The 45,688-nt window shown below is 62.6% G+C and carries 39 protein-coding genes; 13 read left to right on the forward strand and 26 right to left on the reverse strand.

Features of this window, described 5'->3' with window-relative positions:
* Positions 1 to 125: 125 nt before the first annotated feature.
* From CI807_RS20850 to CI807_RS31340, 4 genes are read right to left on the reverse strand one after another with little or no spacing between them, the layout of a single operon-like run.
* Entirely contained in the window at positions 126 to 1,970 is a 1,845-nt protein-coding gene (locus CI807_RS20850; protein ID WP_095016015.1) for an ABC transporter ATP-binding protein, read from the reverse strand.
* Positions 1,963 to 3,729, reverse strand: coding sequence for an ABC transporter ATP-binding protein (locus tag CI807_RS20855; RefSeq protein ID WP_095016016.1), 1,767 nt, complete (start codon positions 3,727 to 3,729; stop codon positions 1,963 to 1,965). Before CI807_RS20855 ends, CI807_RS20850 begins: the two co-directional genes overlap by 8 nt.
* A 51-nt stretch (positions 3,730 to 3,780) precedes the next feature.
* Positions 3,781 to 5,013 (reverse strand): acyl-CoA dehydrogenase family protein, encoded by a 1,233-nt coding sequence (locus CI807_RS20860; protein WP_095016017.1) that lies wholly within the window; start codon positions 5,011 to 5,013, stop codon positions 3,781 to 3,783.
* Between the two features lie 4 nt (positions 5,014 to 5,017).
* Positions 5,018 to 5,308, reverse strand: a complete 291-nt coding sequence (locus CI807_RS31340; RefSeq protein ID WP_157742053.1) for a hypothetical protein — start codon at positions 5,306 to 5,308, stop codon at positions 5,018 to 5,020.
* Here CI807_RS31340 and CI807_RS20865 point away from each other — a divergent pair.
* The 7 genes from CI807_RS20865 to CI807_RS20895 all read left to right on the forward strand — a co-directional run bounded on the left by CI807_RS20865 (position 5,307) and on the right by CI807_RS20895 (position 13,530).
* On the forward strand, positions 5,307 to 6,350 hold the full coding sequence (locus CI807_RS20865) for an ABC transporter substrate-binding protein (RefSeq protein WP_095016018.1): 1,044 nt from the start codon (positions 5,307 to 5,309) through the stop codon (positions 6,348 to 6,350). The two genes, CI807_RS31340 and CI807_RS20865, sit on opposite strands and share 2 nt — an antisense overlap.
* A gap of 15 nt (positions 6,351 to 6,365) precedes the next feature.
* Positions 6,366 to 7,097, forward strand: coding sequence for a class II aldolase/adducin family protein (locus CI807_RS20870; RefSeq protein WP_028615993.1), 732 nt, complete (start codon positions 6,366 to 6,368; stop codon positions 7,095 to 7,097).
* Between the two features lie 67 nt (positions 7,098 to 7,164).
* Entirely contained in the window at positions 7,165 to 8,337 is a 1,173-nt protein-coding gene (locus CI807_RS20875) for an LLM class flavin-dependent oxidoreductase (protein ID WP_095016019.1), read from the forward strand.
* A 4-nt stretch (positions 8,338 to 8,341) separates the two neighbouring features.
* Positions 8,342 to 9,898, forward strand: a complete 1,557-nt coding sequence (locus CI807_RS20880) for an ABC transporter substrate-binding protein (RefSeq protein ID WP_095016020.1) — start codon at positions 8,342 to 8,344, stop codon at positions 9,896 to 9,898.
* A complete protein-coding gene (locus tag CI807_RS20885; protein WP_095016021.1) occupies positions 9,891 to 10,949 on the forward strand; it encodes an ABC transporter permease in 1,059 nt (352 codons plus the stop codon). Before CI807_RS20880 ends, CI807_RS20885 begins: the two co-directional genes overlap by 8 nt.
* The gene (locus tag CI807_RS20890) at positions 10,946 to 11,755 is read left to right on the forward strand and encodes an ABC transporter permease (protein ID WP_095016022.1); all 810 of its coding nucleotides are present in this window, start codon (positions 10,946 to 10,948) and stop codon (positions 11,753 to 11,755) included. Before CI807_RS20885 ends, CI807_RS20890 begins: the two co-directional genes overlap by 4 nt.
* A complete protein-coding gene (locus tag CI807_RS20895; RefSeq protein ID WP_095016023.1) occupies positions 11,752 to 13,530 on the forward strand; it encodes an ABC transporter ATP-binding protein in 1,779 nt (592 codons plus the stop codon). Before CI807_RS20890 ends, CI807_RS20895 begins: the two co-directional genes overlap by 4 nt.
* A 117-nt stretch (positions 13,531 to 13,647) precedes the next feature.
* On the opposite strand, the gene CI807_RS20900 is transcribed toward CI807_RS20895, so the two are convergent.
* The 6 genes from CI807_RS20900 to CI807_RS20925 form a co-directional block, all read right to left on the reverse strand.
* Complete coding sequence (locus CI807_RS20900) at positions 13,648 to 14,733, reverse strand: LLM class flavin-dependent oxidoreductase (protein ID WP_028615999.1); 1,086 nt, start codon at positions 14,731 to 14,733, stop codon at positions 13,648 to 13,650.
* A 14-nt stretch (positions 14,734 to 14,747) separates the two neighbouring features.
* Positions 14,748 to 17,309 carry a TonB-dependent receptor plug domain-containing protein gene (locus tag CI807_RS20905; RefSeq protein ID WP_095016024.1) on the reverse strand — a complete coding sequence of 854 codons (2,562 nt, stop codon included), beginning with the start codon at positions 17,307 to 17,309 and terminating at the stop codon, positions 14,748 to 14,750.
* A 151-nt stretch (positions 17,310 to 17,460) separates the two neighbouring features.
* Positions 17,461 to 19,017: an ABC transporter substrate-binding protein gene (locus CI807_RS20910; protein WP_095016025.1), complete on the reverse strand. Its 1,557-nt coding sequence runs from the start codon at positions 19,015 to 19,017 to the stop codon at positions 17,461 to 17,463.
* Positions 19,018 to 19,021: 4 nt separating this feature from the next.
* Positions 19,022 to 20,227 (reverse strand): LLM class flavin-dependent oxidoreductase, encoded by a 1,206-nt coding sequence (locus CI807_RS20915; protein WP_028616002.1) that lies wholly within the window; start codon positions 20,225 to 20,227, stop codon positions 19,022 to 19,024.
* A gap of 12 nt (positions 20,228 to 20,239) precedes the next feature.
* Positions 20,240 to 21,466 carry a S9 family peptidase gene (locus CI807_RS20920; RefSeq protein ID WP_095016026.1) on the reverse strand — a complete coding sequence of 409 codons (1,227 nt, stop codon included), beginning with the start codon at positions 21,464 to 21,466 and terminating at the stop codon, positions 20,240 to 20,242.
* 14 nt (positions 21,467 to 21,480) lie between these two features.
* The gene (locus CI807_RS20925; RefSeq protein ID WP_095016027.1) at positions 21,481 to 22,548 is read right to left on the reverse strand and encodes a PhnD/SsuA/transferrin family substrate-binding protein; all 1,068 of its coding nucleotides are present in this window, start codon (positions 22,546 to 22,548) and stop codon (positions 21,481 to 21,483) included.
* A gap of 338 nt (positions 22,549 to 22,886) precedes the next feature.
* Here CI807_RS20925 and CI807_RS20930 point away from each other — a divergent pair, with 338 nt between their 5' ends.
* Together CI807_RS20930 and CI807_RS20935 are read left to right on the forward strand one after the other, a co-directional pair.
* Positions 22,887 to 23,963, forward strand: a complete 1,077-nt coding sequence (locus tag CI807_RS20930) for a sigma-54-dependent Fis family transcriptional regulator (RefSeq protein ID WP_095016028.1) — start codon at positions 22,887 to 22,889, stop codon at positions 23,961 to 23,963.
* A gap of 42 nt (positions 23,964 to 24,005) precedes the next feature.
* Positions 24,006 to 24,620 (forward strand): LpxA family transferase, encoded by a 615-nt coding sequence (locus CI807_RS20935; protein ID WP_095016029.1) that lies wholly within the window; start codon positions 24,006 to 24,008, stop codon positions 24,618 to 24,620.
* Here CI807_RS20935 and CI807_RS20940 read toward each other — a convergent pair.
* The 9 genes from CI807_RS20940 to CI807_RS20980 all read right to left on the reverse strand — a co-directional run bounded on the left by CI807_RS20940 (position 24,617) and on the right by CI807_RS20980 (position 34,043).
* A complete protein-coding gene (locus tag CI807_RS20940; RefSeq protein ID WP_095016030.1) occupies positions 24,617 to 25,939 on the reverse strand; it encodes a carbohydrate porin in 1,323 nt (440 codons plus the stop codon). The two genes, CI807_RS20935 and CI807_RS20940, sit on opposite strands and share 4 nt — an antisense overlap.
* 186 nt (positions 25,940 to 26,125) lie before the next feature.
* Positions 26,126 to 26,896 carry an SDR family NAD(P)-dependent oxidoreductase gene (locus CI807_RS20945; RefSeq protein WP_095016031.1) on the reverse strand — a complete coding sequence of 257 codons (771 nt, stop codon included), beginning with the start codon at positions 26,894 to 26,896 and terminating at the stop codon, positions 26,126 to 26,128.
* A 29-nt stretch (positions 26,897 to 26,925) separates the two neighbouring features.
* Complete coding sequence (rhaT, locus tag CI807_RS20950; protein ID WP_095016032.1) at positions 26,926 to 27,984, reverse strand: L-rhamnose/proton symporter RhaT; 1,059 nt, start codon at positions 27,982 to 27,984, stop codon at positions 26,926 to 26,928.
* 40 nt (positions 27,985 to 28,024) lie between these two features.
* The gene (gene rhaM / locus CI807_RS20955) at positions 28,025 to 28,345 is read right to left on the reverse strand and encodes an L-rhamnose mutarotase (protein ID WP_095016033.1); all 321 of its coding nucleotides are present in this window, start codon (positions 28,343 to 28,345) and stop codon (positions 28,025 to 28,027) included.
* Complete coding sequence (locus tag CI807_RS20960) at positions 28,345 to 29,220, reverse strand: amidohydrolase (protein ID WP_095016034.1); 876 nt, start codon at positions 29,218 to 29,220, stop codon at positions 28,345 to 28,347. Before CI807_RS20960 ends, rhaM begins: the two co-directional genes overlap by 1 nt.
* A gap of 70 nt (positions 29,221 to 29,290) precedes the next feature.
* A complete protein-coding gene (gene aldA, locus CI807_RS20965) occupies positions 29,291 to 30,724 on the reverse strand; it encodes an aldehyde dehydrogenase (RefSeq protein WP_095016035.1) in 1,434 nt (477 codons plus the stop codon).
* Positions 30,725 to 30,735: 11 nt separating this feature from the next.
* A complete protein-coding gene (locus CI807_RS20970) occupies positions 30,736 to 31,536 on the reverse strand; it encodes an HpcH/HpaI aldolase/citrate lyase family protein (protein WP_095016036.1) in 801 nt (266 codons plus the stop codon).
* A gap of 10 nt (positions 31,537 to 31,546) precedes the next feature.
* Positions 31,547 to 32,731 (reverse strand): L-rhamnonate dehydratase, encoded by a 1,185-nt coding sequence (rhmD, locus tag CI807_RS20975; protein ID WP_095016037.1) that lies wholly within the window; start codon positions 32,729 to 32,731, stop codon positions 31,547 to 31,549.
* Between the two features lie 16 nt (positions 32,732 to 32,747).
* A complete protein-coding gene (locus CI807_RS20980) occupies positions 32,748 to 34,043 on the reverse strand; it encodes an MFS transporter (protein ID WP_095016038.1) in 1,296 nt (431 codons plus the stop codon).
* A 116-nt stretch (positions 34,044 to 34,159) separates the two neighbouring features.
* Between CI807_RS20980 and CI807_RS20985 the strand changes: the two genes are divergently transcribed.
* The 3 genes from CI807_RS20985 (at position 34,160) to CI807_RS20995 (ending at position 36,628) form a co-directional block, all read left to right on the forward strand.
* The gene (locus tag CI807_RS20985) at positions 34,160 to 35,101 is read left to right on the forward strand and encodes a LysR family transcriptional regulator (RefSeq protein WP_061436758.1); all 942 of its coding nucleotides are present in this window, start codon (positions 34,160 to 34,162) and stop codon (positions 35,099 to 35,101) included.
* A 91-nt stretch (positions 35,102 to 35,192) separates the two neighbouring features.
* Complete coding sequence (locus tag CI807_RS20990) at positions 35,193 to 35,711, forward strand: sigma-70 family RNA polymerase sigma factor (protein ID WP_095016039.1); 519 nt, start codon at positions 35,193 to 35,195, stop codon at positions 35,709 to 35,711.
* Positions 35,708 to 36,628: a FecR domain-containing protein gene (locus CI807_RS20995; protein ID WP_095016040.1), complete on the forward strand. Its 921-nt coding sequence runs from the start codon at positions 35,708 to 35,710 to the stop codon at positions 36,626 to 36,628. Before CI807_RS20990 ends, CI807_RS20995 begins: the two co-directional genes overlap by 4 nt.
* Before the next feature lie 81 nt (positions 36,629 to 36,709).
* Here the strand turns inward: CI807_RS20995 and CI807_RS21000 are convergent, their stop codons facing one another.
* From CI807_RS21000 to CI807_RS21010, 3 genes are read right to left on the reverse strand one after another with little or no spacing between them, the layout of a single operon-like run.
* Positions 36,710 to 37,426: an ABC transporter ATP-binding protein gene (locus CI807_RS21000; RefSeq protein ID WP_095016041.1), complete on the reverse strand. Its 717-nt coding sequence runs from the start codon at positions 37,424 to 37,426 to the stop codon at positions 36,710 to 36,712.
* Complete coding sequence (locus CI807_RS21005; RefSeq protein WP_095016042.1) at positions 37,423 to 38,244, reverse strand: ABC transporter permease; 822 nt, start codon at positions 38,242 to 38,244, stop codon at positions 37,423 to 37,425. The genes CI807_RS21000 and CI807_RS21005 overlap by 4 nt, the downstream gene beginning before the upstream one ends.
* Before the next feature lie 10 nt (positions 38,245 to 38,254).
* Positions 38,255 to 39,211, reverse strand: coding sequence for an aliphatic sulfonate ABC transporter substrate-binding protein (locus CI807_RS21010; protein ID WP_095016043.1), 957 nt, complete (start codon positions 39,209 to 39,211; stop codon positions 38,255 to 38,257).
* A 318-nt stretch (positions 39,212 to 39,529) separates the two neighbouring features.
* On the opposite strand from CI807_RS21010, the gene CI807_RS21015 reads away from it, so the two are divergent.
* A complete protein-coding gene (locus CI807_RS21015; RefSeq protein ID WP_003173733.1) occupies positions 39,530 to 39,745 on the forward strand; it encodes a molybdopterin-binding protein in 216 nt (71 codons plus the stop codon).
* Positions 39,746 to 39,858: 113 nt separating this feature from the next.
* Here the strand turns inward: CI807_RS21015 and CI807_RS21020 are convergent, their stop codons facing one another.
* The 4 genes from CI807_RS21020 to CI807_RS21035 all read right to left on the reverse strand — a co-directional run bounded on the left by CI807_RS21020 (position 39,859) and on the right by CI807_RS21035 (position 45,538).
* A complete protein-coding gene (locus tag CI807_RS21020) occupies positions 39,859 to 43,209 on the reverse strand; it encodes a hypothetical protein (RefSeq protein WP_095016044.1) in 3,351 nt (1,116 codons plus the stop codon).
* 87 nt (positions 43,210 to 43,296) lie between these two features.
* Complete coding sequence (locus tag CI807_RS21025; protein ID WP_095016045.1) at positions 43,297 to 44,448, reverse strand: MalY/PatB family protein; 1,152 nt, start codon at positions 44,446 to 44,448, stop codon at positions 43,297 to 43,299.
* Between the two features lie 59 nt (positions 44,449 to 44,507).
* Complete coding sequence (locus CI807_RS21030; protein ID WP_095016046.1) at positions 44,508 to 45,101, reverse strand: FMN-dependent NADH-azoreductase; 594 nt, start codon at positions 45,099 to 45,101, stop codon at positions 44,508 to 44,510.
* Positions 45,098 to 45,538 (reverse strand): GNAT family N-acetyltransferase, encoded by a 441-nt coding sequence (locus tag CI807_RS21035; RefSeq protein ID WP_095016047.1) that lies wholly within the window; start codon positions 45,536 to 45,538, stop codon positions 45,098 to 45,100. The genes CI807_RS21030 and CI807_RS21035 overlap by 4 nt, the downstream gene beginning before the upstream one ends.
* Positions 45,539 to 45,688: the final 150 nt, after the last annotated feature.

Consider the following 45,688-nt stretch of genomic DNA (forward strand, 5'->3'; position numbering starts at 1 on the left):
CGAGGTGCCGAGTGTTGGGGCAAGAGCCCTTTGGTTACTTTGGGGCTTTTCCAAAGTGACCCGCCGTAAGGGCGGAACCAATACCCGCCATCACCCAATTAACGGATATGCCCCCAACCCATCACCTACAACAAAAGCGCCCCAACCTCACGGCTTCCGACACCACGCAAATACGTCTGATACAACGCTGCATACGCGCCACCCCGCGTGATAAGAGCCGTATGCGGTCCCAGCTCCACCACCTGCCCATGCCTCACCACCGCAATCCGGTCCGCATCACGAATCGTCGCCAGTCGATGCGCAATGATGATCGCCGTACGCCCCTCACACAGCCGCCGCAACGCCCGCTGAATCCGCCGCTCCGTATGAATATCCACCGCCGACGTCGCCTCATCCAGCACCAACACCGCAGGATCCGCCAAGTAAGCGCGAACCAGGCACACCAGTTGCCGTTGACCGTGGCTCAAGTGCGCCCCCAGAGGGCCCACTTCAGTGTGGTACTGATGAGGCAGACGCTCCAACACCTCATCGGCGCCCAACTCACGGGCGGCGGCGATCAGCGTACTGTCGTCGGCCCGGGGCGCGGCCAGGCGCAGGTTGTCGAGGATGCTGCCGCTGAACAGCACATTGTCCTGCAACACCACGCCAACGTGACGGCGCAAGGTGTGCTGGGCCAGATCGCGTACATCAATGCCGTCCAGCCGCACGGCGCCACTCTGCGCTTCGTAAAACCGCGTCAGCAACTGCACCAGCGTGCTTTTTCCGTGTCCGGAGGGGCCCACAATCGCCAGCACTTCACCGGCCGGTATATGCAGGTCCAGGCCCGTGATCACGGGCGCCTGGCCGTAGCTGAAGCCCACGTTGTCAAAATGCACTTCGCCGCGCGCATGCTCCAACGGCTGGGGCCTCTCACGGTCTACGATCAGCGGCGTGGTATCCAGCAGAAGGAAAATCCGCTGGGCCGAGGCCGAGCCGGTCGCGTAGCGTTCAAACAGGTCCGACAGCTCCTGCAAGGGCCCGAGGAACAAAAACACATAGAACAGACTTTCCGCGACCTGGCCGACACTCACATCACCCGCCGCCAATCCATACGCGCCCACTAACAGCAGCACCGCAATACCCGCCGAGCTGAGCAGCGCGGTGAACGGTGCAAACCATGACGAACGCACGCTGCCGCGAATCAATGCCAGGTTAAAGTCATCCAGCAAACCCCGATAACGCCGCAGGTTCGGTGCTTCCTGGGCGCATTGCTGCAACAGGCGCGCGCCGCTGACGCTTTCCACCAGGTGCGCAGTAAAGCGGCTGCGGTTCTCCGCAACCGTGGCCCAGTTACGCTGGGAAATGCGTTTGAAGCTCCACGTGGCGAGCACCAGCAACGGCACCGTCGCCACCAAGCTCAAGAAGAATCGTGGGTCGATGCGCCACAGCATCACCGAGGCCAGGCCACAGCGCAGTACCGCGCCCAACAGTTCCGGCGGGCCCTGGATCACCAACGGTTCGAGGGCGTCGACGTCGCGGTCGACCCGGGAAATGATGCGCCCGGCACGGGTCTGGTCGAAGTAGCTCACGCTCAGGCTTTGCACATGGGCGAACACCTGCACGCGCAAGGCATTCAACACCCGGATCGCGGCGCTGCCGGCAATGAATTGCGAGACCCCGGCCAGCAGGAAGCGCGCCAGCCAACTGGCCGCCAAGCCCAGCCCCAGCCCTACCACCAGACGCTCATCCAGCAGCCAGTGGTCGGCCTGTTGAATCAGCCCGCGATCCAGCAGTTCGCGCACGAACCACGGCCGCAGGAACACGGTGAACACCAGCAGGATTTCGATGCCGATCACCGCCAGGATCTGCCGACGGATGGGCCTCAGTAAAGGCAGCAACCGCTTGAACATGCTGCGATCCAGGGCTTTTTTTGCCAGCATTTCTTCGATTTCGATATCGCTCAAGGCTTTGCCTGGCAGCGGGTTAGCCATGGTCGATCCCCAGCAAGTCGCGGTAGTACGGATTGGATGATTGCAGGTCGGCGTGCGGGCCTTCGGCGCAGATCTTGCCGTTGTCGAGCACCAACACGCGGTCCGCCAGTAGGATGGTTGTGAGCTTGCTGGAGATCACCAACGCCGTGGTGCCATGCAGTTGCCGCAGGTTGTGCAGCACCTGGCGCTCGCTGATGGCGTCAAGGGCACTGGTGGCATCGTCCAGGCACAGGATGTCCGGTTTACCCAATAGCGCGCGGGCCAGGCACAGGCGTTGGCGCTGGCCGCCGGATAATGTCACGCCGCGATCGCCCAACGGAGTTTCCAGGCCGAGGGGCAGGCGCTGCAACACGTCTGAAGCGGCGGCGAGCCGTAGCGCCTCGCGCAGTTCCTCGTCGGTGGCAGCGGGCGCGCTGAGGCGCAGATTGGCGGCCAGGGTACCGGCGAACAGAAAGCTTTCCTGGGGCACCACGTGAACACGCTTGCGCAGCGGGCCCAGTTGCAGCTCGCGGATGTCTTGCCAGCCGGCGCTGTCTGAACCCAGCAGCAGACGCCCGGCGGTGACGTCACTCAAGCGCGGCAGCAGGCCCGCCAGCAGGCTTTTGCCGGTGCCGGTGGCGCCGACCAAGGCGACGATTTCACCGGGCTGCAAGGTCAGTGAGCAGTCGTGAAGGATGTCACGGCCCCCGCCTGGCGCCGTCACGCTGACCTGTTCCAGCTTGAGCCCCAGGGGACCGGCGGGCAGGGTGGCAGTACCGTTGCGGATCTCGGCGGGGGCGTCGAGCAATTGCCAGATTCGCTCGGCGCTGGCGCGGGCATCGGCGAAGGTCTGCATGACCCGGCCGATGCCCTCGATACGAAACACCAGGGTGGTGGCGATCAGCAGTGAGGTCACCAGTTCGCCAATCCCCAATTGCCCGGCTGCGACCAAGTGCGCCCCGTACACCAGGATCCACACATGCCCTAATGCAACGACCGCCTGCGGCAGCGGGATGCGTGAGCTGGAATAGGCCAGTGCCTGGCGGGCCAATGCAGCGAACACCGCGACCTGATCGGAAAACCCCTGGATACGCGGCTGTTCGAGGGCAAATGACTTGATCACGCGCACGCCGCCAATGCCTTCGCTCAGGTCCTGGTTGACCCGGTCATAGGCGCTGCCTACGGCGCGGTCCAGGCTTACCAACCGTTCGGTCTGGCGCACGAAAATCCACAACCCGGTGACCGTCAACAGCAGCGGCACCAGCCCCAGCAACGGGTGGTACCAGCTCAACAGGCCCACTGTGGCGAGCACTACCAGCGGGGTTTCTACCAACTGGCGCCAGAAGGTGATCAGCGCATCGCGCACCTTGTCCGCGTCGCGGGTAGTCCGGGTAATCATCTCGCCCATGCCGTGCTGCCAGTGATAGCCCAGGTGCAGGCTTTGCACCTGGGCCAGGATGCGTTCGCGCAGGCGCGTCAGCAGTGCCTGGCTGATCACCAGCGAAAGCACGCTGGCGATGTATTGCAGCACACCGCGCCCAAGCGCCACGGCGAGCATCAGCCCCAGCCAATACCAGCCAAGGCTCGCGTCCAGGCTACCGTCGGCGTTATGGACCACGGCGCGGCCGGCGCTGACATCATTCACCGCATGCCCGATCAGCCATTGTTGCCAGACCAACCCCAAGTTGATGGCCACGTACAGCGCAGCCACCAGGGTGAATCGCCAGGGCATTTCCCGGTAGATCGCCAGGCTGCGTAGAAGAGGGTGTTGTTCGATCATGAAAAGCTCATCAGGCAAAAACAGGAAAGGGCCGCGCACGGCCCGAATGGCTTATTTTCGGGTGGCGCCCTGGGTTTCCTTGGCATTCAGGATCGCGGTGTATTCGCCTGGGTCCACACCGTTGAGGTAGTAGTTACCCACATGGTGCAAGCGCCAGCGGATCGGGTCGTGGGTGGTGTGCACGCGGGCGTTGCGCCAGAAGCGATCCAGGTTCCACTTGCTCAGCGAGGAACTGGCGCCGAGCAGCGAGAAGATATCGCTGGAGATCTTCAGCGAAGCGCTGTCGGAATGCGCGCGGGCGGTGGCCACCGAGAGGATCAACTCATCCTGCAGTTCCTTGTTCTCCGGATCCAGTTCATGCAGGTCGAACACCCGCGCCGCATCACGCAACAGGGATTCAGCCGCTCGTAGGGCCACCGCGTATTCGCCGATCTGCTTGATGATATGCGGCTCTTCATTGGCGTGGTCGACGCCGCTTTCCACCCACGGCCGGGCGTTGTGCTTGAGATAGTCGACTGCCGCGGCCAGGGCGCCGGCGGCGATGCCGGTGTCGATAGCGGCGTGGAGGATCTGCGGGAAGGTCAGTCCGGTGCGTTTCATCGGGCCTTTGCGACGTGACACGTAGTCTTCGTCCAGCACGATGTTGTCGAACTTCACCGTGCCGCTGACCGAGTTCTTCTGGCCGAAGGCTTCCCAGTCATCCACCAGCGTGAGTCCCGGTGCATTGCGGTTGAGTAGCACGCCGGCGCCGCCGTCATCGGAGGCGGCCGTGAGCGAGATCCATTCGGCCAGATAGGAGCCCGTGGAGTAGAACTTGCTGCCATTGAGCACCAGCGCGCCATCTTCGCGGCGGTCGACGCGGGTCTTGAGCGCGAATTTGTTCTTGCCGCCCACCTCTGCCAGCGCATTGCCGAAGCGTTTGCCGGCCAGCACGTCACTGACCAGGCGATCACGCACCGCCTCCGGGTAGCCGGTGAAAACCCCGCGCAGCATCACGTTGTGGATCTGTAGCAGTTGCCCGACGCCGCCATCGGCCACCGAGATGATGCGCACGGTTTCAACGATGGTTTGCACCGAAGCGCCGAGCCCGCCAAAGGCTTTGGGCACGCCGATGGCGGTGATGCCGCTTTCGGACAGCAGTTGCGCCTGGCGCCAGGGCAGTTGGCCGTTCTGCTGGCTGTCGGCGGCGATGGCGGCGATTTCCACCGCGATGTCCTTGGCGGCAGCAATGGCCTCGGCTTCGCTGTGCAGTTGGCGAACGGGCGCCTGTTCAAATGTAGTCATGCATTCATCCTTCTGGTTTGGTTCGCAACCAAGGGATTGCGGTGTTGGAATGGGCTTGAGCAAGTTCCAAGCCAATGTGAAAAGCCATGCTGTACAGGGGCTGCGCAGGCTGGGGTGCTGCTGGAGAAGCAGCTCGAGCAAGTGGCTGCTGGCGCAGCAACAGTGCTGTTGGCAGGTCAGCAGTCGCCTGCTCCAGCAAGCACCAGTACCCTTGTAAACCGGGGCTCACGCCAATTGGCACGGCCTCTGCAATACCTCCCTCCACTGACTTGCCCAACTCAATGGAGCTGCCCATGACCCTTTCCGCTGTCCTGCCCACGCCTGAGCTTGAGCAGATCTGGTTCACCCGCTGCCCGGTGCCCACTGCGTCCGGCATCGCCTACAAGCTGGGGTGGTTGACCGAAGAGTTCGCCCCGGATGGCCTGCCGGTGTCCACGTTGCAGGAGGCTCGCCAACTGGGTCGCCACCATTACGATCACGACCTGCCGGGGCTTTTTCGCGAAGGCGGCAATGTCCCCGCATTGGCAGCACGTGCTGCAGGTGCGCCAAGCCGATTGATCGGCCTGACCTGGATCGAGGAGTGGCAGACCATTCTGGTCCGTCCGGACTCCGGCATCACCCGGCCCGAAGACCTGAAAGGCAAGCGCCTGGCCCTGCCGGCCTGGGGCGACAGTCGCCCCGGCAGCATCGCTCGAGCCATGAGCCTGCACGGCTACAAGGGTGCATTGAGCCTGGCCGGCCTGGGGTTTGATGACGTGGAACTGGTGGAAGTGGCGCTGCACGACCAAGAGCAAGCGCCGGACCCGCAACAAGGGCTTCAGCGCCTGTGGTCGGGCCTGGATTACCTGGTGCGCGGCGAGGTGGACGCGGTCTACGTCAAGGGCGCTTCGGCGGCCGATGCGGCGCGCCGGTTGGGCCTGGTGGTGGGCATCGACCTGGATCTGATCGCCGAACCGCGTTATCGCATCAACAACGGCACGCCTCGGCCAATCACCGTGCACCAGAGCCTGCTGGACAACCACTTTGACCTGGTGGTGCGCTTCCTTGCGCAAACCCTCAGCGCGGCAGAGTGGGCGGCGAACCATCGCGACAGCCTCAACGCGATTCTCGAAGAGGAAACCCGCGCCGGCAGTGCCGGAGTCGCCGAAGCCTATCGCGGCGATTTCCACACCACCCTGGCGCCGGATCTGTCGGCACAGCGCCTGGAATTCCTCACCACCCAAAAAGACTTTCTCTACCTGCACGGCTTCCTGGAACGCGATTTTTCCATCGTCGACTGGGTCGACCCGCGCCCTCTGCAAGCTGCCCATGAACTGTTGGCCAAGCGCCGCGCCTGAAACCGGAGAACTCACATGACTGCCATTGCCCACGCTCAACCGATCAGCCTCGAACTGCAGGCCTTTGTCGACAAAGTGCTGCTGGAGGCCGAAGAGGCTTTCACCGTGTTCCGTGAAACCAACACCATCACTGCCAATGGCACCGTCGGTTTTATCGAGCGCGTGCCCGGCCAGGAACTGCTGGTGTCGGTTAACTACGGCGGCCCGTGGAACTACCGTAAACCGCTGCAAGCCACCGTCACCGACTTTGCCGGCAATGTGATCCTCGGCAAGGGCAAAGGTGGCCTGGGGCGCTACACCAAGCTGTTCCAGCAACACCCGGATGTGACCACTGTGTCCCACGTGCATTCGCCGTACCTGGGTGCCTGGGCCCAGACCCACCGTACATTGCCGTTCCATTACGTTCCGGTGCAGCGCTATCAATTGGCCCGTGAACTGCCGGTGTACATCGACCGTCGCCAGCAGGAAGTGGACTTCATCCTCGACAAGATCGCCGAGAACCCCTTCAACCTGGCGATCCTTGAAGCCAACGGCGGCTCCACCGTGTGGGGCAAGCAAGGGCTGCGCGCGACGGCGGAATTCATCCTGTTGCTGGAGGAGGGCGCACAGCTGCAATTGCTCGCCGATGCACTGGGTGGTTCCCGCGCTTATGGACCGGGCGTGTTGACCCAGCAGTGGAAGATGAGCGGGCTGTTTGAACAGGCCACCGCGCTGGGCCTTGTACCCGCCATCGACCGCAAAAACTAAACACACCACGAACCCCTTGTAGGAGCCGGCTCCTACAGGGATGGCGATATATTCAAGGATGTTTGTCATGGCTGTGAAGATTCTCTGGTACCTCACCACCCCGGATGGCCCTTACCCGTGGGAACCCGAAGGCCGCTGGAAAACCGACTTTCAACACCTCAAACAACTCGCGGTCGCCAGCGATCGCCTCGGCTACTACGGCTCGCTGCTCGGCTCCAGCCCCAACGAAAGCCTTGCGGTTGCCGCCTCGCTGATCGACGCCACCCAACGCCTGCGCTTTTTGGTAGCGCAACACCCGGGCGAGCTGTCGCCGGCGGTCCTGGCCAAGTGGGCGCTGACGTTCGACCAGTTCTCCAACGGTCGCCTGCTGTTCAACGTGGTCAACGGCAATGACGCCGGCCTCGCCACCCTCGGCGTGCATTATCCCCATGACGAGCGTTATGCATTCAGCCTCGAATACTGGCGAGCGTTCCAGGGCTTCTATGCGGGTGATACGCGGGGCTATGACGGTGATTACGTCAAGCTCGCCCCCCGGACGCCGGGCGCGGCCAGCCATCCCTTGGGTGGCTGGCATCCGCCTTACCAGAAACCGGGTATCCCGCTCTGGGGCGCCGGCACCTCGGGGCCGGGCGTCGAGCATTCGGTACAACTGCTGGATGTGTACCTGAGTTTCGCCAACACACCGCCCAAACTCGGTGAAAAGTTTCGCAAGGTGGCGGCCGAAGCCGCGAAGATCGGCCGCGAACTGACCTTCGGCACCCGCCTGCAGATCATCGTGCGCGAGACCGAGGAAGAAGCCTGGGCCCACGCCGAAAAACTGCTGCAACGCACCTCGCTGCACACCGCGCGAAATGCGATTGAGCGCCAGCTGCCGCCCGGTGTGAGCTTCGAGGCGTTCCACAGCGACGACCCACAAACCCAGCGCAACGTCGAGACCATCCGCTCCGGGCGTGAGCTGGAGATCTACCCCAACGTGTGGCTGGGCCCGAGCCTGTTCGGTTTCAACATCCTCGGCCCGGCGGCGGGCACCTACCTGGTGGGCAGCGCCGAACAAGTCGCCGAGCGTATTCGCGAATATGAAGCCCAGGGCACCTCGGCCTTCATCCTCTCCGGTTTCCCGCTGATCGACGAAGCGCACCGCGTGGCAGACCTGCTGTTTCCACTGCTGGACCTGGACCACGGTTTTGAAGTGCCGCGCCTGGGTGTCACGCAAACGACTGAACAGCGCGAAGAGGCTTGATCGAATGAATGATGGATTTTCCCGCCGAGCGTTTCTCGGCCATAGCCTGGCCATTGGCGGCGGCTTGCTGCTCGCCGGTTGTGACAGCGGTGCCGCCTCCCAGGGCGCGGCGGTGCTCACCCGCAAACCGGTGAGCGGCGGCCGCCTGCGCGTCGGCATTATCGACGGCGACCAGTCCGGCAACCTGGACGCGCATAAACCGGTGGGCGGCGGGATCATTCGCGGTTGGGCGCTATACAGCAAGTTCTGGGAATGGAACACAGACGTCAGCACACGCCTGGCCCTGGCCGAGTTTGCCGAGCCGAATGCCGATGCCAGCGCCTGGACCATCCGCATCAAGCCGGGCCTGGAGTTCCACCATGGCAAGACCATTGGTGCCGATGACATGCTGTTTTCGTTGCTGCGCCTCACCGATCCAAAACTGGCCTCGCCGTTTGCTGGGTTGGTCGGTGCCATTGACCGCAACGCGTTGCGCAAGCTGGATGAGCGCACCATCGAAATCCGTTTCAAGCAGGGCCAGAGTTTCTTTCCACTGGATGAAACCCTGATCAGCTTTGGCGGCATCGTGCCGACGGACTACGACCCGATCACCAACCCGGTGGGCGCCGGCCCCTACAAACTCAAACGTTTCGTGCCTGGCCAGCGCTCGCTGTACGAACGTTTCGAGAACTACTACAAGCCCGGCCAACCTTACGCCGATGAGCTGGAAATCATCGAATTCAAGGACCAGGTGTCCCGCGTCGCCGCCTTGCGCGCCGGGCAGATCGATGTCGCCAGTGGCGTGCAGGCTGAGCACAGCGCATTGCTCAAGGCCGATTCGCGGTTGTCGCTGTGCGTATCGCCCAGTACCTCGTTTACTGGCTTCAACCTGAACCTGGCAAAACCACCGTTTGATGACGTGCGGGTGCGGCAGGCCTTCCGCTTGCTGGCGGATCGACAAGAGCTGGTAGGCCGTGGCCTGAACGGTTTTGGGCGGGTCGCCAACGACCTGTATTCGCCCCATGACCCCACCTACAACCACGCAATCGCGCAACGCCCCTATGACCTGGAACAGGCGCGCTCGCTCCTGCGCCAGGCCGGGCAGGTGGATTTGCGTGTAGAACTGACCACCACGCCGGGGCCGGGTGTGAATGCCGCCTTGGTATTTGCCCAGCAAGCCAAAAAAGCCGGTGTGGACGTGCGTGTTACCCAGGTTGACGGCGCGGTCTTCAATGGTCCGCAACGCGAACAATGGCAACTGTCGCCAGGCTCTACACCGGCCCGTGGCTTCCTGGCGTCGGCGCTGCACAACGACGCGCCGCTGGCGATCTACAACCGCAGCAATTTTCATGATCGGCGTTTCGACGATCTCTATCGCCAGGCCCTGGCCCAGCCCGATCTGGAGCTGCGCAAAAGCTTGGTGCATGAAGCCCAGCAAATCCAGCACGAGCGTGGCGGCCTGTTGATCTGGGGTTTTAACGATGTGCTGGACGCGGCGTCGGTGAAGGTCGGCGGCCTGACGCCGGAGCAGACCACCTTCGCTTCCTGGCGTTTTGACGAGTTGTGGTTGAACCATGTCTGAGCCGTCCTGCAAGTCCCCGCGCACGCCTGCCTGGCTGTCGTGGTTTATCGGGCGCCTGGGTTATGGCCTGCTCACCGCCTGGCTGATCAGCCTGGTGGTGTTCATCGCTACCCAGGCGCTGCCCTCGGACCCGGCGCGGGTGATCCTCGGCCCGGATGCGCCGCTGGAAAGTATCCTCACACTCCAGCACCAACTGGGCCTGGACCAGCCGATCCTCTGGCAATACCTGCGCTGGTTCGGCTCAGCCTTGAGCGGCGATCTCGGCGAGTCGCTGGATTCGAATGCGCCGGTCAGCGATATCCTGTGGGGCCGATTTGGCTACACGCTGGTGTTGCTGACGGGGGTGATCCTGGTCGTGGTGCCCGCCGCACTGGCGCTCGGCGTTGCCTTGGCGCTGCGCCGGGACAGTCGACTGGACCGTTGGAGCCTGTCGCTGCTGATCTTTCTCAAGGCCACGCCAGGCTTTTTGTTGGCCATCGGCCTGGTGCTGCTGTTTTCCATGCCCCACATGGACTGGCTGCCCGCCGTGTCGATCCTCGACCCCGACCAGTCGCTGCTGCGCCAGCTCAAGTTCCTGGTGCTGCCGGTATTGGCCCTGAGCCTCACCGCGCTGCCATACCTCACGCGCATGGTGCGTGCTGCGATGATCGAAGCGCTCGATTCCGATTACGTGGTGGCGGCGCGCCTGCGCGGCATTCCTTATCGGCGCATCGTGTGGGGCCACAGCTTGCCCAACGCATTGGTCCCCGCGATCCAGGGCGTGGCGCTGACCCTGCGCACGCTGATCGGCGGCGCAGTACTGGCCGAGGTGATCTTCAGCTACCCCGGCATCGGCACGGCCCTCAACGCGGCAATCCAGATGCGCGACCTGCCGATGATCCAGGCGATTGTGCTAGTGATCACCCTGGCGGTGGTGCTGATCAACCTGTTGGCCGACCTGTTGACCGTGCTGCTCACGCCCAAGCTGCGCACGGCGCGCCGGGTCACGATGATTCAACGCAACCGCCGGGGCATCACGCCGTGGTGGCGGCGTTCGCGAGGTGATGCATGAACGAGCCGCAAATCCGCAACGGTACACTGGTCACGGCGCTGGTGATTGCTTTCGCGTTGCTTGGCCCTTGGCTGGCGCCCCATGGTTCGACCGATATGGTGGGGCCGGTGTATGGCGCACCTGCCGGGTCGGCGTGGCTGGGGTATGACTTTTTGGGACATGACGTGCTGTCGCGCTTGCTCAACGGCGGCTTGTCGGTGCTGTGGATGTCGGTGGCGGCGGCGAGCATCGCGTTGGCCATCGGTAGCACGCTGGGCTTGCTGGCGGGGCTATCACGGCGGCGCCTGGACCAGTTGATCACGTGGTCGGCGGATGTGTCCCTGGCCTTTCCCGACCTGATTCTGGTGCTGTTGATCGTCTCGATGCTGGGCCGCGCGCCGTGGCTGATTGTGTTGACCGTGTCCATCGCCTTCATCCCGGGCGTGATCCGCCTGGCGCGCGCGAGTGCCGTGGCGGTGGCGGGGCAGGAGTTCGTCGAGGCGGCGCAGATGATGGGCTATTCGCGGCGCAGAATCCTGTTCAAGGAGATTCTGCCGAACATCCTCACACCGCTGCTGGTGCACTTCGGCAATATGTTGACCTGGGGCGTGGGCATGCTCTCGGGCTTGAGCTTTCTTGGGTACGGCGTGGCGCCGCCCACGGCGGACTGGGGCTTGATGATCAATGAAAACCAGGCCGGCTTGCTGGTGCAGCCCTGGGCGGTACTGGCCCCGGCGATACTGATCGGCGTGTTTGCCTACGGCACCAATATCCTCGCCGAAGGTATCGGCCGGCGCAGCGCACGGATGGGAGACCAGCAGCCATGAACGCGATAACGGAGATCGACACTGGGGTCCTGCAGGTCCTTGACCTGCGTGTGGAGTTGCCGGGGCAGGTGGATGTGGTGTCGGGCATCTCGTTCAGCCTGCAGGCCGGTGAGATTCTTGGGCTGGTGGGAGAGTCGGGGTCGGGTAAAACCACCCTGGCGACCGCGTTGCTGGCCCATGCGCGGCGGGGTGCACGGATTGTCGACGGGCAGGTGCAGGTGGCTGGGCAGGCCTTGTTGAGCCTGGAGGGTGAGGCGTTGCGTCGTGCACGCGGCAGCCTGATCGGCTATGTGGCGCAGGACCCGGCGACGGCGTTGAACCCTGCGCTGCGCATCGGTCACCTGCTGCGCGAAACCCTGGCGGTGCATCCCTCGGGGCTCGACCGTGCGGCGCAGCAACACCGTATCAGCGAGACCTTGCGTGACGTCGGTTTGCCGCAAGACCCTGAGTTCCTGCGCCGTTTCCCTCATCAATTGTCCGGCGGCCAGCAACAACGGGTGATGCTCGCGCTGGCCTTTGTGCTGCGCCCGCGCCTGATCGTACTGGATGAACCGACCACCGCCCTCGACGTCAGCACCCAGGCGCATATCCTCGCGACCCTGCGTCGACTGTGCAAAAGCCAGGGTGTGGCGGCGGTGTATGTGTCCCATGACCTGGCGGTGATCAAGGACCTGGTAGACCGGGTGATGGTGATGTACGCCGGGCGCATTGTTGAAATGGCGTCGCGAGATAAGTTATTCAGTCGGCCATCCCATCCCTACACCCGTGGCTTGCTGGGGGCGATACCGGACGTGGCCGGGCGGCGTGAGTTGAAAGCGATTGCCGGGCACGCGCCGGCGCCGGGGCAGCGGCCGCCAGGGTGCAGTTTCGGGCCGCGTTGTGAGCGGTTCAGCGCCGCATGCCTGGCGCTGGAGCCGCAATTGCACGCATTGGACGTTGGCCATGAGGTGGCGTGTATCGCGCCCCACGTTCAGCCGGTGCAAGCGATTGCGCTGGCGCCGATTGCGATTGCTTCGGCACAGATTGCACCCGCACTTTTAACGATCAGCGGCTTGAATGTCGCCTATGACCGCCAGGTTTTATTCGATATCACGCTGCAGGTGCAGCCGGGCGAGTGCCTGGCCTTGGTCGGCGAGTCCGGTTCCGGCAAGACCAGCCTGGCGCGGGCAGTGGCAGGCCTTGGCGAAAACGCCGAAGGGGCGTTGAGTTACGCCGGTCGACCGCTGGCCCTGCAGTCTCGCCAGCGTGATGCGGGCTTGCGGCACCAGATTCAGTACATCTTCCAGAACCCGTATCGGGCCTTGAACCCACGGCAAACGGTGTACCAGACCCTGAGTGCGCCGTTGGAACACTTCTTCAAGGTCAAGGGCGCAGCTGCGCGACAGCGGGTTGAGGCGGTGCTTGAACGTGTGTCACTGCCGGCTTCAGTGGCCGATGTCTATCCACATAGCCTGTCAGGCGGCGAGCGCCAGCGCGTAGCCATCGCCCGTGCGCTGTTGTGCGAGCCGAGGCTGTTGATCTGCGACGAGATCACCTCGGCGCTGGACGTTTCGGTGCAGGCCTCGATACTGGACCTGCTGCGCCAGTTGCAGCGCGAAGGGCTGACGCTGCTGTTTGTCACCCATGACCTCGGCGTAGTGCGTGCGATTGCAGACCGGGTACTGGTGTTGAAGACAGGTAGGGTGGTGGAGCAAGGCGTGGTTGATGAGGTGCTGGATAGGCCGCAGGCGGCGTATACGCGGGCGTTGCTGGAGCATTCGCCGTCATTGGGGTGACGGGCACCGCTACGCGGTGCGACGATTCGACAAGCCGGCTCCTACAGGTTTGTGCCGCACACCTATACACGCGATCGACTGTAGGAGCCGGCTTCCCGGCGATGGCGTCATACGCCCTTACGCAACCCTGGCCTGCCTGCGCCGTGCTTCTTCACGCACCGCCGGAATGATCCACCGCCCATAATCCACGGTGTCATACAGCGGGTCATACCCCCGGTTCAAAAACGTCGTCACGCCCAAATCCACGTAATCCAACAACGCCTGTGCCACCGTCTCCGGCGTGCCGACCAAGGCGGTGGTGTCGCCATAGGCGCCGACGGCCGTGGCGGTTGGCATCCACAGTGCACGATCGTGACGATCACCCCGTGCCGCTGCCGCGAGCAAACGTTCCGAACCGGTGCCCTTGATGCGCTTTTGCCACGGGCTGCCGGCTGCGAACTGCGGGTTGGCCTTGATCTGTGCGAGGATCTGTTCCGCACGCTGCCAAGCCAGTTCTTCGGTCGCGCCCAGGATCAAGCGCACCGACAAACTCACTCGCGGCGCTGTAACCCCCGCCGCCTGTGCCGCCGCCTTGAGCTTGGCAATCTGCTCCGCCACGCCATTCAACGGCTCGCCCCACAGCGCATACAAGTCCGCGTGTTTCACCGCGATCTGGTAGGCGATGTCTGATGACCCGCCAAACGAGATCGGGATGTGCGGCTGTTGCAGCGGCTTGACCGGCGAAAAGGCGCCCTTGATGTTGAAGTACTTGCCCTCGAAATCGAAGGGTTCCTCGGCGGTCCAGGTGCGTCGCACGATCTGCAGGTATTCATCGGTGCGTTGGTAGCGCTCGGTCTTGTCCAGCAAGAAGTCACCTTCCTGCGGCTCGGCGGTGATACCGGTGATCGCGTGCAGGCGAATACGCCCGCCGCCGGTAGTGTGGTCCAGCGTGGCGAAGGACCGCGCCGCGACGGTCGGCGCGGTGAGGCCCGGACGGTGGGCGATCATGAAGCCCAGCCGCTCGGTATGCGCCGCCGCGTAGGCGGCGATCTGCAAGCTGTCGGCGCTGCCGGGGCCGCTGGCGATGAGCACGCGGTCGAAGCCGGCATGTTCATGGGCGCGGGCATGGTGACGGATAAAGTCGAGGTCGAAATCCGGGCTGCGCACGCCACGGGTTTCGGACCACTGGCGCGGGAAAATCATGCCGACAAATTCAATGGACATACGGTGCTCCTGGATCAGAATTGATAGTCGACCTGGGCCAGCAAGGTGCGGCCAGGCATGGGTTGCAAGAAGGTATTGGTGGAACCGGCCAGGCCGCTGACGAAATTCAGTTCATTGGTCAGGTTCAGCACGCGCAAGGTGGTACTCCACTGCGGCTGGCGGTAATACACGGCGAGGTCGAGGTTGTATTCGTCGGGGATCTTCACCGTCTTGCTCAGGTTCAGATACCAACTGCTGGTCCACCAGCCGGAGAGTTCGGCACCGAAGCCAGAATCGAAGCGATAGTCCACGTAGCCGCTGGCGGTGTACTCAGGAATCTGTACCGCGTCGTAACGCCCGGAGGGCCGCTGGTTGAGGCTGTTGTTGTCGCCAAACACGGTGCCGTTGTCGGGAATGAAGCCTGCTGAAGCAAAGCCCGCCTGTGAGGTGAACTCGTTGTAGGCGTTGAGCTTGGACAGGTTCAAACCGCTGCGCAGGTGGTCATCCGGTTGGTAGCGCACGGTGGCCTCCACGCCCTTGATCATCAGCCGGGCGATGTTGTTATTGCTGTCGGGCGCCTGGTCGCGGGCCTGCTTGAACGCGGCCAAGGTCATGAACAACTGGTTGGGCACGGCTTCGACCTTGACGCCGACTTCGTGCAGCACACTCAGGCTCTGGAATGCCAGCGGGTTGAGCTGGTTGGCACCGGTGCCGCTGCCCCAACCCAAACCGTTGGAAAAGAACCCGGTATTGACCGCCAGCGAGCGGTCGAAGGTGTAGTACAGCGTGGTGTTTTCGGTGGGCTTCACGTACGGGCTGACTTGAAATGCAAATAGCCGGTAGTTGTCGCTGTCCTTGCGCCGGTTGCCGCCGGCGAGCACGAACGGGTTGTCGATTTCGGCCTGGATCCAGCTGCGGCTGGCGCCAATGTTCAGGCCGAAATACTCGCCGTACTTGAGGTTGTGCTGGCTGAACAGGGTCTTGGTGGTCCAGGTGCTTTCAGCGGTGTAGGGCGCTACGGATTCGGCGTACAGGCCATGCCCGGCCGCGTACATCGGCGGCAGGTTCAGCCATCCGTAGTCGTTGGAGTACTGCGGCACGCCGGGTTGGCCGATCCACGCAGCGTTGCCGCCGGCAGGGTTGCTGCCGTCCAGGCCGAGCAGGTCGCCGGGGTTCTTGCCGGAAGGATTCTGGGTCAAGTCGTAGGCGTTAATGGTCGATCCAAAGCTGTTATTGGCGGCAATCGACTGGTTGAATTCGCGGCGGTAAATCAGGCCGGTGTTGCTGTCGTCGCGCAGGGTCCAGCCGCCCAGTTGGGTTTCATTGCGTGAGCGAAACTCGAAACGGTTGTCGAAAATGTTGTCCTTGGACTGCACCTGGAACGCACCCACCGCGTCGGTGATGTCCTTGGAGCGTTCATAGAACGTGCTGTTGGCCACGGTGATGCTCGGCGACAGGTCGGCCTCGATGCGCAGTTGCGTGGTAAAGCGCCGCGAGCTGCTTTCATCCTCCTTGCGCTGCCCGGTCTGCGACGACAGCGACTGTTCGCCATTGCCGGCCAGCGTCGGGTCATACACCCAACCACGCAGGCTGCCGGGGTTGGCCTGGGTGTTCGGCGAGGCGGCCTGGAAGCTGCCGTCGACCACACTGTATTGGCCTTGTGCATTGCGTTGGCGCTTGACCCAGCCCAAGGTCGGCGCGTCCGCAGCGCCGGACGCCAGCACCGGTGACCATAGGGTGTTGCCGTTCTGGATGATGGGCGTGGCACGGCCGGCATAGTACTTGCCGTGGTCCACCAGGTTCTGCGTAGCGCGGTTCCAGCCGTGGGTGATGTTGTAGTCGTAATAGTTGTCGTAGCTGGCGTTCCAATCGACGCGAACGTTGTCGTTGCGCCAGGCGAGGGCGCCGTAGAACGCATCGAAATTATTGTCGACGTTGTCGTAGAAATCCTGCTGGCGCTGCTTGGTGATGCTGACGCGGTAGGCCAGGTTGTCGCTCAGCGGGCCGGTGTTGTCGAGGCTGAATTTATTCGAGCTGCGTGACGTGCCGTCCGGCACCCACGAACCCAATTCACCGCTGAGTTTGGTCTTGAACTCATTGAAGTTCGGTTTTTTGCTCAGGTAATTGACGTAACCGCCACTGCCGGACACTGAACCGTAGGTCACCGAGGATGGGCCAGCCACGATATCGGCGCCTTCATAGGCGTTGAAGTTGGCCGGATGGCGCACCGCATAACCGCGCTGGCCGTCCTGGAAAATCTCCGAACCCTGGGCGCGGAACTGCGGGGCGATTCCGGCGTTCTGGCCGCCGCCACGGGTGATGCCAGGTGCGTATTTGACCAAGTCATCAGCGCTGTGGATCGAGCCGTTGGCCAATTGCTCGGCATTGACCTGCACCACCGAGCGCGGAGTGTCGAGCACTTTGGTTTCGGTGCCGCCGTACACCGAGGTCGGCGGCCGGGTGGGCAGGGCGTCGTCATCCGACTCGGCGCTACTGGCCTGCACCGTCACGGTCTGCAGTTGGGTATCAGCAGCAAAGGCCTGCAGCGGCAGGGTTGCGGCCAGCAACAGGGGTAAACGCAAGGCGATAGCGTGCATGGCAGAAATGCCCCATAAAAAAGAGTGAAGGGCGCACGCCCCTTGTAGGAGCCGGCTTGCCGGCGATGGCGTCCGTTTGATCGGCGCAGGGCTTGAGGGCCCCATCGCCGGCAAGCCGGGCTCCTACAGAGGGGGGTGCGGTTTCATTGGGTCAGGCTGAGTCTTTGAGCCAGAGCTTCTCGAATCGCCAGGTGCTGAACAGTGACTCTTCGGCCTGGGCACCCCCGACGCGGGTGGACACGCTGTCGAGCAGGTCGGCGTAGCCCCAGATCAACATGCCACCGCGTTCGTACTGGATCTGCTGCACCTGGTGCACCAGGGCTTTGCGTTTTTCCAGGTCGGGCTGGGCCATGGCGGCAAGGAACAGTTCACTGAAGTGCGGGTCGTTGAAGTGGGTCTTGTTTGACACCGCAAACGGCGCGTCGGTGTGTATCGCGCTGGCCAGAAACGGTGCGCCAATGCTGCCGCCAGTGCTCAGGGTCCAGTCGTTTTTCAGCGGGCCCTGGAAGGTGGCAAGGTCGACTTGTTTGACCTTCAGGGTCACGCCGATGCGCTTGGCTTGTTCGGCAAGGACCAGCGCCGAACTCAAACCCTGCCCCGGTGTGGTGATCAATTCCACCTCAAGGTTTTCCTGGCCGGCGTCCTTGAGCAATTGCGCTGCGCGTTGCGGGTCGTAAGCGCGTGGGCCGAGGCTGTGGTTGAAGGTCGGATCGCTGGGTGCATACAAGTCGTTGGCTACGCGACCCTGGCCGTTCAGCGCGCGGCGTACCAACTCCTCCCGGTCCGCCAGCAAACGAAACGCCTCGCGTACCCGCGGGTCGTTGAACGGCGGCTTGTCCAGGTTCATGTCGAAGGACAGCCAATTGCCAGACACCGACTTGATCACCTGCAGGCGCGGGTTTTTTTGCAGGATCGGCAATTGTTCGGTGGGCAGCACATTGGCCATGTCGATCTGCCCGGCGCGCAGGGCGGCGAGGCGTGAGACTTGGTCCTTGAAGTCGATGATTTCAAGTTCATCCGCATAGGGCTTGCCGTCTTTGTAGTAATTCTCGAAGCGGGTGAACAACGAACGCTGGCCGGGGGTAAAGCTTTTCAACTGGTAGGGGCCGGCACCCACCGGGTTGGTCACTGGATGGTAATCCACCGGGACGATGCCGCCGAAGTTGACCCAGGTTTCCGCCAGCGGCATGTAGCTGCGGCCTTCGCGAAAGCTCAGACGCACGGTGCGATGGTCCAGCTTGACCAGATTGTCGCGATCCACCCAGTGCAACAGCGCGGCATAGGGCGAAGCCAGTTGCGGGTCGGTGAGGCGGCGGATCGAGAAAATCAGGTCGTCGGCATCGATGGTCTTGCCGTTGTGGAACTCCAGGCCCGGGCGCAGGCGCAGGGTCCAGGCGCTGGCATCGGCATTTGGCTCGGCCAGTTCGGCCAGGGCCAGGCGCGGTTGCATGTGCTCGTCCCACTCCCACAACTTGCTGTACAGCGCAAACCCGCGAACGATGCCGCTGCCCACCGGTTTATGCGCGTCCAGGTTGCCGCTCTGGTTGCCGTCGAGAATGCCCAGGCGCAAGCGTCCGCCGTAACGCGGCTGGTCGTTGCCGGTCACGCCGGCCGGTGTGTCGCTCGGGCCGCAACCCGTCAGTAGCAGGCCGCCGCCGACGGTGGCGCTGTAGCCGAGAAAGTCTCGGCGGCTCAGCAGAAAGGTCATGGTCTCAGGCTCCGCCGTTGGCCGAATGCAGCTCGCGCAGCGGCTCCTGGGGTCGGCTCAGCTCGACGCGCTCGCTGCGAAAATGCGGCAGGATGTGCTCGCCGAGGCGATAGGCTTCTTCCAGGTGCGGGTAGCCCGCGAGGAAGAACAGGTCGATGCCAATGCTGTTGTACTCGCGAATCCGCGCCACCACGTTCTCGTAGCTACCCACCAGCGCGCAACCCGGTGGAATGCCGATATAGCCGAAGCCGGTCCATACATTCGGATGGATGAAGAAGTCGTCGAAACCCTGGGCTTCGTTCTTCTCGGCAAAACCCTGTTCGTAGCTCAGTTTGCGCGCTGTGCGCAGCCCGGCATGCGCCGCCACGGCCTTGACCGCGCCACGGGCGATGCCTTCGTCGAAGAAACGCTTGGCCTCGGTGCGCGCCAGCGCTTCGGTCTCGCGGGTGATCACGTCGATTGACAGGCCGAAACGGATGTCGGTACGCCCCCATTTCAGTGCGCGCTGGCGCAGGTCGGCGATCAGCGCGGCGATTTCATCCGGATGCTCGGCGCGCATCAGGTAGAAGTCGGCGTGCTTGGCGGCGAATTCCCGTGCGGCAATCGACGAACCGGCGGTGCAGATCAGCGGTAGCTCGGCCTTCTTCAACGGCCCACGCAGGCCACCGCCGTCGGCTTTGTAGAATTTTCCATCGTAGTGGAAGGTCTCGTTGTGCCAATAGCCCTTGACCACGTCCATGAACTCGGTGGCGCGTTCGTAGCGTTCATCGTGCTCGCTGTAGTCACCGACCTGGCGCTGGATCGCGTCCGAGCCACCGTTGATGATGTTCCACACCAAGCGATTGCCGGTGGCGCGCTGGTACGTCGCCGCTTGTTGCACAGCGACCCAAGGGGTGTAGTGGTAGGGCTGGAACGCAGTGACGAACTGCAGGGTGCGCGTCTCGCGGGCCAGCAATGAGCAGACGGTCCAGGGTTCTTCGCCGGTCGGCGCATTGACCATCAACGCACCGCCAAACCCATTGATCTCGGCGGCCTTGGCAATCTGGCCCAGGTAGTCGATGTAGGTAAAGTGGTCGCCCACGCTGAACCCGGAGACTGCACCGGTACTGTTGGCGCCGCCACGGTGCCAGTCGCCCCGGTTACGCGGATCGCCGGGCAGGAACTGGGTTTCGCCGTGCAACGGCAAGCGGGTGAAGAATTCGATGCTCATGAAGCCTCCTGCCTACTGGGCGGTCGGGGCGCAGATCGGGGTGATCGGCTGGTCGTTGATGACTTTGTGGGCGAACGGGATCGAGTCCTTGAGCGACGCATTGACCGTCGCGCTGTGGCCCAGGCCTTTGTATAGATGGCCTTCCACCACGGAGCCGGCGTTGCAGGCGTCCTGCATCAGCTTCACCTGGGTCGCGGCGGCGGGGGTGGTGTCTTCGGCGCCGGTGCCGATGAAAATCGGTTTGGAGGTCTTCAGGGTCGGGTACGAAACCTGCGCGAGCCATGGCGCGAGCTGCTTGCCCTTGTAGTCTTTCTTGGTGTTGGCGATGCTCAGGCCGAGACCTTCCACGTCGCCTTCAAGGGCGAACAGGCAACTGGTGCGGGCCTGTTCGAAGATCGGCAGCGCCTTGTCGGTGTAGAAGTCCGCCGGGTTGATGCTCGGGTCGTATTGCTGGGCGGCAAGCAAGGTGTAGAAGCCGTAGGCCAACGTCGGGTCGACCTTGTTGCGCACTGCCTCACTGGGGTTTTTCGCGTAGTCGAGGGTGTAGATCACGCCGGTACCGATGCTGCCCTTGACGCCCAGGTCCGGCGCATAGGTTGCCGCGTAGGCCGCCGCGGCAAAGGCGCCCGCGCCCCCCTGGGACTGACCGACGATCAACACTTTATCGGCCAGCCCTGGTACCCCGGCCACCACAGCCTTGGCGGCGTCGAGGATGCCGTAGGCGGCCATACGGCTGTTAAGCAATGGGTGGCCACCGGGCACGCCAAGGCCCTGGTAGTCGGTGGCGACCACGGCAAAGCCTTCTTCCAGCCAGCGGTTGAGGTAAGCCACGTCACGGTAGGAACGGCCTTGCCAGGACGGCGCGCACACATCCGCCACGCCGACGGTGCCATGGCCCCAGCTTGCCACCGGCCATCCGCCGGCAGGTGGCTTGCCTTTAGGCAGGAACAAGGCGCCGGAAACCACGATGGGCGTCTTGTTGTCGATGCCGTCGGTGGAGGTGTACAGGATGCGCTGGGCACTGGCGGCATTCGCCAGGCTGATGGTGCTGTCCAGCGGCTCGCTGCGCAGCAATTTGCCGGGAACGGCGGGAATCGCTTGTTCCCAGGTGTAGAACGGCGAGACGCGGCCATCGCCTTGCAGCGGGTTGGGCTTGGGTGCATACACGTCAGCCGCGAACGCGCTCATGGACAAGGCCAATACGCTGAGGCCGAAAGCGAAGGAGTGGGGCAGTTTCATCAATCATTTTCCTATCAAGGATTCGTGCTGACCTGGCCACGCAGGGCCGGCCAGTAGTCGGTGAGTTTCAGGTCGATCAGGGCCTGGTGGGTAAAGCCGGTAGCCAGTGACGGGCCGATGTCGTAGGTGTCGCGAATCAGGTGGTTGGCCAGCGCATAGGCCGTCAGAGCCTGGTAATGGGCCTTGAGCTGCGCATCACTTTTTGGCGCCCAGCGTTCTTTCCAGGTCACCGGGTCGTTCTGGTCGTCGCGACGCAGCACGCTTTCGGCGGTGCCGGCGCGGGAGGACAGTTGGTAATAGGCGTCCTGGTTCTGCGGCTGAGAAATCCACCACGCGGCCTTGACCCAAGCAGTGGCCAGCAGTTGGGTGATCTGCGGATACTGTTTTACAAAGGTGTCGGTGCCCCACAGGTCAGAGACCAATCGCCAGTCGTTGCTGCCTTGCTTGGTCGACCAGATGATCTTGCCCACACCTTTGTCTTCCAGGGCATAAGCCTCGCTGAGCAGCACTGCCGCATCGACCTTGCCGGCCGATACCGCCGCCGCACCCACCTGTGGGTTGAGGTTGGCAATCTTGAAGTCATCGAGTGTCAGGCCCTTGCTGGCCAGGAAGTTGCTGAACGCAAACTCCCATGGCCGGCCACGGTGCAGGGCCAGGCGTTTGCCCTTGAGGTCTTCGATGGTCTGGGCGCTGGAGCCTTCGGGCACCACCAGGTAGATGTTGTTGCCGCTGCCGCCGGGCACAATCAGCTTGCCCGGCACGCCACCGGCTCCCGCGATCACCGATGGCAGGTCGCCGCGAACGGCGAAGTCCAGGCTGTTGTTGCTGAAGCCTTCGTTGATCTGCGGGCCGGCGCCGGCGTGGGGCAGGGCGATCCACTCGAGTTTCACCCCGCGTTCGCGCAATTGCGCTTCCAGCCAGCCGTCCTCGATCACGCGCCCGGCGATGCCGCCGAATACCGGCTTGCCGCCTTGGGTGTAAGCGACGATGGCGATTTTCACTGAGGCCGGTGCGGCCTGAATGGCAGTACTCGCAAAAAGGGCGAACAGGGCGGCAATGCTGCTGCGCCATACATTTTTCATGGGGCTTCTCCCTACTTGAATTGGCAATCCCCTGTAGGAGCCGGCTCCTACACGGGGATCGTGTTGGCAGGGAGAGAGCAGATTGCATGCCAGTCGCTGTCACAATCGCTCTAGACCGCGTACTACAAGGGTTTCAGCGGTAGTGGCACGAATGCCACCTCACCTCGGCTGCTGATGTGCAAACACGCAAGTGCTGGCCGATTGCTGCTCCAGCAGCAGTCAAGGGTGGGGGTGTTGGTATATTCGGAACGGATATATATAAATATTAATTAATAATTAAATGGTATAGAAAACTTCATGCACTATTGAGCACGCGCTTTTACTGCCAGGAATGCACCATGTCGCTGATCACCCATCCCAATGCCCGCGAATTGACCAAGTCGGTGCGTGCCACCGTGCTGGTCTTCAAGGACCCGCGCTCCCAGGAATTGCTGGCGCGTATCGAGCGCCTGGCCCCCAGTGAAGCCAACACCTTGATCATTGGCGAGACCGGCACCGGCAAGGAATTGGTCGCACGGCATATCCACAATCTGAGCCGTCGCGGGCGTGAACCCTTTGTGGCGGTGAATTGCGGTGCGTTTGCCGAAACCCTGGTGGAAAGCGAACTGTTCGGCCATGAAAAAGGCGCGTTCACCGGTGCTACCACCCACAAGGCCGGCTGGTTTGAAGCGGCCAATGGCGGCACGCTGTTCCTCGATGAGATCGGCGATTTGCCGCTGAACATGCAGGTCAAATTGCTGCGGGTTTTGCAGGAGCGTGAAGTGGTGCGCCTGGGTTCGCGCACGCCGATCCCGATCAATGTTCGGCTGGTGGCGGCCACCAACGTCAACTTGGCTGACGCGGTAGTGGCCGGGCATTTTCGCGAGGACTTGTTTTACCGTCTGCACGTCGCAACCATCCGCCTGCCCCCGCTGCGCGAACGGCCGGGCGACATCCTGCCGCTGGCCGAATTCTTCCTTGAAGAACACTGTCAGCGCCTGGGTTACAACCGCGCAAGCCTGAGCATCGAGGCCGAGCGCAAGATGCTCGAACACAGCTGGCCGGGCAATATCCGCGAGCTGGAAAACGCCATTCACCACGCCTTGCTGGTGTGCCGTAACCAGCGGGTGCAACCGGCGGACCTGCATTTGGTGGACATGCGCTCTTCGGGCATTCGCCAGGACGAGGCCAGCCACGCGCCGCCCGCCCTGAGTGGTCCGGTCGACCTGGAAAGTGCGCTGAACGCATTGTTCGAACAGAACATTCCAGACCTCTACGAACACATCGAAGAGACGATTTTTCGCGCGGCTTATCGCTATTGCCACGGCAATCAATTGCAGACCGGCCGCCTGCTGAATATCAGCCGCAATATCGTGCGGGCCCGCCTGGAAAAGATCGGTGAACTGGGCAAACCGGTGTTACTCGACGGCCAGTAATGCTAGGTTTTCGGACTTCGCTGACCGCTCGAGGGTTCGACGTTGATTCGACTTGCTGACTACATCGCCGTTTTTTCCGATTCTGCCCTGGCGCCCTGGGCAGACCTTACGCCTTGGGCGCTGGTCACCCAGGCGCCCGCCATCGTTCGCCAATTGTTAGCCGAACTGCCGGCCGACGAGTACGTCATCCAGGATGAAATCGCGGTCCACCGGACTGCCACCGTCGAGGTCGGTGCCTTGCTCAAGCCGCCATTGATTGTCGGTGCGCATTGTTTCATTGCCAGCGGCTCGCTGCTGCGTGGCGGTTGCTGGCTGGATGAACACTGCATCATCGGCCCCGGCGCTGAGTTGAAGACGTCCTTCGTGTTCAGCGGCAGCAAGCTGGCGCATTTCAACTTTGTCGGTGATTCGGTGTTGGGGCAGGGGATCAACCTGGAGGCTGGAAGCATCGTCGCCAATTACCGCAATGAGCGCGACGACAAGGACGTGCAGGTGCGGGTTGACGGCGTAGTGCAGCGCACCGGTTGCGATAAGTTTGGCGCGTTGCTCGGTGACCAGTGCCGGATCGGCGCCAATGCGGTATTGGCGCCAGGTGCGCTGCTTAAGCCTGCCAGCGTGGTGGGACGCGGGCAGGTGTTTGATGCAGAGAAAGACTAGAAGTCGGCGATAAACTGCACGCCGCCGACGACTGCGCCGGTGGTTTGCGTCAGCCCGCCGGGGTACTTCACGTATTGCAGGTTGGGCCGCACCATCAGCCACTTCGTCGCCTGCACGCCGTAGTTGATCTCGTAGCTGTACTCGCGGCGCTGCTCGGGCACGTACAGCGGGTCATCAATGGCGGTTACGCCATTGATGGCGTTGAGCATCTGCGTGTTACGGGTATAGCGGTCGCTGACCTGCAGTTTCGACGCGCCAATACCAAAAGTGTCGTCTGGGCGTGAATCGAACGGGCCGCGGTAGATCAGGCCGACCTGGATCAGGTTTTTGATCACGCTCTTGTCCGGATCATTCATCGTCAGGTTGGCAAACAGGTTGAGCCCGCGCTTGTTGTTGCCGTCGACCGTGGTCAACTGCTGCTGGCCCGACAGCCACCAACCGTCATTGCTGGAATACATCCGATAAGGCTTTTGCGAGCTGGCGGCAAAGTTACCGTCGGCGTCCTTGAGCATGTCCTTGGTATTGGCGTTGGCATAGTAGTAACCCACGTGGTATTCGGAACTCAGCCCGGCAACCTGGCCTTTCCAGATGGCCTCGATGGGAAAACTGGTGCCCTGGGAGCCGCTGATGAAGGGTTTGAAGCCATTGCTGGCTTCGGCATTGCCAGGGTTTTTGTCATAGGCACCCACTTGCACCGCGAACTCATCGGTGAACTGGTACTTGGCACGCACCGCCCACTGGCTGATGGGGAAGCTATTCCATACGCCGTTCCAGTTGCCTTCCTGGGAGCCGCACAGGGTCACGTTCTGAAATTCACAGGGGAACTGATCGAAGTCTTCGCCATGGCCGAAGCGCCCCAGTTTCAAGGCGAATTTGCGCTCAAAGAATTTCTGCTCGTACCAGAACTGCGAAAGCCGCCAGGCATTACCGCCGCCAAACACTTCCATGGTGGAGGTCAGTCCGGTGGCGTTCGGCTGATGCACGCGGTCGTTGGTGATGTCTTTGCCGTGACGCTCGCCGATGCCGATGCGAAAGGTCGCGTCCTGCCAGCCGAGCAGTTTTTGCAAGTCCATGTTAACACCGAGAATCAACTGGTCGCTCCAGCGTGCGGTGGTATGCGAGTTGTAGCCGCCGCCGAGGTTGGAACCGACCTCGCCGACGTACTTGAGGGTGAAGTCATAGCCTTGCTCGGCCAGTTGCGGGCGCAGGCCGTTCCAGTCGCCCAGCATGGCGGGTGAGTTTGGGTCCAGTAAACCGGCGCTGAAGGCGCAGGTCGACATGGCGCTGCAGAGCAGGGCCAGGGGGAGGGTGGTGCGCATGGAAAAGCTCCTGGGATTGTTGTTTTTATTGGGGTGGAACTCGAACTTCAGGCACACAGAGGCCCCTGTGGGAGCGGGCTTGCTCGCGAAAGCGGTGGGTCAGGCATGAATCCTGTGACTGACACACTGCATTCGCGAGCAAGCCCGCTCCCACATTGGAACTGTGGTGGTTGGAGGAGCGGGGTGTTACTGCAGGTTTACGTACAACCCGCCATCCACCAGCAACGACGCGCCGGTCACATAACGCGCCATGTCCGAGGCGAGGAATACGATGGGCCCGGCCACATCATCCGGCTCACCCAGGCGACCCAGCGGCGTGCGTGAGGTCATGTAGGCGAGTTTTTCCTCATCGGCCAGGTCGTCCTTGTTGATGTCGGTGGCGATGGTGCCCGGCAGTACCGAGTTGCAGCGAATGCCGTACGGTCCCAGGGCAATTGCGCAGGATTGCATCAACGAATGCAGGCCGGCCTTGGTCGGTGTGTAGTGGGTCTGCATACCGCCGCCGACCAGGGCGCTGATGGAGCTGACGGCGATGATCGCGCCGCCGCGACCCTGGTTTTTCATCTGGTTGGCCGCCGCCTGTACGGCGAAATAGGCACCGTTGAGGTTGGTGTTGACGGTTTTCAGGTAGACCTCGCGAGGCATGTCGAGGAACGAGTGGAACGGGCAGATACCGGCATTGTTGACGAACACGTCGACGCTGCCGAAAGCGTTCACTGCGCCGGCCACCAGCTTGTCACCGGTGTCCGGGTCGGCGGCGTCGCCGCCCACTTCGATGGCCTGGCCGCCGAAGGCCTTGATCTCCTCGATCAACGAATACGCAGCCTCCGTACCTTGGCCGCTGCCGCTGTGGCCGATGACCACGCGGGCCCCCTGGCGCGCACATTCACGGGCGGCGGCGCGGCCGATGCCACGGGAGGCGCCGGTGATGATCACGGTTTTGTCTGCAAGCAACATAAAAACTCTCCTTCAAGAAATAAGCGACATCAGCCCAGGTAATTGCCGTAGCCGACCATGGCAATCGCACCGAGGATCACTGCGATACCCGCCACCAGCACGCCTTTGTTGGCCGCACTGGTGCCGTGCCATTCGCGGAAATACAGGCCCCAGCAGTTGGATACGATGATGATGAACGACATGTGCAGTACCCAGGAGCTGGCGTCGTTCTGCAGGCGGCTTTCGCCCATGCCGTAGAAGAAAAACTGCAGGAACCACAGGGTGCCGGCAATCGCCACCAACAGGTAGTTGCCCAACAGCGGGGTGCTGCGGTCGGTGTAGTTATGGAAGGTGCGGTTGCGCCAATTCAGCCACAGACACCAGATACCGTTGGTGGTGAGGCCGCCCCACATGATCACCATGAAGGTCACGTTGTTCTGGAACAGGCTGTTGGCACCGTGCTCTACAGCTGCGGCGGCCAGCGGTCGACCGGCGGAAATGCCGTAGCTAAAACACGCACTCAGCACCCCGGAAATCACCGCCACCAGCATGCCCTTGCCCAGGGAGAATTCGCTGACACTGGCGAACTTCACCGCCTGGGACACTTCTCGTTCCTTGATCAGCCCGGCCTTGCCACACACTGCAATGCCGGCCAGCGATACGGCCACGCCCCACAACACCCAATGCCCGCCTTGCGAGGCCAGCATCGAGGTCAGCGTACCTTCGGTCTCTGTGGTGAAAAGGTCGCGGTACAGCGCCGGCATCAATGCGCCGAGGGCCGAGGTGAGGCCCATGATCAGCGACATGCCCAGGGACAAGCCGAGGTAGCGCATGGTCAGGCCAAATGTCAGCCCGCCAATGCCCCACAACACGCCGAACAGGTAGGTCCAGAGCAGGGTGCTGGTGTCGGCGTTGCGCAGGATTTCCACCCAGCCAGGCACCGTCAGTTGCGCCGCGATCAGCGGCACGATCAGCCAGGACACCAGGCCGCCGGTGATCCAATAGCTTTCCCAGGCCCAGCCGCGGACCTTCTTGTAAGGGATGTAGAAACTGCCGGAAGCGAAGCCGCCGATAAAGTGCAGAATCACACCAAGGAGAATGATTTCCACGTAGTCGAATCCTTTTTATTGTTGTTGTGCGTCGGTTGGATCAGGGGCGCGTCAGTTGGAACATCGGCAGCAAGTCGACACTGATTGGCGAGGCGTCCGGGTGGCTGGGCATGATGTCCTGCATGTAGGCCCACCAGCGCTGCATCAGTGCTGTACCGGGCAGTTCGTCCAGGCCGTGGGCGTCTTCATGGGTCAGCACGGCGAACAGCGCATTGCCCGGTTCGTCGAAGAAAATCCGGTAGTCCACCACACCCGCATCGAGCAGCGCCTGGGCCAGTTCGGGCCAGATGTCGTCGTGGCGCTTGCGGTATTCATCGGCCTGGCCGGGGTTGAGGTTCATGCGAAAGGCACGGGTCTGCATCACGGCGCTCCATGGCTGGGCGTGTAGATCCGCACCGCGTTGTGCAGGAAGAATTTGGCTTGTACAGCCTCGGGTTTGGCGGCCATGCAGCGCTTGACCAGGCCCAGCGTGGTGGCGAAATCCGCCAGGTGATCGCTGTTGGGCCAGTCGCTGCCGAAAAAGCAGCGGTCTTCGCCAAAGGCTTCCCACAACACCGCCAAGCGATCGTTGTAGAACGCCGTGTCGGTGATCAAGCCTTGAGGGCCGAGCTGGGGAATCTCCGCCAGTTTGGCGAACACATTCGGGCGTTCGGCCAGGCGCAGCAGGTCGGCGTGATAGGCCGCCTCTTCGCCTGATGGCACCTGGGCGTTGGGCAGGTGGTCGACGATGATGCGCAGCTCGGGCAGCCTGTCGCTCAACTGCAACAGACCTTTGACAAGACGCGGATTCGGGTTGGCGCTGTCCAGGCCACGGCCGCTGGCGGCGAGTTGGCGCAGGCCGTCGATAAAGCCAGGACGCGCCTGGTCTTGCAGCAGGTCGCGATCCCACAGGTTGCCGTAGCGCAGGCCGAGAAACAGCGGCTCGTTGGCCAGGGCGTCGAGGTCGTTGGCGAAGTCGGCGTGCAGCGGGTCGAGGTTGCCGACAAAGCCAAGCATGCGCGGTTCGCTGCGCAGGGTGTCGAGCAGCCAGCGGTTATCGTCGCGCCACGGGCTGGCTTCCACGGCAATCGCACCGACCACATTGTGCGGCGCGGCCAGGGCCCAGTAATCCGCCGGCAGGTGTGCGGCATACAGCCGGTTACCGGGTTCAGGCCATGGAATGCCCTCGGGGCGACAAGGGTCGAACAGGTGCAAATGGCTATCGATGATCGGGCCGCTATAGGCAGTCAGGGGCATGACGCAGTCCTTATCAAAAGCAAATTCGGAGGGGCCAGCACGCTACCGCGCCCGGCCCCGATTAACCAGCTCAGCTTTGCAGGTACACCACATGGGTATGGGTGTACTCATACAGGCCGTGCTTGCCGTCGGCGCCGCCAATGCCGGATTTGCGCACGCCGGCATGGAAGCCCTGCATGGCCTCGAAGTTTTCACGGTTGACGTAGGTTTCACCAAAGTCGATTTCGCGCACCGCGTGCATGGCCTTGCCCAGGTCACGGGTGTAGATCGACGACGTCAGGCCGTAGTCGCAATCGTTGGCCAGGGCGATGGCTTCGTCGAGGTCGTCGACGATCTGGATCGGCAGCACCGGACCGAAGATCTCTTCGCGCATGATCTCCATGTCGGCGCGGCATCCAGCCAATACCGTCGGCTGGAAGTGAAAACCCGCACCCAGGTCGGCAATCTGCCCGCCGCTGACCAATGTTGCGCCCTGGCTCAGGGCGGTGCGAACTTTGCGGTTGACGCTGTCCAGGCCCTGGCGGTTGATCAGCGGGCCCATTTCCACGTCGGCCTGGGCGATAGGGTCGCCGTAGCGGGTGGCGGACATGGCTGCGCTGATGCGTTCGATAAACTGGTCGGCAACCTTGCGCTCCACGTACACCCGCTCGGCGCAGTTGCACACCTGGCCGGTGTTGATGATGCGCGAATCGCGGATGGCTTTGACGGCCAGCTCCAGGTCGGCATCCGCCAGTACGATGGCCGGAGCCTTGCCGCCCAGTTCCAGGTTGAGCTTGGTGATGTTCGGTGCGGCGGCCGTCATGATCCGCGAGCCGGTCGCCACGCTGCCGGTGAAGCTGATCATGTCGACGCCTGTGTGCGCCGTGAGCGCGCCGCCGACCCGGCCGTCGCCGCAGACCACGTTGAACACCCCGGCGGGCAGGTCGGTTTCGGCGACGAGCTTGGCGAACTCGAAGCAGTTGTTCGGGGTTTCTTCACTGGGCTTGATCACGATGGTGTTGCCGGTGAGCAGCGCCGGCGCCATTTTGCGGGCGATCAGGAAGAACGGAAAATTCCACGGCAGGATGCCGGCCACCACGCCCAACGGCTTGCGGAACAGGAAGATATTTTCATTGGCACGGTCGCTGTTGATGATCTCGCCTTCGATGCGTCGTGCCCACTCGGCCATGTAGTCGAGATAGTCGGCGGTGAAATTCACTTCCACCTCCGCCAAACCACTGACTTTGCCTTGTTCCAGGGTGATGGTGCGCGCCAGGTGCGCAACGTTCTCGCGCAGCTTGGCGGCGATGCGGCGCAGGTGCCCGGCACGTTCGATGGCGGGTTTGCGCGCCCAGGTCTTTTGCGCCTGGCGTGCGGCGGCCAGGGCCTGGTCGACCTCGGCGGCAGTGGACGCTGGCACCTTCGACAGCAAGGCGCCGGTGGCCGGGTTAAGCACGTCAATGTGCGCTTCGCTGGAGCTGAAGCGGCCATTGATGAAGTTCTGGTAAACGGGAACGGATGACATGGGCAGGCTCCTCAATAAGTACGCGAAGGCGCTGTCGTTTCGGCAGCAGGGCGATAGCGGGCAAGGGTGGCCAGGGCACTCTGGCGCAGCAGGCTGATGTCGATGGCCACCGCGATAAAGCGGCAACCCCAGGCCTGATAGCGGCGTGCATCGTCTTCGTTGGGCGCCAGGATGCCGCTGACCTTGCCGGCGGCGAGAGTGGCGTCGATGGCGTGCTTGATGCGCTCCTGGACCTCGGGATGGCCGGGGTTGCCGGCGTGACCCAGGCCGATGGACAGGTCGGCGGGGCCGATAAATACAGCGTCAACGCCTTCTACGGCGGCAATCGCGGCGACGTTTTCCACGCCAAGGCGCGATTCCACCTGCACGATCAGGCACAGCTCTTCATGGGCGGTGTTCAGGTAGTTGTCCACGCCGTCCCAGCGCGTGGCACGGGTCAGACCGCCGCCGACGCCACGGATGCCGTGGGGCGGGTAACGCATGGCACGCACCAGGGCCTGGGCCTGTTCGGCGGTTTCGACCATGGGGATCATTAAGGTCTGGGCGCCGACATCGAGCAGTTGCTTGATCAGGCTGGCGTCACTGTTGACGGCGCGTACTACCGGCGCGGTGCTGTACGGTGCGACCGTCTGCAACTGGTTGAGGATGCTCGGCACCGTGTTGGGCGCGTGTTCGCCGTCGATCAGCATCCAGTCATATCCGAGGCTGGCGACGATCTCGGCAGCGTAGCCGGTGGCGAAACCGGCCCAGATGCCGTATTGGGTGGCGTCCTTGGCGAGGGCGGCCTTGAAGCCATTGCGGGGCATGTTCATGGCGGGTTCCTCAGCGGTTGTAGGGACGGTGCAGTTGGCAGTCCGGGTTCAGGTCAACGCCGAAGCCCGGCTTGTCCAGCGCCGACAAACGCATGCGGCCATTCACCGGCACCGGTTCGCCCAACAATTGCGGGTGGAACATCGGCACGACTTCATCCGCTTTGGGCGCCATCATCAGGAACTCGGCGAATGGGCTGTTATGGCGGGTGGCGACAAAGTGATAGCTGTACACTGACGAACCGTGGGGCACGACCATTGCGTTATGCGCATCGGCCAACGCCGAAATTTTCACCAGTTCGGTGAGGCCGCCGCACCAGCCGACGTCGGGCTGGATGATGTCGCAGCAGCCCATTTCTAACAGCATGCGGAACCCCCAGCGGGTGGCTTCGTGTTCGCCCGTCGTCACCAGCATGCCTTTGGGCACGTTGTTGCGCAGGGCGGCATAGCCCCAATAATCGTCTGGGGACAACGCTTCTTCGATCCACTTCAGGCCATGCTCATGGGCGCCGATCGCCAGCTTGGTGGCGTAGTTCAAATCCAGGCTCATCCAGCAATCGAGCATCAGCCAGAAGTCCGGGCCGACCCGTTCACGCATGGTCGCCAGCGCTTCGAGGTTCTTGCGCAGGCCTTCTTCGCCTTCGCTGGGGCCGTGGTGCAGGGGCATTTTGCCGCCGATAAAACCCATTTTCTGCGCGAGATCCGGGCGCGCGCCGGTGGCGTAGAACTGCAACTCATCACGCACCGCGCCGCCGAGCAGTTGGTGCACCGGTTCCTGGCGGATTTTGCCGAGCAGGTCCCACAACGCCAGGTCGACGCCGGAAATCGTGTTGATCACCAGGCCCTTACGCCCGTAATACAGGGTGGACTGGTACATCTGGTCCCAGATTTTCTCGATGTCGGTGACGCGGGCGCCTTCGAGAAAGCGCGCCAGGTGCTTCTCGACAATGTAAGCCGCCGGTTCACCGCCAGTGGTCACAGCGAAACCGACGGTGCCGTCGCTGGCTTCGATCTCCACCACCAGGGTGCCGAGCACGTTGATGCCAAAGCTGCGGCGGCTCTGGCGGTACTCGGGGTACTTGCTCATCGGCGTGGAAATATGGTCGTCGATCCAATGCCCATCGGCCTGGTCGTGGTAATCGGCGCCGCCGCCTCGCAGTACAAAGGCGCGGACGTGTTTGATGGTGAGATGACCCATGATGTGACTCCTGGCGTTAAACAGTGGCCGGCGTTTTCGACGCGGTGCGGCCGGGTGAATGGATGCCCAGCACCAGCAATGCAGCCAGTACCGTGGTGGCGGACAGCAGGTACAGGCCGGCTGCCGGGGACGCGAAGGCACCTTCGGCCCAGTGCTTGATGACCGGGGCGATGAAGCCACCGAGGGCGCCGAAGGAATTGATCAGTGCAATGCCGGCTGCGGCAGCGCTGCCGGCCAGGTAGCTGGAGGGAAAGGTCCAGAACACCGGTTGCACGGCGATGAACCCCGAGGCGGCAAAACACAGCGCGAGCATGCCCAGCAGCGGGTTGGCGAAGGTCACTGAGCAGGCAATGCCGGCGGCAGCCATCAGCAGGGTCAGGCAGGCGGTCTGGCGACGCAGGCCGGTACGGTCGCTGTAGCTGGGAATCCACCAAGCCGCAAACAGTGCGCAGAGCCAGGGAATGGCCGAGACCAGCCCGACCATCAAGCCGACCTTGGTGCCGAGCAGATCGCCCACTTGGGTCGGCAGGTAAAACACCACGCCGTAGACGCTGGCCTGGATCAGCAGGTACACCAGGCACAAGTACAACACCGAGGGTTGGCACAGCACGGTGAGCAGGCTGCGACCGTGGGAGGTTTTGTGCTGGTCTTCCTGATTCAGCAGGCTCTGTACTTGCTCACGCTCAGCCGGGGTCAGCCACTTGGCGTCGGCGGGGCGATTGTCCAGGTACCAGTAGGCCCAGATGCCCACTGCAGTTGCCATCAGGCCTTCCACTGCGAACAGCCACTGCCAGCCGTGGATGCCGCCAAAACCGTCCATTTCCAGCAGCAAACCGGACAACGGGCTGCCGAAGATGAAAGCCAGTGGCGCGCCGAAATAGAAGAAGCCCATAGCCTTGCCGCGCACGGCCTGGGGGAACCAGTAGGTGAGGTAAAGAATGACGCCGGGGAAAAATCCGGCTTCGGCCACACCGAGTAAAAAGCGCAGCACGTAGAAGCTGGTTTCGTTGTGCGCAAAGACCATGGCAGCCGAGATCAGGCCCCAACTGACCATGATGCGGCACATCCACAGGCGGGCGCCGACACGGTGCAGGATCAGGTTGCTCGGTACTTCCAGCAGCGCGTAGCCGACAAAAAACACGCCAGCGCCAAACGCAAAGGCGGCGTCGCTTAGACCGGTGTCGGCCTGGAAAGCTTGTTTGGCAAACCCGACATTGGCGCGGTCGAGAAAGGCCATGATGTACATCAACAGCAGGAAGGGCAGCAGTCGCCAGGAAATCTTGGCGAGCAGGGGCGCGGGGAGGGTTTTCATAGTGGCGTCCGATGTTTTGTTCTTATGGGACGGACTGTACGGCGGCCGAGCAATGCGCTACAAATCGAATCTCGCTTACAAGTGATAACCTCAGGGTATCGATAACAAGGATAAAAATGCGTAGTCCCGCGATCTCTCCCAGCCTGTTCAACCGCCTGCGCTACAAGCACCTGCATATGCTCGTCGCGCTGAGCTCCAGCCAGAACCTGCACCGTGCGTCACAGGCGCTGAACATGTCGCAGCCTGCCGCCACGCGCATGCTGCGTGAGATCGAGGACATGTTTGCCTGTGATCTTTTCGAGCGTCTGCCGAGGGGCATGCGCCCTACGGCACTTGGCCAAGAGTTGATTCGCTTTGCCGAATCCGCCCTAAGCGGCCTGGACCGTTGCGCCGAAGACTTGATGGCACGACAGCAGGGCGGTTACGGCTACCTGTCGATTGGCACCATCATGGGGGCGGCGCCGGACCTGGTGATGGATTCCATCGCGCAGATCAAATCGCTGAACCCGCAACTGCGTATCCGCATCATGGGTGACACCAGCGACCAGGTGATCCAGTTGCTTGAACAGGGACGCATCGACCTGGCTATCTCGCGCCGTAATGCCGCCACCGACAACGAGCACTACAGCTTCGAACCCCTGGGCAACGAACGCTTGCTGGTGGTGGTGCACGCCGGCCACCCCCTGGCCCAGCGTGAGCAGTTGATGCTGGATGAACTGGTGCGCGACTGGCCATGGATCCTGCAACCGCAAACCAGCCCGGCGCGCATCGGCTTCGACCAGGCGCTGCAGGATCTGGCGCTGCCCAGCCCGGCGGACATCATCGAATGCAGCTCGGTGTACTCCATGCAGCAGTTGATCCAACTGACCGACGCCGTGATGGTGCTGTCCGAAAGCGCACTGCGTGATTACCTGAAAATGGGCCTGGTGGTGGCGCTGCCGGTGGCCCTCGACGTGCGACTGGCGCCGTTTGGCATGTTGTTGCGCAAAGGCGAAGTGGTGAGCCGTGAACTGGGGTTGTTTATCGACTTGTTGCGACAGAAGGCCGCGATGCTTTGAACGCGATGTGTAAAGGGCATGGTGCGTCGGCACGATATTAAATAGAATGAATCTCATTTGAGACTCACTCGCGCCGCGCAGGTCGCTTGCCATGAATGATGCTGTTGTTCCGACCCACGCCAACGAACTGACGCTGTCGAGCCTGTACCGCGACCACCGCAGTTGGCTGGAAAGCTGGCTGCGCCGGCGCCTGGGCAATGCCTGGGATGCGGCTGACCTGAGCCAGGATACGTTCTTGCGCGTGCTCGCCAGCGCCCAGCCGATTGCGCAGATGCAGGAGCCGCGTGCGTATCTGGTCACCGTCGGCAAGCGCCTGCTGGTGAATTTTCATCAGCGGCGCAGCCTTGAACAGGCCTATCTGAAGGCCTTGACGAGTCTCCCTGAAGCCTGCGTGCCGTCGCCCGAACAGCGTTGGTTGGTGCTGGAGACCCTGCAAGCCCTGGATGAATTGCTGGATGGTTTGCCGGTGCTGGTCCGCCGCGCCTTCCTGTGGAGCCAACTGGAAGGGCTGGGTTACCGGGAGATTGCCGAGCGCCTCGACGTGTCGGAACGCACCGTAAAACGCTACATGGCCCAGGCCTACGAACACTGCCTGCTGGTGGACCTGTGAGCCGCGACGTCGCCCGCGCGGCCGCGCAATGGTTGGCGCTGCTGGAATCCGGCGCAGCCACCGAGCGTGATCACGCCGCGTTGCAGCATTGGCGTGACAGCCACCCCCAGCACGAACAGACCTGGCAAAAAGCCCAGACCCTGCGCCAGCGTTTCAGCGACTTGCCCCAGGCCTTGGCGATGGCCAGTCTCGACCGTCCGCAACCGGGACGCCGTGCCGTGCTCAAGCGTGCGCTGGGTATCGCTGCACTGGTGCCAACCGCGTGGTTGCTCAGCCGCCAATTGCCGATCGAGGCCTGGCGTGCCGATTTGCACACGGCCATTGGCGAGCGCAAACGCATGGGGCTGGCTGATGGCGGCAGCTTGCAGCTCAATACCGCGACGGCGGTGGACGTCGACCTGGCGCAGCGCCGCATCACGCTGGTCGACGGCGAGTTGGCGTTGAATGTACCCGGCGCCACACCGATGACCGTGCAGACGCGCTACGGCGAGTTGAGGGTCAGCCAGGCCGAGGTGTGTGTGCGGCAACTGCCCGCCGGTTGTAGGGTGTCGGTGCTCAAGGGATCCGTGCAGGTGCGTGATTTGAGTGGGCAGATGGCGAGCTTGCAGGGAGGGCAGCAAGCGCCGCTCAACGCCAGCGGGCTAGGGGCCTGGGTGCCATTCGATGTGTTGCAATTGGGCTGGCGCGACGGTGTTTTGACTGCGCAGAACCAGGCGCTGGGCGACTTCCTGCGGGAGTTGGAACGTTATCGGCCGGGCGTGTTGCGCTGGGAGCCGAGCCTGGAGTCGTTGCGGGTCACCGGCAGTTTCCGCCTGGACGACACCGACCGCATCCTTAACCTGTTGGCCTCGACCCTGGGGCTCGAGGTGCAGGCGCGGACGCGGTATTGGGTGACCTTGCGCAAAGCCATGACTTGAGGGTTGTTGTTAGGGTGAGCGAGCTAACTGTCTGTGGCAGGCCCGCTCGCCACAACAAGCCCGCTCGCCACAATGATGGCGTCAGATCACATGGGCACGTTGCAGCTCAGTCAAGGATTGCGCCTTGAGCTGCGCCAGCAGCGGATCACGCCGGTCACGCGGGTGCGGCAGGTTCACCGCCAATTCCTGGCGAATGCTGCTCGGCCGGTTGTCCATCACCAGCACCCGATCACTCAGGTACAGCGCCTCGTCCACGTCATGGGTCACCAGCAACAAGGCGATGGCATGATGCTCGGCCAGTTGCAGCAGCAGATCCTGCAGCTTCATGCGGGTAAATGCATCCACTGCGCTGAACGGCTCATCCAGCAGTAACACCTGCGGCCGTGAATACAGCCCCCGCGCAATCGCCACCCGTTGCGCCATGCCGCCGGACAACGCCTTGGGCAGCGCCTGCGCAAAACCCTTGAGGCCGACTTCCTCGATCAACTGCTTGACCCAGGCCTTGTCGTAGTGGCTGTCATCGCTGAAGCCGATGTTCTGTTCCACCGTGAGCCAGGGCATCAACCGTGGTTCCTGGAACACAAAGGCCACTTCGCCATCGGGGCTGCGCAGTTCGCCCTGGAAGTCCTGTTCCAGGCCGGCGACGATGCGCAGCAGCGTGCTTTTACCGCAGCCGCTGGGGCCGAGCAGGCTCACGGCTTCGCGTGGTTGCAGCACCAGGCGCACGTCTTTCAACACGGTGGTGTTGGCGAAGCTTTTACGCGCGACGTGAATATCCAACAGCGGTTGCACGCTCATTGGCCGGCTCCCTGGAAGGTATCGCGCCAGGCCAGGCAGCGCGTTTCCAGTGCTGCGAGCAGGCCATCGCTGACCTTGCCCAACAGCGCCAATACGATAATCGCCGCCAGCACGATATCCGGCCGCGAAGTTTCCCGCCCATCACTGAGCAGGTAACCCAGCCCCTTGGTGGCCGCAATCAGCTCGGCCGCCACCAGAAACATCCACGCCAGGCTCAAGCCACTGCGCAACCCGGTGAACAGGCCGGGTAGGGCGGCGGGCAGCAGGATTCGACGCACCAGCCGCCACCGGCTGAAACCGTACATCTGCCCGACTTCCACCAGCTTGCGGTCGATATCGCGGATAGCCGCGACGCCATTGAGGTACACCGGGAAAAACGCGCCAATCGCGATCAGCACGATCTTCGAGGTTTCGTCGATGCCCAGCCACAGCAGCAACAGCGGTACCCAAGCCAGGCTCGGGATCGAACGCAGCCCGGCAAAGGTCGGTTCCAGGTAGGCTTCCGCCTCGCGGCTCAGGCCGACCCATGCCGCAAACACCAGCGCCAGGCTGGCGCCAATGGCAAAACCGAGCAGCACCCGGCCCAGGCTGGCGCTGATGTGTTTCCACAATGCGCCTTCGGCCAAGTCGGTGAGGGTCACGGCAATCTCGCTGGGTGCAGGCATCTGGTACGACGGCAGCCAACCCACGCGCACCACCACCTCCAGCACCAGCAGGATCAGCACCGGCAACACCAGGCCCTTGAGCCGCCTTTGCCAGGCGCTGCGGGTGATCACCACCGGTGCGGTAAGGGGCAATGCTTGGGTTTTGCTGGTCATCACGGGCTCCTTAATGGCCGAACGAGGTGTCGATCAACTGGTCGATCACCTGGTCCACATTCACGCCTTTGCGCACCAGTTCTTCGGACACCAGGATCGGCGCGGCCGCCTTGGACGCCACCACGTCCTTGCTGCTCAGGAACGGCGTGCTCAGGTCGGTGCGCGAGAGTTGCAGCTTGGCCACTTCCAGCGGCAGGCCGGACTCGTCGGCCAGCAGCTTGGCGAATTCATCCGGGTGCTTCACTGCCCAATCCCGTGCCTTTTCATAGGCGCCGAGTACCTTGGTGATGGTCTGCGGATGCGCCTTGGCGAACTTCTCGGTGACGCTGACCACGCCGTAGCTGTTGAAGTCTTTATTGCGGTACAGCAGGCGCGAACCGGCCTGGATTTCACTGGCGGCCATGTGCGGGTCGAGACCGGCCCAGGCGTCCACGTCACCTTTTTCCAGCGCAGTGCGGCCGTCCGGATGTTGCAGGTGCACCAGTTCCACGTCGTCCTTTTTCAGCCCGGCCTGTTGCAGGCTGCGCAGGGTGAAGAGGTACGGGTCGGTGCCTTTGGTGGCGGCGATTTTCTTGCCCTTGAGGTCGGTGACGCTGTTGAACGGCGAGTCTTTGCGCACCACCAACGCGGTCCATTCGGCGCGGCTGTACACGTACACCGATTTGATCGGGCTGCCGTTGGCGCGACTCAATACTGCCGACAGGCTGGCCGACGAAGCAAAGTCCACACCGCCACTGTTGAGGTACTCCAGCGAACGGTTGCTGCCCTGGCTCAACACCCAGCCCACCTTGGATTGCGGCAAGGCTTGTTCCAGCCAGCCGAAATGCTTGAGCACCAGGCTGACGGGCGAGTAATAGGCATAGTCGAGGTTGACTTCGGCGGGATCGGTGTCGACGGCGTGGGCCAGGGGTTGCAGGCACAGCGCGAGGGCGCAGGCACCGAATAGGCGTTGGGTGAAGGCTTTCATGGAACAGCTCCGGCAAGGCGTTGAGAGAAGGCTTTTCTTATATTCAGAAAATTTGGTTTGCATGTTCCATCATGCTTTATAGGAATATGCAGTCTCTGTGCCATGTGCCTGGAAGGCGTATTTACGGGGTTGTAGGGGCTGGATGCTGTGGTGGGAGAGGGCAGATTGTTGAAGCACTGTTGGCAGGGCAACAGTTCTTATATAGCTGTATCGAATAAATAAAGAGTTATATATTCCTTTTAATGTTCGCGTCGATGGCGCATTTTGAGGGCCTGCGCATTCGTGCGGATTGACCCAACAGCCAAAAGGAAAGCCGACATGACCATTAAAGCGATCAACGTGCGCAACCAGTTCAAGGGCGTGATCAAGGAAATCCTGCTGGGGGAAGTGGTGTCGGAAATCGACGTGCAGACCGCGTCCGGCATTGTCACTTCGGTGATCACCACCCGCTCGGTGCGTGACTTGGAATTGAAGGTTGGCAGTGAGGTGATTGCGTTTGTGAAGTCCACCGAAGTGTCCATTGCCAAACTCTAAAACCCCGCACACCCCGTAGGAGCCGGCTTGCCGGCGATGAGGCCAGCAGGATCAACGTTGATCTTGCGGCCGCCATCGCCGGCAAGCCGGCTCCTACAACGGGGGGCGAGCCGTCAGGCTATTTTCGGGCCTGAGCCACCCGGTGGATGAGGCTGCGGTCTTTCCGGCGGGGCATCGGTGGGTAGACTCTTCGGTTTCTCGTTGGGATCTTTGTAATCCTTGTGCAAGCCCCCATCCAGCCGGTTGCTCGACGAGCCGCCTTTTTGCGGGGTCTCGTCGAAGTGTTCCCATTCCGACTGTTGGAAACGGAAGATGCTGTCATCGGTCGGCGCGTCACGGCCACCGTAATGGTGGATCTCGTAGTGGGCGTATTCGACCTTGTCGGCCCAGTTGTCCTGCAATAGACCGTCGCCGGCCAGGTCGCGGTACCAGTCGTTTTCCTTCTCGGTCGCCTTCTGCTTTTTGTTGTGGTCGACGAAGTAGCCAATGATCCCGCCGACCACCGCCAACACCACGCCCACCAGGAACAACGGCCCGGTCAACGCCGCCGCCGTGCCCGCGCCAAACAGCGCCGCAGCCCCCAGCACGCCCGCCGAGGCGCCGAATGCACCGCCGGCCACTTGCAGGCCACCGGCCGCCTGGGCCAGGGGATCCTTATCCTTCACGCCGCTCTTGATCGCCAGCGCGCCCAACACGATGTCGGCAAAGCCGCCGGCAATGTCCGTGGCGGGGCCGAGCACCTTGATCACGGAACCGGCGATCTTCGCCGATTTGGACGCGCCCAGCTTGGCCGCACCGGCAGCCGCCAGGCCGTCATCCAGGTGCGTGGCCAAGCCTTCGGTGGCCTCGGTGACGGCCTTGTCGCCGTCGCCGAACATCTTGGTGATGCCGTCGTACTGGCTGTCTGGCACGGCATCGAGGGCGGTGGCGATCTTGGATTTGACCTCGGAGGGCAATTCACTGACGCGGAACTCGAAGTTCGGCTCCTGCATGCCGGTCTTGCCCCAGATCTCTGGCAGGGTCTTGTCCAGCCCCAGGAAGTCCACCAGCCCACCTTTGCCCAGGGCCTCGCCGATCTTGTCGCCCAGGCGCACGAAGTGGCTGGAGCCGCCGGCAAAGCTCAGGAAGTCCTTGGCGATGGTCATGCGCTGCGCCGGGGTTTCACCGAGCTTGCCGCCTTTGCCCACCAGTTGGTAAATCCCGGAGAACAGACTCACACCGGCACCCAGCGAACCGAGGATGCCCTTGCTGTTGAGGGTGTTGAACACCTCGCCGAGCATGCCGCGATCGGCCACCGGGATATAGGGTTTGCTCAAGGCGGTTTTCAGGTCGGCTTCGCTGATCGCACCGTTTTTCTGGTAGACGGCGCCCAGTTCTTCCAGGGCCTTGGTGACGGCGGCGGATTTTTCCTTGCCTTGCAGGCCTTCGTTGAGGAATTTCTCCAGGGTTTCCTGGGTACGGCGCGGCAAGTCCAGCACGTTGCCCTTGAGTACGCCTTTGAGCAGGCCGAACAGGTCCTTGGTCGCCAGTTCCTTGTTCTCGTCGGAGATCTTGCTCGGGTCCGACAGGATCGCATTGAGGTCGGTGGTCAAACCATCGGCCTGGATGTTCTGCGCCGCTTTGCTCGCGGCTTCCGGGTCGAACAGCGACAACGACGTCAGGGTGTCGCTGAGGTCTTTTTGCGCCTCAAAGGTCTTGCCCTGGCTCTGCAGGTCCTTGAGGTACAGCACGTAATCCGGGTTGGAGGTGAGGTCCAGCAGCTTCTGCTTGATCTCGTCCTTGTTCGGCAGTTTGTTGATCGCCTCGTCCATTTTCGACTTGTAGTCAGCCTGCACGGTCGGGTCGTTGAACAGCTCGCCGATCTGCTTTTGCACGGCCTTGCCGTCGATGATGTCGTGCATGTCGGCCGAGGTCAGCTCGGTCTGCTTGTCATCGAACTCACGCCAGGTGGTGTTGAACGGGCGCTTGGCCTCTTCGTAGCCGGTGATGCCGTGGCCGTTCTGATAGGCCGCCTGGGCTTCGAGGGCGCGAACCAGCTTGGCGCGCGGGTCGTCCTTGGGGATCGAGCCGTTCTTCACGCCTTCGCGGTAGGTGTCGATCAGTTGGGTGGTGGCCAACTCACTGACGCTGAGGGTGGGCGACTTGTCGTCCTTCTCATCGGCATGCACGCCCGTGTCGAGGTTCAGCACATCCAGCTCATCGGCCTTGGGCAGGTTGTGCTTGGCGCGGGTGTCGTCCACCGAGCTGGCGCTCCAGGCTTCCCATTTTGCCGCGACATCGTCGTAGAGCTGCGGGCTGAGTTCCTTGGAGACGATGACCTTGCCTTCGCTGGTCTCGTAGCGGATCAGGCCGTCGCCCAGTTCATCCGGGGAGCCGAAGGTGATGTCGGTGTTCTTCAGGAAGTCATTCGGCCCGGCCAGCTTGTAGCCTTCGCCTTCGCTGGTGTGGATCTTGGCCCAGGTGTCATTGGCGGTGGCGACACTCTTGAACAGCTCGGGGCTGACGTCGGCCGAGACCACCACCTTGGTGCCGTCATGCAGTTCATAAGTGAGGATGTTGTCTTTCTGATCGTTGTTCCAGTTGAAATTCTTGTAGTCGTTGAGACCCGGCACTGGCGTATTGGCGTCGGCCAGCACCGCGCCGTTATTCAGCTCGCCTTCCACTACGGCTTTCTTGCCGGGGTCGGTATAGACCTCATGCAGGCCGGCCAGGTAGTCGAACAGCTTGGGGTTGTCGTCGCGGGCCACCACCATCTTCTGGCCGTTGCTTTCGAAGCGGATCAGGCCTGGGCCGACCTCATCGACCGGGCCAACCGCCGTGCCGCCGTAGGGTGGCCACACTTCATTGTCGCTGGCGCGTTTGTAGCCGGCGTCTTCGCTGCTGGACAGGCCGGTGAAGCTGGCATAGGCGTCCTTGGCTTTCTGGAACGCCTCGGGGTTGTCGCGCTGGCTGATGACGACCTTGGTGCCGTCCTGGGTCTCGTAGCGGATCACGCCTGGGCCGGTTTCATCCGGTGGGCCGAGTGATTTGTAGTCCGCGAGTTTTGCGGGGGCGCTGCCGTCGGCGCCGAGGCTCTGGTAGCCGGCATTCTGGCTGGCGACCACGCCGGAGAGGGACTTGAAGTCGGTACTGACCTGCTTGAACAGCTCGGGGCTGTCCTGTTCGCTGACGATGACTTTCTTGCCGTCCTGGGTCTCATAACGAATCAACCCCGGGCCGACTTCATCGGGTGGGCCGATGGCCTTGTAGTCGGCGAGGGCAGGCGGTGGTGTTGCGTCCTTGGCGGCCAGCTCGTAGCCATCCTTTTTGCTGGCATCCAACCCGGACGGCGTCTTGTCGTGGGCCTCGACCTTCTTGTTATTGGCGCTGTTCTTGAGCAGCACATGGAACTGCGCGCCGGACTTGGGCGGCGTGCGGGGAAGGGCTTTGGGGTCGGACGAGCGATCGAGGGGCTGGGTCGTCATGCCATGGAACTCCTGCTGTAGCCGATTGTGGCGGTCGGCAAAAACAGTAACAGCAGGGGTTCGGCACTCGTTGCGAAAAGTTGTGAATTAGGCCTGACGGTTGCGCAGGGCGCGCTCCATGCGCTGCAGGCCTTCTTCCAGCATGGCCCGTGGGCAGCCGAAATTCAGGCGCACGAATTGCTGGCTGTCGTCACCAAACTCGATACCGGCGCTCAAGCCGACCTTGGCCTGTTCCAGGAAGAACTGCTGCGGGTCATCCAGGCCCAGGGCGCTGCAGTCCAGCCAGGCCAGGTAGGTGCCTTGTGGCGCGTGCATCACCACGCCAGGCAGGCGGGTTTGCACGGCGTCTAGCAGGTAATCACGGTTGCTTTGCAGGTACTGCACCAGCGCGTCGAGCCAATCACTGCAGTGGCTGTAGGCCGCGCGGGTAGCTTCCAGGCCCAGCGGGCTGACGCTGTCGACCATGCCGCAACGGGCATGGTTGAAGCGCTCGCGGATCTCGGCGTTCTGGATCACCGCAAAGCAGGTCTTCAAGCCAGCGACGTTGTAGGCCTTGCTCGCCGACATCAGGGTAATGGTGCGCTGGGCAATCTCGGGGCTGAGACTGGCGGTGGGGATGTGGCGACGGCCGTCGAAGCACAGTTCGGCATGGATCTCGTCGGAGATGATCAGCGCGCCGTGTTCCAGGCAGGCGTTGGCCACGGCCAGCAGTTCTTCGCGCGGGAAGACTTTGCCCATGGGGTTGTGCGGGTTGCTCAGCAACAGCGCACCCGCGCCGGTCAGCGCCTGGCGCATCGCAGGCATTGGCGTGAGGTATTCGCCGTTGATCAGCTCGAAGGGCACTTCGATGCGCGGCAGGTTCCAGTGGCCGGGTGCCAGGCGAATCGGTCGGTAGTTGGGGGTTTGCAGCACCACGGCCTGGCCCGGTTGGACAAACGCGTGCAGCGCCATATTGAAGCCGGGCTCGACGCCGGGCAGGAACAGCAGCTCATCCGGTTGCACGCGCCAGGCGTACTTGGCCCACAGGTCGGCGATGATTGCCTCGCGCACATCCGGCCCGGCGACGCTGTAGCCCAGCACCTTTTGGTCGAGGCGCGCGTGCAGGGCTTGCAGGACGGCGGGCGGGGCGGCGATGTCCATGTCGGCGATCCACATCGGCAACACGTCTTGCGGGTAACGGTTCCACTTGGTGCTGCCGGTGCCGAGGCGGGGGTGGATCGTGTCGAAATCAAAGCTCATGGGGGGCTCGTATCAGGAAGTCAGGCGCAAGAATGGCGCTGATTCTAGCGCCATTATTTTTATAGGCCAGAGCTGATTGCCACCGCGAGTTGCCGGTGCGCCTGTTCCAAGGCGCGGTTGACCGCTTCTTCACCGCGTACCATGGCCGGCAGGTAGACGAAATCCACCGAGTGGATACCTACCGTCGACAGGATGGCGCTCATGTACGGCGTCAGAAAGTCCGGCTCATGGCCCTTGCGGGCGTTTCCTGAACTGACCAGGACAAAGGTGCGCCGGTCCTGCAGCAAGCCGACTTTGGCGAACTGTTCATTCACCGTAAAACTGCGCTGGATGCGCACCACATGGTCGATCCAGGCCTTGAGCGCTGCCGGCACGGTGAAATTATGCACGGGGGTGCACAGGATCAGCAGGTCACAGGCTTCCAATTCGACGATCAACTGTTCCGAGAGTGCCGTGGCGCTGCCGCTGAGTCCGCCGGGGGTGGTCAGTGCGTTGGCATATTCACGGGTCAAGGGCGGTAGTGCCTGGCCGCCGTAGTCACGCTCGGTCACCGCGGCGTCGGGGACCAGGTCGCGCAACAAGGCGCGGGCCAGTTTGAAGGTTTGCGCGGCTTTGCCGTGGGGGCTGAAACTGAGGAGCAGGGCGCGGGTCATTGGCTCAGGTCCTGGGAGAAGTGCATGCCCAGGGGCAACAGGCCCTGGCGGAAATAGAAGCGCTGGGCCAGGGCCATGTGCATGCCGGTGTCCAGTACCAGCCAGCGGTAGCCACGGGCGCGGGTTTCTTCGCGTACGCGGTCCAGCAGGTGTTCGCCCAGGCTGCGCCTTTGTTGCGTGGCGTCTACGACCAGGTCATCTACGTAGATGAAGCGGCCATACAGGGTGTTTTCGGTTAGCCGATAGCCGGCCAGGCCGATTACCTTGCCGTGCTCTTTTGCTGCCAGCAGGTGGTAGCCGTTTTGCCGTTGGCGGTGGATTTGTTCGGCGAATGCTGGGGCGTCGGTGAGGTGGGGGCGTAGTTGGTGCATGATTGGGAAGCTGGCGATGAGGTCGGCCTTGGATTCAAGGTGGGCGAATTCGATGTGGTCATTCATGGTGGGGGCTTTGTGTGGTGAGGGGTATGCCATTGTTGTGGGTATGGCTGAGGTGGGACAGGGGCATGATTGGACATGTGGGTTGGGGCATATCCGTTATTTAGGTAACGGCGGCTTATGGTTCCGCCCTTACGGCGGCTCACTTTTGAA

This window comes from Pseudomonas sp. NS1(2017) (assembly GCF_002269425.1).
Classification (GTDB): Bacteria; Pseudomonadota; Gammaproteobacteria; order Pseudomonadales; family Pseudomonadaceae; genus Aquipseudomonas; species Aquipseudomonas reactans.

Coding starts and splice junctions, on each gene's coding strand:
- CI807_RS20930 (WP_095016028.1), top strand. CDS start 22,887: ATGTCGCTGATCACCCATCCCAATGCCCGCGAATTGACCAAGTCGGTG.
- CI807_RS20885 (WP_095016021.1), top strand. CDS start 9,891: ATGTCTGAGCCGTCCTGCAAGTCCCCGCGCACGCCTGCCTGGCTGTCG.
- CI807_RS20940 (WP_095016030.1), bottom strand. CDS start 25,939: ATGCGCACCACCCTCCCCCTGGCCCTGCTCTGCAGCGCCATGTCGACC.
- CI807_RS20890 (WP_095016022.1), top strand. CDS start 10,946: ATGAACGAGCCGCAAATCCGCAACGGTACACTGGTCACGGCGCTGGTG.
- CI807_RS20985 (WP_061436758.1), top strand. CDS start 34,160: ATGCGTAGTCCCGCGATCTCTCCCAGCCTGTTCAACCGCCTGCGCTAC.
- CI807_RS20905 (WP_095016024.1), bottom strand. CDS start 17,309: ATGCACGCTATCGCCTTGCGTTTACCCCTGTTGCTGGCCGCAACCCTG.
- CI807_RS20960 (WP_095016034.1), bottom strand. CDS start 29,220: ATGCCCCTGACTGCCTATAGCGGCCCGATCATCGATAGCCATTTGCAC.
- CI807_RS20970 (WP_095016036.1), bottom strand. CDS start 31,536: ATGAACATGCCCCGCAATGGCTTCAAGGCCGCCCTCGCCAAGGACGCC.
- CI807_RS21030 (WP_095016046.1), bottom strand. CDS start 45,101: ATGACCCGCGCCCTGCTCCTCAGTTTCAGCCCCCACGGCAAAGCCGCG.
- CI807_RS20990 (WP_095016039.1), top strand. CDS start 35,193: ATGAATGATGCTGTTGTTCCGACCCACGCCAACGAACTGACGCTGTCG.
- CI807_RS20925 (WP_095016027.1), bottom strand. CDS start 22,548: ATGAAAAATGTATGGCGCAGCAGCATTGCCGCCCTGTTCGCCCTTTTT.
- CI807_RS20895 (WP_095016023.1), top strand. CDS start 11,752: ATGAACGCGATAACGGAGATCGACACTGGGGTCCTGCAGGTCCTTGAC.
- aldA (WP_095016035.1), bottom strand. CDS start 30,724: ATGTCATCCGTTCCCGTTTACCAGAACTTCATCAATGGCCGCTTCAGC.
- CI807_RS20900 (WP_028615999.1), bottom strand. CDS start 14,733: ATGTCCATTGAATTTGTCGGCATGATTTTCCCGCGCCAGTGGTCCGAA.
- CI807_RS21010 (WP_095016043.1), bottom strand. CDS start 39,211: ATGAAAGCCTTCACCCAACGCCTATTCGGTGCCTGCGCCCTCGCGCTG.
- CI807_RS20945 (WP_095016031.1), bottom strand. CDS start 26,896: ATGTTGCTTGCAGACAAAACCGTGATCATCACCGGCGCCTCCCGTGGC.
- CI807_RS20855 (WP_095016016.1), bottom strand. CDS start 3,729: ATGATCGAACAACACCCTCTTCTACGCAGCCTGGCGATCTACCGGGAA.
- CI807_RS21005 (WP_095016042.1), bottom strand. CDS start 38,244: ATGACCAGCAAAACCCAAGCATTGCCCCTTACCGCACCGGTGGTGATC.
- CI807_RS21035 (WP_095016047.1), bottom strand. CDS start 45,538: ATGAATGACCACATCGAATTCGCCCACCTTGAATCCAAGGCCGACCTC.
- CI807_RS21020 (WP_095016044.1), bottom strand. CDS start 43,209: ATGACGACCCAGCCCCTCGATCGCTCGTCCGACCCCAAAGCCCTTCCC.
- CI807_RS21000 (WP_095016041.1), bottom strand. CDS start 37,426: ATGAGCGTGCAACCGCTGTTGGATATTCACGTCGCGCGTAAAAGCTTC.
- CI807_RS20980 (WP_095016038.1), bottom strand. CDS start 34,043: ATGAAAACCCTCCCCGCGCCCCTGCTCGCCAAGATTTCCTGGCGACTG.
- CI807_RS20865 (WP_095016018.1), top strand. CDS start 5,307: ATGACCCTTTCCGCTGTCCTGCCCACGCCTGAGCTTGAGCAGATCTGG.
- CI807_RS21015 (WP_003173733.1), top strand. CDS start 39,530: ATGACCATTAAAGCGATCAACGTGCGCAACCAGTTCAAGGGCGTGATC.
- CI807_RS21025 (WP_095016045.1), bottom strand. CDS start 44,448: ATGAGCTTTGATTTCGACACGATCCACCCCCGCCTCGGCACCGGCAGC.
- CI807_RS31340 (WP_157742053.1), bottom strand. CDS start 5,308: ATGGGCAGCTCCATTGAGTTGGGCAAGTCAGTGGAGGGAGGTATTGCA.
- rhaM (WP_095016033.1), bottom strand. CDS start 28,345: ATGCAGACCCGTGCCTTTCGCATGAACCTCAACCCCGGCCAGGCCGAT.
- CI807_RS20870 (WP_028615993.1), top strand. CDS start 6,366: ATGACTGCCATTGCCCACGCTCAACCGATCAGCCTCGAACTGCAGGCC.
- CI807_RS20875 (WP_095016019.1), top strand. CDS start 7,165: ATGGCTGTGAAGATTCTCTGGTACCTCACCACCCCGGATGGCCCTTAC.
- CI807_RS20880 (WP_095016020.1), top strand. CDS start 8,342: ATGAATGATGGATTTTCCCGCCGAGCGTTTCTCGGCCATAGCCTGGCC.
- CI807_RS20910 (WP_095016025.1), bottom strand. CDS start 19,017: ATGACCTTTCTGCTGAGCCGCCGAGACTTTCTCGGCTACAGCGCCACC.
- CI807_RS20860 (WP_095016017.1), bottom strand. CDS start 5,013: ATGACTACATTTGAACAGGCGCCCGTTCGCCAACTGCACAGCGAAGCC.
- CI807_RS20850 (WP_095016015.1), bottom strand. CDS start 1,970: ATGGCTAACCCGCTGCCAGGCAAAGCCTTGAGCGATATCGAAATCGAA.
- CI807_RS20920 (WP_095016026.1), bottom strand. CDS start 21,466: ATGAAACTGCCCCACTCCTTCGCTTTCGGCCTCAGCGTATTGGCCTTG.
- CI807_RS20915 (WP_028616002.1), bottom strand. CDS start 20,227: ATGAGCATCGAATTCTTCACCCGCTTGCCGTTGCACGGCGAAACCCAG.
- rhmD (WP_095016037.1), bottom strand. CDS start 32,731: ATGGGTCATCTCACCATCAAACACGTCCGCGCCTTTGTACTGCGAGGC.